This is a genomic window from Thermoanaerobaculia bacterium (assembly GCA_018057705.1).
Taxonomy (GTDB): Bacteria; Acidobacteriota; Thermoanaerobaculia; order Multivoradales; family JAGPDF01; genus JAGPDF01.
This window is the reverse complement of sequence record JAGPDF010000003.1, coordinates 1-44,307: the sequence shown is the minus strand read 5'-3', so window position 1 is coordinate 44,307 and position 44,307 is coordinate 1. Positions and strand designations below refer to the sequence as shown.

The window sequence follows — 44,307 nt, the reverse complement described above, 5'->3', positions numbered from 1 at the left end:
GAGCGCCCGAGAAGCGCAGGATCCCGTCGGCTTCGAGGTGGCCCGCCGGGCGGCGCAAGATCCCCTCGGCTCGGAGGTGGCGCGCCGGGCGGAGCCGGGTCCGCGCTAGAGCTTCTCGCGGGCGAACCACTCCCGGGCGCCGGTAAGCTTGAAGTCGCGCTTTTCGCCCTCGATCCGCACTCCCAGGGCGAGTTTGCGCCATTCGAGCAGCAGGAGGCCGCGCTTGCGGTCCTTGCCGAGCTCGAGGTCGGCCTCGAAACCCCAGTGCTCGAAGCGGGCCCGCAGCTTCTCGATCCGGAGCTCCGGCTTGCTGTAGGTGAAGGCACCGGTCGCACGGACGTCGGGCTCTTCGAGCAGGCGCTCGACCCACCGCGGAAGGTCCTTGCGCGTCGCGTAGAGCGCCACGAGCGGGGCCGAGTCGCTGAGCTGCAGGGTGAATCGCCCTTCGGCGGTGGCGGGCTCGACGAGATGGAACGCCGCGACCTGGGTCTCGATCGTGCCCCGCCAGCCAGGTCCGCCGGGGACCGCGCGGCCTTTCGTCTCGGCGACCCTCGGCTCCCCTGGGCCGGTGAATCCATCGAGCTCGATCCGGGTTCCTGCGAGATCGAACCGCCGCCCTCTGAGGTCCTGACTCGTGACCGGGACGTCGAACGCCAGAGCCCCGGTGAACCGTACGCCGTTGGAGATCAGGGCGGCGTCGGTGATCCGGGCGCTCACCGAGCCGCGCGCGGAACCCGCTTCGCCCTGTCCGAGGGCGGCTTCGAACTCGCCTCTGACCTCGCCCCGGCCGCCGGCGAGCTCCAGTCCGGCCGACCGCGGCAGAAGATCGGAGAAGCCTGCGAGATCGAGCAGTCGGCCCTCGCCGAGGCCGATCCGGATTGTGGCGTCGTCGGGCAGCCCGCCGGCTCGAAGGTCGCGGGTCGACGCGAGCAGGGAGAGGCCGCTACCGCCCACGACCGCCGCGCCCGCCGTGCCCCGGCGCAGCTCGAAGTCGTCGAAACCGACGGCGAGCTCGGCGTGACCGCCGGTCGCATCGCGGTGCACATCGAAGTTGAGGAGGGCCTGGCCGCTCGCCTCGAAACCGAAGATGCGCACGGTGCGCTCGGTCTTCTCGGTGTGCAGGTAGCTGCCCTCGACGAGTTTTCCCTGGCGCATCTCGAGCGCGGCATCGAAAGTGGTCTGCAGATCCGCGAACTCGAGCCAGGGTGCCCGCGCCAAGTAGCTCGCGAGCAGCGGGCCGGGGAAGACCTCGCCGCTCAGGGTCAGGGCGGAATCGACGAAGGGGAGCGCGTCGAGCCCGCGGTGCTCGCGATGGCGGTAGGCGGCGGTCGAAAAGTCGAGAGCGCCCGAAAGCCGGGTGGCGAGCGGCTTGCCGGCGAGCTCGAGGCCGCCGCCGATGATCTCAAGCCGGCTGCGCTCCACCTCGGCCTCCGTTCGGCGGCGGATCGCGAAGCCGCCCTCGGCGCGCATCGCTCCGGTGAGGCGAGCCTGTTCTATCCAGAGACGGCGGACGCCGGTGGCTCGCACCCGCGGGAATTCGAAATTCCAGGCGGGGCGGAGGGGGCGAGGCGAGGGCGGCGTTCCGGCGAGTGGAAAGGCCGGTATCGGGGGCAGGAGCGCCGCGCGCCCGGCGGCCTCCTGTGGTGAGTCGGCGCGGCGGCGAAGTCCGAACTCGACACCCGTGGCGATGGCCGACTCGACCCGCAGGCGGCGAGCCAGGAGCGGCGCCGGCGCGATCCAGCCCGTGACTTCGTCGCACTGCAGGCGCCATTGCAAGTGCGGAGTCTGCACCGCGAGGTCGAGCCCTTCGAGCGCGACCCGGAAGGGGAACCAGGAGTGCGCCTCGCGGAAGGCGAAGTGGACCTTGTCGGGACGGCGGTTGACCCAGCGTTCGAGGCGGCCGCTTCGCGCCACCCATTCGAAAGCGCCGACATAGAAAAGCTCGCCGAGCAGGAGCCCGGCGAGCAGGTAGAGCGCGGAACGCCGGATCTTCAACCTGCCGGAGGAATGCGCAGGACCTGTCCCGGATAGATCTTGTCGGGGTCCTTGAGCATCGGCTTGTTGGCCTCGAAGATGACCGGGTACTTCGCGGCATTGCCGTAGAATTTCTTGGCGATCTTCGACAGCGAGTCGCCAGAAACGACCGTGTACATCTGCGACTCGGGCTCCTTCTTCTTGGTCTCGAGGCGGTCGTCGACGCGGGCGATGCCGATGACGTTGCCGAGCGCCAGGACGACCTTTTCGCGCTCGGCCTGGTCGTCGACGAGCCCGTGCACGACGGCGGTATCGCCGGTGACGTCGATCTTCAGGTTCTCGACCTGGAGCGAGAATTCGCCGAGCAGCTTCTCGAGCGCCTTCCTGCGCTTCATCGCATCGAGCTCAGCGGGGGAAACGGTGTGCGTCTGCGCCTGCGGCGGGGCGCCCTTGGCCGGGCTATCGTCCTTGCCGAAGATCGAGGCTCCAGCGTTCTTCACGAAATCGAAAAGACCCATGGGGATCTCCTTTCGCGGCCAGTTTACCCCTCCGCGAGCGGCGCCGCCTGCGTAGTTTCTCCGCTGCCCGAAGGGGAGAACCCTGCCGATTGCCCCAGCCATCCGCCGGACTCCCTCCGGAGGGCTGAGATCAGTCTTCGAGCCGGAAGAGCAGGTGGGCGGCCGGGCTGACGCCGTACTCCTGGACGACCGGATCCGGGTACTTCGGCTCGCTCGCGACGTGCCGGTAGCCGTGCCGCAGGACGATTCGGGTGAAGTCGACGCCGGCATTGGTCAGCATAGTGACGCCGTCACCGGCGATCGCGTTGGGAACGATCATCAGGTGCCCGACCTGCTTGCCGGCGAGGAGGGCGAGCCAGGCGTCGATCGCGGCGGGGGAGCACTCGGAGAAGCTGTGGATGTTGACCGCGATATCGACCGTCCCGGGCGCGATCGCCGGTTCGAGCTCGTGCAACGGGACGACCCGGGCCGGAGAGTCCGGCCGCCCCGCGACGCCGCGAAACCCGAGGTAGTACTCGCAGAGGAAGGTCGAGGTCGGGATGGCGTCGGCGCAGAGCCAGCGCGTCGTCTCCGGGAAGGCGGTCACCCCGCGGTGGGCGAGACGGCCGTAGCCGGCGCCGATGTCGAGGATCGTCCGGACGGGACCGTGCGAGATCCCCAGATGGCGCTCCAGGAAGGCGAGCTCGAGCGCAGAGTCGAGCAGATCGCGCGACACCCGGCGGCCGTCGATCGAGAAAGTGTGGACGCCGAAGAGCCCATCCTCCTCGAGGCGATCGAGCAGCTGCAAACGCTCGACCTCGGCGATCCGCCCGGCGCAGTAGTAGCTCACCGCATAGCCGAGCTCGTTCAAGTTCCGGCCGCGCAGCTGAAAGACATAAGGGTTGTCGCCCCGGAACTGCCGGAGGTCGGCGGTCGCGAGGAGCTCGGGCGTCCACACCGGATCCCGGGCGAGCGGCGAGTCGAGCTCGCGATAGGCCCGGGTGAGCTCCTGCAGGCGCGGATGATCGGCGCGCAGCGCCTCTTCGGCCCCTGCCGGCAAGGGCGCTCCACTGTGGCTCGGCAGATCGACCGGCGCCCGCTGCCAGGGGTAGACCAGCCGGCTCGCAATGCGCTCGAACCCCCGCCGCGCGAGCGCAGCGTCGAGTCGGCGCTTGAGGAAGGCGGGTATGGGCATCGTTGAATCCCGGAGTCTACGCCAGCGCGCGGCCTGTGCCAGGAGTGCTCTCGAGGGCGCCGAGTGCGAGGTTTGCTGACACGCAACGAGGAGATTGTCGCCGGTTTGTCCCCTTCCGGCGGGCAAACCCGTTTCTCGAGGTGGTAGCCTACTTTCATCGTTCCAGTCAGTCGGAGTCGGGAACCCGCAACCGCTCGCCCTGGGTCCCGGTCTCGTACCTAATCCATGCGGCGAGCCGAGGGAGAACCTCATGATCCGAACTGCTGCGCGCCTCTTCTTGTGTGCCTTCGTCCTCTCGGCGGTCGCCTACGGCGAGGCCGCGACGACCTTCTATGGCTCGACCCAGGGGGGGCCGACGTTCAACCGCCCTGCGAACCTCTCCACCCTGAGCGGTGTTTCGGCGCGCTATTCGGTGCAGCCGTTCTTCCCCAACGTCAACGCCGATTGCTTCATCCAGAGCATTCAGGAGAGCGGCTACGACGGCATCATCTACCTCTACCGCAACGGCTTCAACCCGGCCAGCCCGCTCACCAACTTGATTGCGTATGACGACGATGGTCCGGAGTTCGATATCGGGGAATCGCGAATCGACACGCGGGCGTTGCTCTTCGCCGACAACTACTACCTGGTGACCGCGAGCTATAACAGCCTGGCCTCAGGGACGTTCTCGAACATGGTCGCCTGCGAGGCGCCGGCGACGCGCGTCGTCGTGGGAGATGGCGTTTTCGGGACCAACCAGCCCAGCGACTATGACGGCCGGATCGCCGAGTTGCTCGGCGGCCGTTTCAAGGTGTGGGTGACGGGCAACAACTTTGCGGGCACGCCGTTCATCGGCAGGACCGCTCCGCTGGCCTCGACCGACTCGGCGGTCTTCTACTTCTTCCAGCCGGCGAACTTCGAGCTCCTGGTCAAGATCGTGAACGGCTGCGCCCTCAACAACCGCTACTGGGTCTTCTACGCCGCTACGACCAACGTCGATTTCTACCTCTACGTGGACGACACCTTCGACGGATCGCCCGCGATCTACTACCACAATCCTCTGGGAACCCAGTTCGCGACTTCCATCGCCGACTCGGACGCTTTCGCAACCTGCATCTGACGTCTGGCACATTCCGTTCAGAGTCCGTATCTGGGCCCGCCCCTCCTTGGGGGAGCGGGCCCTTCTTCTAGCGGGCATGGCGCTCCGGACGCATGGACCGCCAGGGAATGGCGACAGGAACGCGCGCGGTGGTGACCTTTGCAGAAACCGCATGGCGGGGCGCGGCAATCGCATCCCCCCCAGGGCGGCAGCGCGAGGCGGTTCTCGAGTTCTTGCCCGGCAGGAGGCGAGAGCGCGGAGCATCCGGGCGCCGCGTTCATCCCGGCACCTCCATTGCAGTGGGCCGCTTCGTGCGGTGAGCGTGGGCTCTGCGACGAGCCACGCGCGCCGCGTGAAGCGGGGACTTCGATTGCTCGCCCAAGGCCCCGCCTCTTCGATCCGGCTTCTCCAGATATTCCGGAGACTCCGGGCACTGGCGAGCCGAGGGCCTCACTATGAAAAGCACCGTACGTCACTTCCTTGCGACCTTCCTGCTCCTGGCGGGAACCACCGCCGCGGTTCATGCCGCCGCCGCGACCACCTTCTATGGCACCACCAAGGGGCAGCCGACGTTCAATCGCCCCGCGAGCCTCGGCACCCTGAGCGGCCAGATCGTGCGCTACTCCGTGCAGCCGTTCTTCCCGAGCGACAACTCCGCCTGCTTCATCATGAGCATCCAGGAGGAGGGCTTCGACGGCTGGGTGTTCCTCTATCGCGACGGCTTCGACCCGGAGAACCCGCTTCAGAACCTGATCGCGGAAGATGACGACGGCCCGGACTTCGGCGCCGGACAGTCGCGCCTCGACGCGTTGCCGCTCCAGTTCGCCGACAACTACTATCTCGTGACGGCCGGCTTCGATGGCACCGAGATCGGCACCTTCTCGAACCAGGTCGTCTGCGACGCGCCGGCCGCGCGCATCCTGGCGGGTGACGGCGACTTCGGCGCCGGGAACTTCGACGGCCGGGTCGCCGAGGTCTTGGGCGGTCGTTTCCGCATCTCGGTGACGGGCGAGAACTTCGCTCAAGTGCCGTTCGTGGGCAAAGCGGTGCCGCTCGCCTCGACCGATTCCGCGATCTTCTGGTTCTTCCAGCCGGCGAACTTCGAGCTCCTGATCAAGATGGTCGACGGCTGCGTCGTCAACGACCGCTACTGGGTCTACTACGCCGCGACCACGAATGTGGCCTTCACGATCCGGGTCGAAGACACGTTCGCCGACGAAATCGTGACCTACACCAACACCATCGGTTCGACTTCGAACATCGCGCGAACCGATTCCGACGCCTTCGCGACCTGTCCCTGAACCCTGCGCCGGGAACTCCGGCCGGTCCCCCAGGCCCGCTACCCCCAGAGGGGTGGCGGGCCCTTTTTTTCTCCCGGGCGCTGGTAGAATTCGCGCGATGAGCGACTTCGCCCCCTCCTCCCGTGCCGTGCCCGAGATTCTCGAAGATGCCCTGACCGGACGGCGGATCTCGGCGGGGGACGCCCACCGGCTCCTCCTCGACGGCGATCTGCTGACTCTGGGGGCGGCGGCGCACGAGGTCCGCGACCGCCACAACGACCCCGCCGTCGCGACCTACAACGTCGACCGCAACATCAACTACACCAACGTTTGCGTCTACAAGTGCCGGTTCTGCGCGTTCTACCGCGCGCCGGGCGACCCCGAGGGGTATCTCCTCCCGAAAGAGGAGATCGGGCGGAAGATCGAGGAGACGCTGGCCTTGAACGGCACGGGCGTCCTGATGCAGGGCGGCGTGAACCCCGACCTGCCGCTCTCCTACTACGTCGACCTGCTGCACTTCCTGCGCGACACCTATCCGGCGATCCACCGCCACTGCTTCTCGCCGCCGGAGATCAAGTTCATCGCGAAGAAGGAACGGATGTCGTTCTTCGACGTCATCGGCGTGCTCAAGGAGGCCGGCCTGATGTCGATTCCGGGCGGCGGCGCCGAGATCCTCTCCGACAGCATCCGCAAAGAGGTCCTTGCCTACCCCAAGGCGTCGCCGGAGGAGTGGATCGACATCATGCGCCAGGCGCACCGCCACGGCATGCGGACCACCGCCACCATGATGTACGGCATGGGCGAGGAGCTCGCGGCCCGTGTCGAGCATTTCCAGCGCATTCGCGACCTGCAGGACGAGACCGGTGGTTTCACCGCCTTCATCTCGTGGACCTACCAGGACGAGCACACCGACCTGCAGGGGATCCCCGAGGTCTACGCCGACGAGTATCTGAAGACGCTCGCCGTCTCGCGTCTCTTCATGGACAACGTCCAGCACCTGCAGTCCTCCTGGGTCACCCAGGGGAAGAAGATCGGCCAGGCCGGCCTCGCCTTCGGCGCCGACGACATGGGCTCGATCATGATCGAGGAGAACGTCGTCTCGGCGGCGGGTACGCATCACAAGATGACCCAGGACGAGATGGAGCACCTCATTCGCGCCGCCGGCTTCGAGCCGAAGCAGCGGACGAATCTCTACGAACGCTTCGTCACCCGGGAGGAGACTGCGGCGTTGGCGCGCCAATATCGGCACGCCCTCACGCCTGAGAATCGCCCGCTGGCTTCGCCGCTCGCCGTCGTCGGCTGAGCACTTGCAATCTCGTCGCACTTTCCGGGGGGATCGATGCGCAAGTTCCTGAAGTGGATAGGTATTTCGCTCGCCACCGTCGCGGGCGCTCTTGTCGTCCTGGTCGCCGTCCTGGTCTTTCTCGGCGGGCGCAAGCTCTCGGCGACGCGCACGGTCGCCGTCGAGACCGTCGCCGTTCCGAGCGATCCGGCGGCGATCGAGCGCGGCGCCCATCTTGCCCGTACCCGCTGCGTTTTCTGCCACGGCGACGACCTGGGCGGCAAGAAATTCATCGACGACGCCTCGTTCATGGTCGTGAACGGGCCCAACCTGACGCGGGGCCGGGGCGGGCTCGGGAGCAGCTATGCCGACGACGCCACCTGGGTGCGCGCCATCCGCCATGGCGTCAATGCGCAGGGCCGGGCGCTGATCGTCATGCCGTCCGAGGTCTTCTACTTCCTGAGCGACAACGACACCGGCGACCTCGTCGCCTATCTCAAGTCGCTGCCGCCGGTCGACCGCGACTGGCCGGCGCCGCGTCCGAGCGTGCTCGCCAAGGCTCTCCTCGGCGCCGGGAAGCTCGACAGCATGGTCCCGTTCCTTTATATGGATCACCAGGCGGCACGGCCGGCGCAGCCGCCCCCGGGTGCGACGGCGGAGAACGGCGAGTACATCGCGCGCACTTTCGGCTGCCGCAACTGCCACGGCGCCGATCTCTCCGGCCAACTGACGCCGGGACCCAAGAAGTACCTGGCCGGGAACCTCACGCCAGGCGGCCCGCTCAAAGAATGGGACGAGGAGATTTTCCTCCAGATGGTGGACGGGCGAGAGCACGAAGAGATGCCCTGGGGCATGCTGCGCTCGATGCACGAGGACGAGCAGCGCGCTCTCTGGCGCTTTCTCGCGGCGCAGCCGGCGCGGGCTTCGACCGTGGCCGCGGGATCAAGCTGAGACCTTCCGGCTGCCAGAGAGTTCGCTCGCAGCGTGGGGAGTAGCCGACCGGCACGCGGGGTGTGAGCCCCGCTCTCTTGAGGCCTCGAGGTGCCACCCGATTTTCCAAACTCTTGAGGTGCCACCCGATTTTCCAAACCGGCATCTCGAGCCTCCGACGCCAGATTGTCGGAGGTTTTTACGTCTTTCCTTTCAGTGTCACGCAGATTACGGTACATACCTCCCGGAGGGGCCCTGGTCGAGATCACCTGCCGGACGATCCAGGGTCGCCTGCTCCTGCGTCCCTCGCCGGGCCTGAACGACGTTACGCTGGGCGTCCTGGCCCGCGCAGCGCGCCTCGCTGAGCTCCTGGTCCACGCCTTCGCCTTCCTCTCCAACCACTACCACCTGCTCGTCAGGGTCGCCGACGCCCAGCAGCTCGCCGAGTTCATGAACTACCTGAACTCGAATCTCGCCCGCGAGGCCGGGCGCCTCGCGCGCTGGCGGGAGAAGTTCTGGGGCCAGCGCTACCATGCGGTCATCGTCTCCGAGGAAGAAGCGGCCCAGGTGGGCCGGCTCCAGTACGTCCTGGCGCAGGGCGTCAAGGAGGGGCTCGTCGCCTCGCCCTACGACTGGCCCGGAGTCCACTGCGCCCGCGCCCTGGCCGATGGGACGGCCGTCTCCGGTCACTGGCGCGACCGGACGACCGAGTCCAGGGCGCAGCGCAAGAGTCTGCCGCTCGATCCGCAGGACTTCCTCGAGCGCGAGGAGCTCAGCCTGGCGCCGCTTCCCTGCTGGCAGGAGCTCGCGCCGGAGGAGTACCGAGCGCGAGTCCGGGAACTGATCGCGGAGATCGAAGCCGACGCCCAGCTGCGGCAGGAGGAAACCGGGATCCCGCCGCTCGGACCGGAGGCCGTCTGCCGGCAGGACCCTCATCACGAGCCCAACCGAATGAAGAAGGGCCCAGCGCCGCTGGTGCATGCCGTGGCTCCGGGGGTTCGTCGCGGTCTCCGCACGGCCTACTTCGCCTTCCTGGACGCCTACCGCTACGCCGCCCGCCGGCTGCGGGAGGGCGCAATGGACGTCGAGTTCCCCGCCGGTGCCTTTCCCCCGCCGCTCCCGGTCCGAGCCGCCGCCCGAGGCGGTTAGCGACGACGGGAGATCCAGCCAAGCTCCAAGTTATGGAGGCGAAACGGCCTCCGCGGCGGAGAGCTCGTCCTCCAGGTGCCACTTCGCGCCCGACCGCGAGGAAACTCAGCGCGGAGTCGCGTTTCAAGACGCCGCTGCCAGCCCAAACCTCCCGATTGGCTGCCCTAATGGTCCAAAACCGCAATACTCAGGAGCTGGCGCCGTCGAAGAGTGCGGCATCTTCGAGCCTCCAATCGCTTTTCTCGGGAATCGGATGGCTCCTCGGAGGAAATCGGATGGCTCCTGCACCTCCTGCACCTCGACCCCCGTGCCCCCGACGAGCTGACCGCCCGGCTGTAACGCGATCGTCACCCGCCCGGGGCGCCGTCGGACCAGGTTCGGATAAAATCCCCGCGCAGGGTGGGGAGTAGCCGACCGGCCCGGGGGGAGTCTCCGGAGCCAGGCGGGGTGATCGTCAATACGGGAGAGGATCCCCGGTCGCCCCGATCCACGAGGGACACGGCGAGACCACTGCGACACGAGAGTGCCGCGGGGTCTCGCTTTTTGCGTTTCCCGCGCCTCTTTCCGATTGGAGAGATGCATGGAACCCACTTCGCTTTGGCTCTGGGCCGGATTCAACCTCTTCGTCCTGGCGATGCTCGCCATCGACCTCGGCGTCTTCCACCGCCAGGCGCACGCCGTCTCGCTGCGCGAGGCCTCCATCTGGAGCGCGGTCTGGATCGCCCTCGCGCTGGTCTTCAATCTCTGTGTCTGGAAATTCCTCGGGCCGCAGCCCGGGGTCGAGTTTCTGACCGGCTATCTGATCGAGAAGTCGCTCTCGATCGACAACATCTTCGTCATCGCGCTGCTCTTTGCCTACTTCAAGGTCCCCGACCAGTACCAGCACAGAGTGCTCTTCTGGGGCATCCTCGGCGCCCTGGTCATGCGCGCCGCCTTCATCCTGGCGGGTGCGGCGCTTCTCGGCCGCTTCCACTGGATCATCTACCTGTTCGGCGCCTTCCTCGTCCTGACCGGTATCAAGATGGCGTTCACGCCGGAGCATGGCCTCGAGCCGGAGAAGAATCCGGTCGTGCGGCTGGTGCGGCGGCTGATGCCGGTGACCTCCGACTACCGCGGCGCGAACTTCTTCGTGCGCGAGGGCGGCCGGCTGGCGGCGACGCCGCTCTTCCTCGTGCTCGTGATGGTCGAGTTCACCGATCTGGTCTTCGCGGTCGATTCGATCCCGGCCATCTTCGCCGTGACGCGCGATCCGTTCCTGGTCTACACCTCGAACGTCTTCGCCATCCTCGGCCTGCGCTCGCTCTACTTCCTGCTCGCCGGCGTCATGCACAAGTTCGAATACCTGAAACTCGGCCTTGCCGCGATCCTGGTCTTCGTCGGCGTGAAGATGGCCCTCGTCGACTGGCTGAAGATCCCGTCGGGAATCTCCCTCGGCGTCATCGCCCTGATCCTGACTGTCGCCATAGCCGCCTCACTGCTCAAGGCGCGGGCGAACGCGGCCTGAGGGAGCCCGAATGGAGGTTCAGAGCCGCTCGATCGCCGACAGTCGGCCGACGTCGATGCTGATGCCGCCGTCGGCCGCGGTCGGATTGTAGAGCGATTGGAAACGGGCGTTCCAGACGAGATCCGAGGCCTCGTAGGAGGAGCGCGCGTGCACGACCTGATTGAAGGTCTCGTCGTTGCCGGAGAGGAGGATCAGGAACTCGGCCTTGGCCGCCAGGAGATCATCTGCCGTCTGGCCGCGCAGCGGACTCGCCTCGTCGATCGGGTGGACGATGGTCCAGGAGAGCGGGAAGAAGAGAACGCTCTCGCGCTCGAGCTTGAGCGGCAGGAACTCGCGGTCGCCTCCGGTTTTGCGCCGCGCCAACAGCACGCGGGCCGAGACGTCGGTGAGCTGGTTCTGGCGCGCATTGGCGATGCGGAACTCGAAGGCCATGTTGGATCCGCCGGGGGATCGGTAAGGCGCGATCACCGCCTGCTCGCTGAACAGGATCCGTGCGCGGGGACGGGCGAAGCGCGCAAAGGAGATGCCGGTGCCGAGCGCCACGAGCAGCATGCCGGTGACCGCTTCGACGACGACCAGGACGTTGGCGGAGAGCTTCGCCGGCGCGATGCTGCCGTACCCAATTGTGGCGAAGGTCTGGACGGAGAAGAAGAAGCAGCCAAGGAAGTGGCCTCCGGTCGTCGTCCAGTGGAGTCCCGAGAGCGCGTCGGGTCCGGCGGCAAAATAGATGCACGCGAAGACGAAGTTGACGGTGAGGAAGCCGCCCGTCAGCACCAGCAGGAAGCGCGGCCAGCTCATATTGAGCAGCGAGTGGTAGAGCGATAGCGACTGGAAGAAGCCGAGCCCCTCGCGCCGGACGTTGAAAGATCCGTCGCGATTCAGCAGCCGATCGCGGCTCTGCCGCGCGACGACCGAGCCGAAGCCGAGGTCGTTGCGATCCACCGCTGGCGTCGCTGGCGCCGATGAGCTCGATGCCGACGAGCCGGACGAGAGTTCGGGGTTTCTCAAGTGCTGGAAGTCTATCGAAGGCTGCCCGGCGGCCCCGAGGTTCCCCGCCCGCCGGTCGAGGTCAGCCGCCCGCGCGGCGGGATTCGGTGCGGCGTTGCCAGAGGACGGTGATGCCGAGGACGAGGAGGCTCGCGACGAGGATGGCTGTCGCCATGACGTTGATCTGCGGCGGGTAGGCGGAGCGCTGGGCGCCGTAGACGTAGAGCGGGTAGGTCACCTGGCTGCCGGCGTTGAACAGGGTGATGATGAAGTCGTCCATCGACAGGGCGAAGGAGAGCATCGCGGCGGCGGCGATTCCGGGCGCGATGAGCGGCAGGGTGACCTTCCAGACGACGCGCAGGGGCTTGGCGCCCAAGTCCATTGCTGCGTCTTCGAGGCTCCAGTCGAAGCCGCGGATCCGCGCCTTGACGGTCAGGGCGACGTAGCTCACCTGGAACATGATGTGGGCGATGACGACCGTGGCGAAGCCCGATCGCGTGTCGAGCTGCAGGAAGAGCGACAGAAGCGCCGAGCCGAGGACGACCTCCGGGGTCGTCAAGGGCAGCACGAGCAGCAGATCGATCGCCGGGCTGCCGCGAAAGCGGTAGCGGCAGAGGGCGAGCGCGATCAGCGCGCCGAAGACGATGGCGACGCTGGTCGAGATCGCCGCGATCTCGAGCGAGAGCTTCATCGAGTCGACCAGCGAAGAGTACTTGAACGGGTCGCGCCAGGCCTCGAGCGAGAACGCCTTCCAGACGAAGTTGTAGCGCCCGGAAGGCCGGTTGAAGCTGTAGAGAACGATGACGAAGATCGGAACGAAGAGATAGAGCAGAACGAGGCCGGCGACGACGTCGAGGACCCGCCCGCGCCAGCCCGAGGCGACCGGATCGGCGGCGCCGGGAGCGCTCATGCCAGCTCCTCGGTGCCCAGGGCGCGGGCGTAGGAGAGCACGCCCAGGATGATCACGGCCATCAGCAGGAACGAGAGCGACGAGGCCAACGGATAATCGCGCACCTCGAGGAACTGGTTCTGGACCACCGTGCCGATCATCTGCTGGTTGGGGCTCCCGAGAAGCTCGGCATTGATGAAGTCGCCGGAGGCGGGGATGAAGGTGAGGAGGCTCCCGGCGAAGACTCCCGGCAGCGAGAGTGGCAGGACGACCTTGGCGAAGGCGCGCGCCGGACTGCAATAGAGGTCGGCCGCAGCCTCGATCAGCCGGCGGTCGATCTTCTCGAGGCTGACGTAGATCGGCAGGATCATGAACGGCAGGAAGTTGTAGGTCAGGCCGCCGACCACCGCCGCCAGGGTATTGAGCAGGCGGCCGTCCTCGGGCAGCAGGTGGAGCCACTTGAGTGCCTCGACCACGAACCCGTTGTCGCCGAGGATCGTCTTCCAGGCGAGGGTGCGCACCAGGAAGGTGGTGAAGAAAGGAAGGATCACAAGCCCGAGCAGGAAGTTGCGCAGGCGGCCGGCCCGGAAGGCCATGACGTAGGCCAGCGGATAGCCGAACAGGAGGGCGATCACCGTCGCGGCCAGAGCGTAGCCGAACGAACGCGCGAAGTGCTCGCCGTAGGTATCGAAGGCCCGCAGGTATCCGGTCCACCAGGGCAGGCCGCCGCCGGGCAGCGAGGTGCGCGCCAGGGTGACGAGCGGCACCAGGAAGAAGAACGCCAGCCAGAGCACGCCTGGCGCGATCAGCAGGTAGGGGGCGAAAGGCGAGCGCCTTCCGCCCCCGGTGGAAGTTCCTGCCATCTCTGCCGTCAGGCGCCGATGGCGTCCTGGAAGACCCGGTTGAACTCCTGGTCCTCGGCGTCGGAGAGCGCGCGGAAGACGCGCAGTTGGGCGCGCAGGGCGTCGGGCGGGTTGACCAGCGGGCTCTTGGCGAGGTCGGGAGCGATCTTGGCGAGCTCCTCGCCGGCGCCCTTGACTGCCGAGAGGTAGGGTGCTCCGGCGACGATCTGAGCCGAGTGGGCGGGGTCGTAGCACCAGTTGAGCCAGGCATGCGCTGCGTCGAGCCGGTCCGAAGTCTTCGGAATCAGCATGTTGTCGGAATAGAGCATCGCGCCCTCCTTGGGCGCGAACCAGACGAGGTCGGGATTGTCCGCCGCGAGGCCCTGAATGTCGCCGGACCAGGCGATCGCCACCGAGATGTTGCCGGCGGCGAGGTCGGCGGCGTAGTCGTTGCCGGTGAAGGCGCGAACCTGGCCGCTCTCGCGCGCCTGCTTGACCTTCGCGCAGGCGGCGGTGGCATCCGCGAGCGTCGCCTTCGTGGGATCGGCGCCCAGGCCGAGCATGATCAGGCCGAGAGTGTCGCGCATCTCGGTCAGCATGGTGACCTGACCCTTGAACTTGGGATCGAAGAGGTCTTCGACGCTGGTGAGCTCGCGTCCGGTCTTCTTCGGGTTGTAGCCGATGCCGACCATGCCCGAAACCCACGGCACACTGTACTTCCTGCCCGGATCGAAGCTCACGTCGCGCAGCGAGTCGAGGAGGTTGGTCTTGTTCGGGAAGATGGCGTCGTCGAGCGGCGCGCAGTAGCCGAGCGCGATCATCCGGGCGACCATCCAGTCGGTGAGGATCACGATGTCGCGGTCGATCGACTGGTTGCGCTTCAACGGCTCGTCGATCTTGGCGAAGAACTCGTTGTTGTCGTTGACGTCCTCGCTGTACTCGACGGCGATCCCGGTCCCCGCCGTGAAATCCGGAACGGTCTTTTCGTCGATGTAGAACGGCCAGTTGGAGATCCGAAGCGGGCCCTTGGGCGCCGTCGCGGCCGCCGTCGAGGGTGCCGCCGCGGGGGCTTCGGCGGCCTTCTTGCCGCAGGCGCCCAGCAGGCCGCCGCCGAAGGCGAGGCCGCCCGCCGCCCAGGCCGAACGCCCGAGGAACTGCCGCCGACTCTGCGCCTCCTGCAAGAACCGCTGGAACATCGTCTCCTGCTCGCGCTTCCTGTCCTGTTCGCTCATCGTTTCTCCTTGATGGTCGGTATCACCGGACGGCGAATTTCGCTGTGTCGGGGACTCCCAGCTTCGGAGGCGGCGTGGAAACCCCCGGCAGGAGCCTGCCGGCGTCGGCCTCCCAACTGATCCAGTAGGCACTGCCCGGTTCGGGCATCGTCGCGGCCTCCCGATGGTCGAAGTGGCAGACGACATCGGTGCCGTCGGCGAGCTCGAAGCCGCAACGCACCACCGGGCCCTGGAACATCGTACTGACGAGAGTCGCCGGGAGGGCCGCTGCCGAGTCGGGCGCATCCACCGAGAGCGTGAGGCGCTCGGGGCGGAGCACGAGCGTCACGGCGTCGCCGGCGGCGAAGCGGGTACTCTTGGCGGGGACCTGGAGTGGACGCCCGGCGATCTCCACCGCGTGCCGACCATCGGCGGTGCCCACGACTCTTGCCGGCAGGAGATTGGCGACGCCGATGAACGTCGCGACGAAATGGGTCTCGGGCTCGTCGTAGATCGCGCGCGGCGTGCCGAGCTGATCGACGCGCCCCTCGTACATGACGGCGATCCGGTCCGACATCGTCAGCGCCTCTTCCTGGTCGTGCGTGACGTAGATGAAAGTGATGTCGAGCTCGCGCTGAATGCGCTTGAGCTCGATCTGCATCGCCTGACGGAGCTTGAGGTCGAGGGCGCCCAGCGGCTCGTCGAGCAGCAGTGCGCTCGGATAGTTGACCAGGGCGCGAGCCAGAGCGACACGCTGCTGCTGACCTCCGGAGAGCTGGCCCGGGCGGCGGTCGGCCATGGAAGAGAGGCGCACGACCTCGAGCATCTCACCGACGCGCTTCGCGATCTCGGCTTTGGGCAGGCCCTGGCTGCGCGGACCGAAGGCGATGTTGTCGCGCACCGACATGTGCGGGAAGAGCGCATAGTGCTGGAAGACCGTATTGACGTTGCGGTGGTACGGCGGCACCCGCGAGACGTCCTTGCCCTCGAGCAGGATGCGGCCGCTGGTGGGCTGCTCGAAGCCGGCGATCATGCGCAGGGTCGTCGTCTTGCCACAACCGGAAGGTCCGAGCATCGAGAAGAACTCGCCCTTGCCGATCGTGAAGTGCGCCTCGTGCACGGCGACGAAGCTGCCGAACCGCTTGGTGACGTGCTCGAGGTCGATGACCGGGGGAAGGGCGCCGGGCGCAGTCGTCGTCATCAGGTCTTCTCTCCGCGCTTCGGCCTGCCCGCGACCCTGAAGTTGCACGCGAGGCCGCAGTTGACGCTCGGCATGCCGATCGCCAGAATCAGCCATCGTTTCCCGCCCACGGCCGCGGTCACGGACCCCATTTGCCCGGCGAAGAGTTCGCTCATTTCAGTTTCCTTACGCGGAAGATAGCCCATGACAACGCCGATACCCACCCCCCGGACCCAGGAATCCAAGAGATTGCTCGAGCGTGCCCACGAAATCGCCGGGAGCGAGATGCGGCGCCTGCTCGACCGGACACCCGCCTCCGCGAAGCTGTTCGAGCGCGCCGCCAGGATCCTGCCGTTCGGCGTGGTCTCTTCCTTCCAGAAGGGCTATCCGTATCCGGTCTACGTCTCGCACGGCCGGGGCAGCCACGTCTGGGACCAGGACGGCACCGAGTTCCTCGATTTCCACGGCGGTTTCGGGGCGATGGTGACCGGGCACGCCCACCCGCGCATCGTCCAGGCGATTGCCGAGGCGGCCAGCCGGGGAACGCATTTCGCCGTCACCACCGAAGAGGCGGTCGAGTTCGGCGAGGAGATCTGCCGGCGGTTCGGCCTCGAGATGCTCCGTTTCGCGAACTCCGGCACCGAGGCGACGATGGACGCCATCCGGGTCGCCCGGGCGGCCACCGGGCGCGACGTCGTCTGCAAGATCGAAGGCTCGTACCACGGCCACCACGACGCCGTGATGTTCTCGGTCCTTCCCAACGCCGACACCATGGGGGGAAGGGAACGGCCCGCCAAGTCGCCGGTCTCCCGGGGGCTGGTGAAGGATGCCCACCGCTATATCGAAGTCGTGCCGTTCAATGACGCCGGGCTGCTCGAGGCGCTGTTCGTGGAACGGGGGCAAGAGATCGCCTGCCTGATCCTGGAGCCGGCGATGATGAACATCGGCATCGTCCTGCCCCAGCCCGGGTATCTCCAGCGGGTGCGCGAGCTGTGCACGAAGCACGGCGTCGTCCTCATCTACGACGAGATCAAGACCGGCTTCACGATCGCGCCCGGCGGCGCCACCGAGCGTTTCGGTGTACAGCCCGACCTCGTCTGCCTGGCGAAGGCCATCTCCGGCGGGTTGCCGGCGGCGGCGTTCGGTGGCCGCGAGGACTTGATGCGCCTGATCGAACGCGGCGTTTCGCAGATGGGCACCTACAACGGCAACCCGCTCGTCTCCCATGTCGGCCTGGTGCTGCTGCGGGAGATTCTCACGCCGGCAGCCTACGCCCGCTTCGCCGAGCTCGGCCGCCGCCTCGTGGCGGGCTGCCAGGCGGCGATCGACCGCACCGGGCTGCCCGCGCACACCATCGACCTGGGGGCCAAAGGCTGCGTCTCCTACCGCCCGACGCCGCTCACGAACTATCGCGACTTCCTCGACACCCTGCCCGAGCTCTTCGCGGCCTCCTACCCCTGGCTGCTGAACCGCGGCATCTTCATGACGCCGGGCGACGAGGAGCAGTGGACGCTGTCGCTGCAGCATAGCGACGCCGACATCGACCTCTACATCGAAGTTTTCTCGAGCTTCTGCGACGCCCTGGTGGCCTGAGCCGGGCGGGGCTCAGGGGGCTCTCCCTTCCAGCCCGCCGGCCAAGGACTCCGGAGATCCCGCCCTCCTGAGATAGACGAGCAGCGCCGCCGGCGCCAGCATCGGGAGGAGGATCAGGGCTGCGCGCACCCATTCGGGGGCCTCGAACTCGACTCCGGCGCTGGCGCTGCCCTGAATCAGCGCCAGGCCCAGCGGCACCCCCCAACGCTCGGCGAGCGCCTGCCATGACCGCTGCCGACGCAGGGCACGGCGTTCCCAATAGCGACGGGCCGCAGCGACCTGCAGCGGCAGGACGAAGAGGAATCCGTGCGCCCAGGCGACCGGCAGGGCGAGGAGCGCCACGACCGGGGCGGTGTGCTGGCGGTCGATCTCGTCGACAGGGCGGCGGGGGCGAAGGCGCGCCGCGAGCAGCGCCACGGCGAGCACCGTCAACGTGATGGCGGCGGCAGGCACCTCGACTCCGAAGCCGTCGAAGATGCGCCGAAAGGAGAGATTGCGCGACGAGAAGACCGGCGGCTCGGTCATCCGCCGGGCCATCGCCGCGAGCTCGCCGGCCCAGGGCGCCACGCAGAGCGCCGCCACGGGAAGCCAGGCGAGCGCTTCGACGAGCCGGCGCGGCGAACGTAGCGCGTCGCCCAGCCAGCGCGCCGAGAGGTAGAGCGCGCCGGCGAGCGCGATCGGTTTGTAGGCCAGGCTGACGCCGACCAGAGCCGCACCGCCCCAGGGCCTGCGGCTGCCGAGATTCCATCCGGCGATGGCGAGCGCTCCGGCGATCGGAGTCGTGTTGCCGATCCAGAAGGTGTAGTGAACGATCGGCAGCAGCGCGACGATCGCGGCAGCGAGCAGCAAGCGCCGGCGCGGCGGGAGCCCGGCGAAACCGGCGGCGTAGATGGCGAGCGCGGCGACGGCGAGGAGATTCGTGCCGCGCATCAGGGCGAGGAGGAGCCCCGTGCCGCCGCGATCGATCGCCAGGGCTCCCAGAGCGGCGAGGGGAGGCGGGTAGTTGTACTTGGCCTGCGAGTAGGGGGAGGTCCCCGCGGCCATCAGTTCGGCCGCTTCGACGAAGCTCGGCTCGTCCTGCTGGGGCATCGGCTGCAGCAGCGCCTCGCGGTTCACGAGCGCCGCGACGGCGACGACGCCGACGAAGCCCAGCGCGGCAAAAAAGCGACCGGAACGCGGCTCGAGGAGCGACAAGCAGCGAGACGCTAGCATGCCCGGGCTGCGCTATCGTCGCCGACATGCGAAAGCGCCCGGGAGTCGTTTTTCTGCTGGAGGCCTTTTTTCTGACGGGAATCACCTGCGCGGCGGTGCAGGTCGCGGCTGAAACCAACTCCGGCGGAGACCCCTTCGTCTCCACCTTCTCGATCGTGGCGCTCGATCCCGCGACCGGCGATCTCGGAATCGCCGTGCAGTCGAAGTTCCCGAATGTGCGTGCCGTGGTGCCCTGGGCGCGAGCCGGAGTCGGGGCGGTCGCGACCCAGAGCTTCGCCAAGGTCTCGTTCGGCGACGACGGTCTCGATCTGCTCGAGCGCGGCGCGACGGCAGAGGAGGCGCTCGCGATCCTGTTGCGCAACGATCCGCTGCGCGAGCAGCGCCAGGTCGGCATCGTCGATGCCCGCGGCAACGCCGCGACCTGGAGCGGCAAGGAGTGCTTCGGCTGGGCCGGCGGGCGGGTCGGGCAGGCGGGCGCCGCTGCGCAAGCGGTCGGCCCGGGCGCGGGCGTCGGGAAGGTCGTCGCCGGCAGCGGCTTCGCCATCCAGGGCAACATCCTGGTTTCGGAGGCGACCGTCGAAGCGATGGCGCGAGCCTACGAGGCGGCGACCGGTGAGCTCGCCGACCGCCTGATGGCGGCGCTCGTCGCCGGCGGCAAGGCGGGGGGCGACCAGCGTGGCGAACAGAGCGCGGCCCTCCTCGTGGTGCGCAAAGGCGCCGGCTACGACGGCCTCGACAACTTCATCGACATCTCGGTCTACGACCACGCGACGCCGATCGCCGAGCTCGAGCGCCTCTATGCGCTGAACCGGCTCTACTTCACCCGCTCCCGCCCCGAGAACATGATCCCGGTGACGGAGGGGATCGCGCGCGAGATCCAGACCATCTGGATGCAACGCGGCTTCGACAAGGGCCCCGCCAGCGGAGTCGTTGACGCGCGCTTCCAGAAGCTGCTCGTCGACTACATGGGCTGGGAGAACTACGACATCCGGGTCGAGAACGTGCAGAAGATCGATCTCGCCAAGGGTGAGACGCTGAGGATCGACCGCGAAGTGCTGGCCGACATCCGCGAGGTCTTTCGCACCGGCCGGTGGAAGCCGAGCCTTCATCGTTAGGTTCGTGTTAGAAATCGGCCGCCCGAACGTAGTCACACTGGAATGAGACTCTCGCGCGACAGCTCTGTCCTCGCCGCCCTGTTTCTGGCGGTCGGCCTCGCCACGGCCGGCCCCCTGCCCGCCTCGCCGGCGAAGCTCGCGCTCCGTCATCAGCGCCTGGAGCTGCCGGGGGTGCCGGTGCTCTCGCTCGCCGTCGATCTCGACCGCGACGGGCGGCGCGATCTCGCCGTGGTCGTCGCCTCGACTTCGTGGGGCGAGGTCGGCATCGAGGAGCCGATGCAGGTCGACGAGGAGGGGACCTTCGTCGACGTGCTGACCGTCGTTCCGACGGTGCTCGACCGCCGCGAGCTGCTGGTCTTCCTCGGCCTCGCCGAGGGCGTTGGCGCCGCTTCCACGGGTGCCCCCTCAGGCCCGAATGCCTATGCCGCAGCTCCGCTGCGTCTCGAGCTTCCGCCCTGCGTCCACGCGGTCGCGGCGGGACCAGCCGCGGCGCCACTCGTCGCCTGGACCGACGACGGTGTCGCAGAGGTCGTGCTGGTCGGTGAAGGCGACAACCCGTCCGAGGGTGCGACAGGAGCGATCGAGCCGATCGGGGCGACGGGCCCCTCCCTCGAGCTCGTGCCACGCATCGCCGCTCGGACGATCTTTGCCGGCAGCACCTCCTTTCTCGCCCGGAGCGGCCTGATCGACGACCTCGATGGGGACGGGGATTCCGATCTCTTCGTGCCGGTGGCGGGGGGGCTCGAGGTGTACCTCGCGACGCCCGAGGGGCTGAGCGCGACGGCGGCGACACTCGTCGCGCCGCCCGAAGATGAGGCAGGGGCGTCCGAGGCCGGTGCCGAGGCGGAACGCGCCGGGCGGAGCGCACGCCGGTCGCTCGGCGTCGTCGCCGACATCCTCCTGCCGCAGGTGCTCGACCTCAACGGCGATCGCCTGCCCGACCTGCTCTTTCGCGATCCGGAGCGCGCCGGCAGCGGCGTCCGCGGCCGGCTGAACCTCGGTGAGGGTCGCTTCGGCCCGGTTTTCGATCCGCTGCCCGGGTGGGCCGTCGCAACAGTCGCCGCCGGGGCCACGGCGGCGTCGGAGTCCGCTTCGGAAAAGAAGAAGGAAGAGGCGCCGAGCCGCGAGGTCGCCTGGCTGGGGGATCTCGAGGGCGACGGGCCGGCCGAGGTGGTGACGTCGGAGGAGATCCCCAACGCCAAGGATTCGATGCGGGCGGAGCTCGCCGAGGCGAAGCGGCCGCATGCCCGGATCCGCGTGCACGCCCTGGGCGGGGATGGGCGATGGAACCCGGCACCCAAGGCGGAGTTCACGGTGGAGGGCTACGTTTTCGAGGGCGGCGGCAGGAGAGAGGGGGGCGAGGATGAGGAGGGCGGCGGATTCTCTCTCCCGGGTGGCGTGCTCGACCTCGACGGCGACGGCAGGCTCGACCTCGTCGCGCTGACACTCGACTTCTCGCTCTTCGAGGCGATGCGGGTTCTGGCCACGAAGTCGATCAAGCTCGGGCTCGACTTCCGGGTCTACCGCCAGGGCGAGGGGCTCTCGTTTCGTCCGGTGACCGGTCTCGATCTCGCCGGCGAGCTGCGCCTGCGGCTCGACAGCCTGGCGCTCGGCCAGCTTTCGTCGTTCTCCGGCGACTTCGACGGCGACGGCCGTGCCGACTTCCTGCAGCTCGGTCGCGGCCGCAAGGTGACGATCCATCGCGGCCAGCCGGGCGCCCGCTACGCGCCGGAGCCCGATCTCGTCGTCACCCTCGAACGCGAGCCGCTCGACGCCGCACTGGTGACGGTCGCCGATCTCGACGGCGACGGCAGGAGCGACCTCGCCGTCACCCAACCGATCGGCGGCAAGGCGATCGGAGCGCGCGCGGCGCTCGATCTCTATCTTTCCGGGAGCCCTCGGTGAGTAGGGAAAACGCAGGATGCGTTGAGCGAAGCGAAACGCATCGGTCGCGTTCCGACTCCACTCCTTCGTCACGCAATTGCAGCAGCGAAAGGTGCCAGACGCACGACTCGAAGAAGGAGAAGCAAAGGCTGCTGGTAAAGGGGCCCCTGCGGCATCTGGGTGGCGCCGTTGCGGTTCTGGCCTGCGTGGCGGTCGCGAGCGGCTCCCGCCTGGCCGCTCTGCCGCCGGGGTCGGGGGTCGTGGCGCCGGGGATCTCCGTGGTCGCCGAGGGGAGGTCCGAGCGCTGGATCGTCGATCTGGGAGGAGCCCTCGTGGCGGCGCTTTCACCCGAGGTGGCTGCGAAGGACGATGGGCTCCTGCTGCTGGTGCGACCGCCCCGCAAACCGGACGGCCCTCGCCGCCTGCTCCGGTTGCGGCTCGAGCCCGAGGCGCGGCTGGAGACGCTCGCCGAGGGGCTGAGCGGCTGGATCGAGTCGCTTTCGGCCGTCGAGCTGGATCCGGCTCCCGGGGTGCACCTCGTCGCCGGTGGCACGGGACGGTGGGTCGATCTCGGTTCCCTCGCGGAGCTCGAAGGAGCAACGCCCGGGCCGCCGGGGCTCGTCGAACGGCCGCTCCTCGATCTGGGCGGTCGCGACCTGCGCCAGCCCGACTCCGGACTCCTGAGGCGGGGAACAGACGACGGCTTCGCTGCTGTCGAGCCGGGCCGGCTGCGGCTCTGGAAAGCGGCTGGCACCCAGTCCGGGAGATCGGCTGAGGGACTGGCGATGGCGATGAGCCGCGAGGTCGCGCTGCCGTTCGCCGTAGCGCGGACCGCCACCGGCCTGCGGTTGTCGAGTCCGCCGGTGGCGCGCGTGCGGTCGGGCCCGGGCGAGCTCTACTTCGCCGGTCCCGAGGTCGTCGGGGGGACGCGTCTGCGCGGCGTCCTGATCGAAGGCGGCGCCGCCGGCGCGCCGCCCGTCGAGGTCTGGGCGGCACTCCCGGGCCCGGAATCGGTCGAGCAGAGCTGGCCGTTCGAGATCGATGGCGTACCGGTGCTGGTGGTCCGCACGCAGGCGACCGACGAGCTCAACCTCTTCGAGCGCCAGCGGCTCCGGGTGCTCGCGCTCGCCGCGGATCGCACGCGATCGGGATCCCCTCCCACCCTGGCGGTGGAGCTCGACAGCAAGCGATGGCACGAGACGGCCCTGGCACTCGGCGATGTCGACGGCGACGGCCGCGACGACCTCCTCGCCGCCTTCCCCGAAGGCCTCTCGGGCACCGACCTGGTGGTGCAGTGGTGGCGGGGGAGCGGCGGCGGGCGGTTCGAGAGCCGCCCGCATCGCAGCGACATCCAGAAGGCTCCGGCCGGCTGGGCGCTCGTCGCGGAGCCCGCGCCCGGTCTGCTCCTGGTCGGCAACGGCAGGATCGAGTTGCGGCGCTTCTCTCCCGCCGGGCGGAGCGCCGTCGCCGAGCGCAGCGAGCTCGCGGCGTCGATCCCGGCTCTCGCCGATCCGAGGGCGCCCAAAGAGGTGACGATCGCACTCGGCGGCGGCGGCGACAGTGCAAGAGTGAAGAACGTCGACCCTGACGCCGAGCCGCTCGGAGCCGTCGAGCTCGACGGGCGACCCGGTCCGGAGCTCCTCGCCGTGCAGGGGGACGGCAACGGCCGGGACCGCCTGATCCTCCTGCGCGCGCTCCCCGAGTAGGGCTGCCCGGGTCCGCTGGGAGGGCGGATCCGGTTCCGGAACGCGCCGGCCCTCAGGGGAAGGCGAGCGACCAGGCCGAGGTGTCGGCGGTCCCGAAGCCGTCGGAGAAGAGCTCCTGCAGGCGGCAGTTCGAACAGACGAGCGCGAAATCCTGGTCGGTCGGGAAACCGTTGTACGGCACGCCGTCGCCGCCGATCGAGCTGGCAGTGATCGTGATGGTCACCGGGCCGGCGAGCGGCGACGAGACGAAGACGTTCTCCAGGTTGTTCAGGCTGTCGGCGGTGCCGCCCGGAACCGAGGCGCCGCTGGCGAAGAAGTTCCCACGGTAGGTCTGGGCGCCGTGCACGACCTGAAGATCGAGGTCATTGACCAGCGCTGGATTGGCTCCTGCCGCTCCCGGGGCGTCGGACCAGGCGAGCGTCACCCGCAACGGCTGCCCGGGATCGTCGATCTCGAACTGTCTCGTCATCTGCTGTCCGGTGCCGTTGAAGACGTTCTGTTGGTCGAAGTGGACGATCGACCACCCCGGCTGGATCACCCGCGTGATGTCGACCCGTCCCCAACCTTCGTTGTTGTTCGGAATGTCGGCGGTGCCCATGTCGACGGCGCCGTTGACCAGCAGCGCCTTGGCCATCGCCATGCTCGGGTCGGCGCCGGCATGATTCTGCCGCCACCATTCGGTCGCGAGGATGACCGCGCCGGCGACGTGCGGGCTGGCCATGCTGGTGCCGGAGCACAATGCGTAGCGGTTGCTGGTGCCGGCGATCGCCGTTGAGCAACTGCCGGCGGTGTCGTTGCGCGTCGAGGCGATCTCCGAGCCCGGGGCGGTGACCGTCGGCAGGGTCCGGCCGTCGATCGCCGGGCCCCGGCTGCTGCCTGAGGCGATCGTATCGATGTTCCCGCGGCGGGCGTTCCAGCTGTTCGCGACGCTGAGGATGTTCTTGGCCTCTTTGGGCTCGGTGATCGTCGAAGGGTTGGGCCCCGAGTTTCCTGCCGAGAAGACCTGCAGGAACGGCTCGGCGAAGGACGGCGTGTCGAGGTTGCCGTCGCGCACCAGGATGTCCGAAAGGCGGGCGTCGGCGGTGTAGCCCCAACCGCTCCCGGCGCTCGTGGCCCAGGAGTTGTTGGAGCCGATGGCGCCGCCGGCGAGGGCGATCCTCGTCGCATCGTCGAGCGCGACCGAGTCGGCGAAGACGTTGAGCGCGAAGAGACTCGCCGCCGGCGCCATACCGAGGCCGTAGAGGAAGCCGCCGCCGTCCGTGAAGCCGGCGGCGGCGTCGCCAGCGACGATGCCCGCGACGTGGGTGCCGTGCCCGCCACCCGGGCAGTCGCTGCCGGGCTGGCCGGGGACGATGCAGTCGCCATCGGGCGGCGAGTAGCCACCGACGAGGCGCGACGCGAGGTCCGGATGGTCCCAGTCGACGCCGGTATCCGAGATCGCCCAGGTCACTCCGGTGCCGTCGACTCCGAGGGTCGCGAGGTGCGCCAGGTAGCCCATCGCCGGCACGCCGCCGGGGTGGTTGCCGGCGACGATCTGGTCCGACATCTCGTCCTCGGGCACCGGGCGCGGGCTGCGAACCCCGAGCCAGATGACGTTCGGATTCCGGGCCAACGCGGCGATCGCCGAAGCGTCGGCCGGCATTTCGATGGTCTGGAAGGCGCCGTCGGCCGAGGCCTTCGCGACGCGCACGGTCCTTCCCCCGATAGCCGTCACAGCATCGACGACGGCGCTGCTCACGCCGTCCGCATAGACGAAGGCGACGAGGTTGGCGATCTTCCCGGTGCGGCCCGCGAGGGCGCTGCCGAGTTTGTAGGCCGGCTGGAAGGCTCCCGCCCAGCGCACGAACGGCAGAGACCGGGCGCGCCCGGCCGCCGCCGGGTCGGCCCAGACGAGATAGGTGTTGTGCGGGTAGTACTGCAGGACGCGAACGCCGGCCTGCTCGAGCGCGGCGTGCCACTCGCTCTTCGGCGGACCGAGGAGCTGCACCAGCTGCAGGGAGCTGCCGGAGTCAGCTGCCGTGGCCGGCTCGCCTGCCGGTTCGCCGTCGCGCAGCGGATCGAAGGCGAAGCCGGGCACACGCACTTGGCCGGCGTCGGCCACGAGGAGATCGGAGCGGCCGGCGGCCGCAAGGCGTGCAGCCTCGTCGTCGGAGATCACGGCCCAGAGAAAAGTACCGTAGTCGATGACTTGAGTCGGATGCACCCCGCAGCCGGCGATCTCGGTCGCCGGCGGCAGGCGGAGGAACGAATCGGCTGAGCTCGACGCGGCGGAGCAAAGGAGAAAAGCTCCAGTAAAGAGGGTAGGCAGCCGAGTCATTCGCGAGTCTCCGGAGCGCCAGTGCAGGCCGGGGAGTCTAACCCAGTGCGTCTTCGGCGCTCGGGGCGCTGATAATCTGGAACCAGATGCGGCCTGCAACCTTCCAGTCGAGGAGCTTTGCCATGCGTCCAGGCGAAACTGCGCGGAGAACGGCATGAACCGGGGGACGAGGCGTTCTCTCTTGCTGACTGTGTTTGCCTTGTGGCTCGCAGCCTTGGGCCTGGCGGCGGATCTCAGCGCCCAGGCCGCGGTTCCTTCGGTCGCGCCCCCGGCCGGCGTGCGCACGCTCTATCTGGTCCGCCACGGCGCGTACGACATCGACGATCCGCGCGACGAGGCGGTGGGTCGGTCGCTGCTGCCGATCGGCGTCGCACAGGCGAGGCTCACCGGCGACCGGCTGCGTGGTCTGCCGTTCACCTTCGACGCGATCGTCGCCAGTCCACTCACCCGGGCACGCGAGACGGCCGAGGTGATCGCGACCCAGCTGGGCGGACGCGCGCTGACGATCGATCCCGACCTCGCCGAGTGCACGCCGCCGACCCGGCGCGCCGACATCATGGCGAAGGAGAAGCCGGAAGAGCTCGCCGCCTGCAGCGCGCAGCTCGAGCGCGTGGCGGCGCGGCTGCTGGTTCCGGTCTCTTCCGGAGGCGGCGATCGCCGCGAGCTCGTGGTCGCGCACGGCAACGTCATCCGCTGGCTGGTGACGCGCGCCCTCGCGGTCGACTCCGAGGCCTGGCTCGGCATGTCGATCGGCCACGCCAGCATCACCGTGCTCTCGATCGACGGCAAAGGCATGGTGCGCGTCCTCGCCGTCGGCGACGTCGGACATCTTTCTCCCGGACTGCAGACCGGCGCCTTCGGCAATCGCGAGAGTTGGGCTCTCGATGCTCCCTCAGCTGCGACGAGCCCCGTTGGGTCGGTTTTGCCGGCCCAGCCGCCGATCACTTCGACGCTTCCGTCCCCATCGCCCGCTCCCATCGTCCTCGTGATCTCGTTCGACGGTTTTCGCTGGGACTATCCCGAGCTCCATGGGGCGCCCGCGCTCCAGGCCCTCGCGGCAGAGGGAGTGCGCGCCGAATCGCTGGTGCCATCCTTTCCGTCGAAGACCTACCCCAACCACTACACGCTGGTCACGGGACTGCGCCCGGAGCATCACGGCATCATCGCCAACACGATGTGGGATCCGGAGTGGAACGCGGCCTTCTCGCTCGCCGATCGCGCGGCCGTCGAGGACGGCCGCTGGTGGGAGGGGGAGCCGATCTGGGTCGGCGTCGAGCGCGCCGGCCGGGTGACGGCCTCCTCCTTCTGGCCGGGGTCGGAGGCGGCGATCGGAGGTGTCCGGCCGACCTACTGGGGGCGCTACGACGAGACGGTCGCCGACGAGAAGCGCGTGGACGAAGTCCTCGCCTGGCTCGATCTTCCGGTCGAGAAGCGGCCGCGGCTGATCACGCTCTATTTCGACGAGCCCGATTCGGGTGGCCACCGCTTCGGTCCCGCCTCGCCGCAGGCGGCCGCCGCCGTGGCGCACGTCGACAGCCTGCTCGCCCGCCTGCGCGCCGGCGTCGCGGCGCGTGGACTCGCCAACGCGATCGACTGGATCGTGGTCTCCGATCACGGCATGACGGCAGTCGACCCCAAGCGCTCGATCGTCCTCGCCGACTTCGTCGATGTGGCCGGAGTCGCAATCGACGACCTCTCGGTCTTCGGCCTGCTCCGCCCGCAGCCGGGAACGGAGGATGCTCTGGTGCGCCGGCTGACCGGCGCGCACCCGCATCTGCACGCCGCGCGCAAGGGCGCCATGCCCGAACGGCTCCACTATCGCGCCCATCGCCGGATCCCGGAGGTCGTCGTCTGGGCCGACGCCGGCTGGACGATCTTCGCGACCCGCGCCGACCTCGCCGCAGCCCGAGCGAAGCCGAATCCTGCACTCGGCAACCACGGCTACGACCCGGCGGAGCGCGACATGCACGGCATCTTCATCGCAGCCGGCCCGTCGTTCAAGAAGGGACTCACCACGCCGCCGCTCGACAACGTCGACGTCTACCCCCTCCTCACCCGCCTGCTGCGGATCCCCGCCGCCGCCAACGACGGCAACCAGAAATCGACCGCGGCCATGCTCGTCGAGCCGATGCCGTAGAGTCGACCTCAAGAAGGAGTCGTGACCGAGCTCGCGCGCGCCGTTCGCCGCCCGATTCTCCTCATCCTGCTGCTCGCCGCCGGCGCGCTCGCCGCCCTGCTGCCCGCCCTCCTCGGCGAACCGGAAAACGAACATCCCGCCCTGCGCGGCCTCGCCGCGCTCCTCATCGCGTTCCTCGCTGCCGCCCTTCTCGCCGCGAGATGGGGTCGCCGAGGCCCCTTGTCGCCGCAGGCCCACCTCCTCGAGCTCGGCAAGGTCGTCGCCACAGTTACCGCCCTCCTCTTGCCGGCGCTTCTTGCCGGGATGACTACGACAGAGGTGGAGGCGCTCGCGAGCCTGGCGCAGACGGCGATCGGCTGGAGGAGGCCGGTCTCGGCCGGAGCGGTCGCCCTGTTCCTTCTTGCCGTGGCGTATGTGGCTTCTCGAACGAAAGGACCAGTAAAGGGAAAGCGCTTGCCTGGCCGATGGCTCGTCGTCGTGTCGGTGGTGGTTTGCGCGGCCCTGGTCGCGGCGAGCGCTGCGCGGCTGTTCCAGATTCCGGCGCTCGCCGGGATCGAGCTGCTTTCGAAGGTCTTGCTCTTGTCGATGCTCTCGGTCCTTGGAGCCGCCGCCTTCCTGCCGCGAGGAGAGGGCGGAGGCGGTCGCGCAGTCGACCGGCGCGCGCTCGCGCTGGCGGTAGGTTTCGTTTGCATCGGGTTGCTGTCCTCTTACGGAACCTACCGCTACCTGCGACCGACGGCGGGGGAGATCGAGCGAATCCTCTTCACCTCCGGCGACGCGGAGGGCACGACCTTCGCGGCGGCCCTCGACGGCCGGCCGGACATCTACGCACTCTTCTCCCTGGACTACGCATCCGCGACGCCGCGGCTGGAGCTGGTGCGGCCCCTGGGCACCTATTTCGGTTTCCTGATCGAGAAGACGTGGCCGACCCGGTTCGGCAGGGCTCGCCTCGAGCCTCGACCCGAGCTCAAGAATCTCTGGAGCGAGCTTCGCCCGCCCCCGGTGGCTGAGAGCTTCGTCGAGGTCTGGATCCGACTGCGCTGGTGGCCCTGGACCGACTTCCGTCCCGGCCTGCGGATCCGGGAGCCGGTCTTCGATTGGGCGGTCTCACCGAGCTGGTCCTTCGCGGTGGCTTCGACCTACGTGCGCTCTCGCGACGGCTGGCCGAACGCACGGTATGGGGAGATGGACCAGGGCACCTACGCGGTCGACGTCTGGCGGCGGGGAGCCCAGAGCCGACGCCTGCTCGACGACCTTCCCCTGCCGCCCAGGATCATCGCGCTGTCCGAGGATTCCGTGTCGCTCCAGGGTTACGGTCAGAGTTACAGCCGAGGGCGATTGCGAACCGTTGACGCTCGACCTGCGTTTCGTCGTGATGGCACCTTAAGTCGGGAGGAGGTCTGGGCGGCTGGCTTCCGCTTCGCGTCCTCCGCTCCGCCGTCGCCGCCGATTCTCGCGACGACTACTTGCGATCTTGGGGCCTGGAGCTGTGAGCCCTGGAAGATCGGGCCCGGTGCCGCTCCCCGCGCCGCGGCACCGGGATCTCGCCGCATGGTGCGAGGCCCGGGGGGCTGGAGCGTGATGAATCCGGAAGATGTCGGAATCCCGTTCCCCCTGCCGGTCTGCAAGGGTTGCTCTCCCTATTCCGATCTTGCCTATCCGCTGCGCGACGGGAGGGTCGTCCGGCTCTCGCTGCTCGGCGCCATGCCGATCTGGAACTCGCGCCTCACGGCATTCGACCCGGAGGGCAGGCAGACCGCTCAGACCGATCTCGGCAACGTCCGGCTGACGCGCTTTGCCGGCGAGCTCGACGACGGCACGGTGGCGATCGCCTGGCGGGCGCAGTACGCCAACCGTGCGCACCTGGAACCGGTCTTCGGCTGGACCCTCATCGCCTGGAACCCCGCGACCGGAGCCCGCCGCCGCCTCGCCACGGACCTCGCGTCCCTGCCCAGCAACGAGAATGATGCTTCCATGATCTTCCTCGATCGTGATGGGCTGCTAGTGGTGCCTGCAGTCGATGGCGTTCGGGTGTTGACGCGGCTCGGAAACCCACTGTCGATCAACTGAAAGGTACTCCGGCTGTGACCGCTGCGGCTTTGAAGGAAAACGAGTGGCCCCGCGCGGCACTTGGGTTACACTTTTCTCGTGGGCGAGGCCATCAAGAGTTCAGTTACGAAGGTCGACCCATTGCGTCTGGCGGAGCTGTGTCGACGCTGGGGGATTCGCGAGCTCGCCCTCTTCGGCTCGGCGCTACGGGAGGATTTCGGGCCCGACAGTGATGTGGACCTGCTGGTCGACTTCGAGCCCGAGACGGTGTTGGGTTTTCGCGTCTTTGACCTCGAGCGGGAGCTCTCGGAGCTCTTCGGTGGGCGACGGATCGACCTCGTGCCGCGAAAGTTCCTGAACCCGCGCCTGCGGCAGCGAGTGCTCGCCGAAGCCCAGACCCAATATGCAGCATGACGATCTTGTCTACGTCGGGCAGATGTACGATCTCGGGCGAAAGATCGAAAGCCGCCTCCTGCAACTCGATCGTGCCGGCTTCGACGCGGACGAGGACGTTCGACTCGCTCTGACGCACCTGATTCAGACTCTGGGCGAGGCGGCGCGCCGGGTGTCCCAGGCTTTTCGATCCGTCCATCGCGACATCCCCTGGTCGGAGATCATCGGGATGCGGCACAAGATCGTGCATGACTACCTGAGCGTCAACTTCGATCTCGTCTGGGATGTCTCGCGCCATGAGATCCCTCGGTTGCTTTTGCAACTGCATCCCTTGGTGACGAACCCGGAGTCGCGCTGAGCCGCGCTCTGCGGTTCAAGGTTGGCCCCGGCCACCTGTCGGACTACCATTGCGTCATGTCTACCCGAGCTCTGCGGATCGTGCTGGCGGTGGGGTTGTCGCTGGTGGCCGTTGCGCTGCTGACGCGCGCCGGGAGGCGGGCGGCGCGGGAGGTGGTCGGGGGGCCGGCGGCGATTGCGACGGGGGCCGAGGTTCGGGCTGCGGAGGTGGCTGCGGCGGGTGCCCCGAAGGCGGGATCGGAGACGGACGCGGACGCGGGCGTCGCAGGTGTTCACCTCGCTCCGGTGGCCTCGGGTTTCGATCGGCCGCTGTTCGTCACGCATGCCGGGGACGGCAGCGGGCGTCTCTTCGTCGTCGAGCAGGGCGGCAGGATCCGCATCGTGCGCGACGGCAGGATCCTGCCGGAGCCGTTTCTCGATCTCTCCGCGCGGCTCGACTCGAGCTCCGGCGAACGCGGACTCCTGGGGCTCGCCTTCGCGCCGGACTTCGCGACTTCGCGGCGATTCTTCGTGGCGCACACGACGAAGACAGGCGAGGGCCCGGTGGTGCGCATCGCGCGCTATCTGGCGCCGCTCGCTCCGAACGCTCCGCACGACCCGAACACCCCGGCGTCCGACCCGGACCGGGCGGATCCGGCCTCGGAGAGCGTCGTGCTGGACATGGCCGATCCGGCCGGCAACCACAACGGCGGCATGATCGCTTTCGGACCGGACGGCCGGCTCTGGGCCGGCACCGGCGATGGCGGAAGCGGCGGCGATCCGTGGGACAACGCGCGCAATCCGGCGTCCCTTCTCGGCAAGATGCTGCGCATCGACGTCGGAGCCGCCGCGGCTGCCGGCGCAGCAGCGGTCGAGATCTGGGCGCTCGGTCTGCGCAATCCCTGGCGCTTCAGCTTCGATCGCGCCACGGACGAGATCTGGATCGGCGACGTCGGCCAGAACGCCTGGGAGGAGATCGACGTCGCCGATTCGAAGCGGCCGGCGCCGCTCCACTTCGGCTGGCGGACGATGGAGGGCTTCCACTGCTACGACCCGCGCCAGGGCTGCGACGCCAAGGGACTGGAGCTGCCGCTCTACGAGTACGGCCACGACGCCGGCTGCTCGGTGACCGGCGGCTATGTCTACCGCGGCCGGGCGATTCCGGCGCTCGTCGGGAAGTATCTCTTCTCCGATTACTGCACCGGCACCCTCTGGTCGCTGGCGCGCGACGCGAGCGGCACGGCGAGCGTGAGCAAGCTCCTGCAGAGCCAGGTCCAGGTGAGCTCGTTCGGAGAGGACGAGGCGGGCGAGCTCTACCTCTGCGACCACGGTGGCGGGAGAATTCTGCGGCTGGAGGCAAAGGCTCGGTAAAGGAATGGCATCTGCTGCCGAATCCGGCGAGCTCTATCTCTACGAGCACGGCGGCGGGAGAATTCTGCAGCCGGAGGCAAAGGCTCGGTAAAGGAAAGGGCTCGGCAGAGGAAAGGACTGGACGGCCCGAACTGCGGCGGCGCGGCGGATCGGCAGAACGCGCGTGCTACCCTCGCCACATCTGCGCCGGGCGCCGTGGCTACGTTGGCACCGGGAAGATTGGCACTGGATACTCCGTGCCGCGCGGCGTGAGGCACAGGTCAGGGAGGCTGAGATGGCAATCCGCCGGTTTTCCTTCTTTTCCTTTACCGGTCCTTTTTTCTTTCTCCTCTTCAGTTTGCAGCTTCCGGTTCGAGCCCTCGACTGGACGGTCGACATCACCACCGATCAGAACGATCTGACCTGTGCCCCCGGCGACTGCTCGCTGCGCGAGGCGATCGCCGCCGCGGGAGACGGCGACACGATCCTCTTCGCCCTGCCCGGGTCTTCGCCGTGGACGATCACGATTACCGGCGCCCTGGGTCAGCTCCTGATCGCGGACGACATCACCCTCACCGGTCCCGGCGCGACGCAGCTCGCCATTTCGGGCGGGAACCTCGTCCGCGTCATGACGATTCAGGTCGGAGCTGCCGTCAGCCTCTCCGGCCTGACGCTGCGCGACGGCAGGGCCACGACGAGCGGCGACAAGCATGGCGGCTGTCTCAAGGTCCTGGGCGAGGTGACGGTTTCCTCCAGCCGCTTCGAGAGCTGCCAGGCCTGGAATGGCGGCGTGAGCTCGAACACCGCGGGGGGCGACGGCGGCGGCGTCTACGTCGCGGCGGGCGGCGTCTTCACCGGCAGCCAGTTGGTCTTTTCCGGCGACGTTGCCGGGGTGGGGGGCGGATCGCTCGATCCGCCGACGGCGGTTTTCGCCGGCGGGCGCGGCGGTGCTCTCGCCAACGCCGGTTTCGCGTCCCTCTGGCAGACGACGGTGGCCGGCTGCACGGCGGGAGCCGGCGGCGGACCCTGGGGTCCGGGCGGCGATGGCGGTGGAATCGCGAATCTGGCGGGCGGCGTCCTGCTTCTCGGCGCGACGACCCTCTCCGGCAATCGGAGTGGAGATGGCGCGGTCTTCACTCTCTCGGGAGCCGACGGGCGCGGCGGCGGCCTCTTCTGTCAGGGTGACTGCACGCTCAACAACGTGACGCTCTCCGGAAACTCGGTGGGAACTTCGGCGGTGGGCGCTGTCGCGCAGGGCGGCGGGCTCTTCGTTGGCGGCGGAACGACGCGCCTGCGCAACGTCACCGTCGCCGGCAATACGGCGAACAGCACCGGCGGGGGAATCGCGCGTGCCGGCGGCGGCAGCATCATCACCCGCACCTCGCTCTTCGCCGGGAACACGGGCGGCGGCAGCCCCGACTGCGCGAGCGCCACGGCGAGTCTGATCTCCGAGGGCTACAACCTGATCCGGGTCAACAACGGCTGCGCCAGTTCCTTCGGTGGCACCGATCAGGAGGGGACGAGCGGCGTTCCACTCGAGCCACTCCTCGCGGCCCTGGGGGCGAACGGTGGACCGACGGAGACGCGCGCCCTCGGGGCGGGGAGCCCGGCGATCGATGGCGGTGATCCGCTCGGGTGCGCGAGCTGGAATCCTGTCCTGGCACAGGACGAGCCGATGGGGATCGATCAGCGCGGCGAGCTGCGGCCGACCGACGGCGACGGCGACGCCGTCGCGACCTGCGACACCGGGGCCTACGAGGCGGCAGGGGTGGCGCCGGTGCAACACCTGCTCGAGGTCACCGTCGCGGGTGCCGGCGCGGGAAGCGTCACCAGCAGCCCTGTCGGCATCGACTGCCCGGGCGACTGCGACGAGTCGTGGGTTCTGACCCAGAACGTCGAGCTCGCGGCGACGCCCGACCCCGGCTCCTACTTCGTCGGCTGGAGCGGCGACTGCGCGGGCGCCGCGGCGTGCAATTTCGCCATGTCGGCCGACCGCGCGGTGACGGCGACCTTCGGACTCCTGCGCACGCTCGACGTCGCCCTCGCCGGTCCGGGCGGAGGCGGCGTCACCAGCGTGCCGGCGGGGGTCGCCTGCCCGGGCGACTGCACGGAGGCGTTCGCCGACGGCACTCCCGTGGCGCTCACTGCCGTGCCCGGGCCGGGGTCGTACTTCGCCGGCTGGAGTGGCGACTGCGCGGGCACCGGCCCCTGCAATCTCACCATGTCGGCGGCGCGCTCGGCGACCGCGACCTTCGGCCTGCTGCGCACGCTCAGCGTGACACTCGCCGGAGCGGGGAGTGGCGGCGTCGCTAGCGTTCCGGCCGGAATTGCCTGCCCGGGAGACTGCACCGAGGCCTTCATCGAGAACACTCCCGTGACCCTCACGGCGACGCCTGCAGTCGGCTCGTTCTTCGTCGGCTGGTCCGGCGACTGCTCCGGCAGCGACAGCTGCCAGCCGGTGCTCACCGCCGATCGCGCGGTGACCGCGACCTTCGGCAGCCTGACGATCTTCACCGATGGGTTCGAGTCGAACGATCCGTGCGAGTGGTCCGAGAATACGGGCGGCCCGGTCTGCCCGCCCTGACCGGCGGCGCGGGAAAACCCTCTAAACCCTCTAAGGGCTGATCGCCGGCCAGGTCGCCGGGTCGGCGAGGAGGAGCTGCGGGTCGACCTTGGCGCCGCGCCAGCGCACGCCGAAGTGGAGATGCGGTCCGGTCACCCGGCCGGTGGCGCCGACCTTGCCGATCGGCTGACCGCGTTTCACCCGGGCACCGGTCTCGACCAGGACCTCCGAGAGATGGAAGCTCATGGTGACGAGGCCGTCGCCGTGGTCGAGATAGACCGCGTTGCCGGCGAAGTACTGACCCGAGGCGAGCGCCACGATGCCGTCGGCCGGAGCGTAGACGAGGGTGCCCGGCGCGGCCTTGAAGTCGGTGCCACCGTGGGGGCTCTTGGACACGCCGTTGAAGATCCGGCGGGCGCCGAAGCGGCCGCCCTCCGGGAGCGCCGCGAGCGGCGCCCCGAGCGGCAGCTCGAAGGCGATCGGCGTGGCGCGCGCGAAGACCGCCGCGGTCTCTTTCTGTTCGCGCTCGATCCGCGCCAGCTCGGCCGCCGGCGGCGAGACGTATTTTTCCTCGACGCCGGTGAGTGACTCGGTCGGATAGGGGTAGCTCGCCACGGTGAGCCGGCGCTTCTCGCTTCCCGCAGCGCCCGCCGCCGTCCGGCGTTCGACCTCGATCGTACCGGTCGCCAGCAGATCGATGGGGAAGTAGCAGGTGCCGCCGATCGGCGCGAAGCGCCTCTCGCCCTGCCGGCACTCGACGATCCCCTCGCCCGCCCAGCGCACGATCGACCCCGGCCGGACGGAGGTGCCCGATGTCGTGGCTCCAGGCGCCGGAGTGACCTGCATCGCCAGGAGCAGCGCCAGTGCGGGGAGGACGTTCTTCATGGCGCGACTCTATCGTCATCGACTCGCCTGGCCCCGCCGCAGCGGTCCGGCGCCCCGAGGGCGTCGGATAGAGTGCGGAAGTGTCTTCTCGCCGTTCCGCACCCGTGCCGCAGCTCTCCGGATGGGGCCGTTTGCCGGTGCCGGGGCGGGAGATCCGGGGCGAGGATCTGGCGTCGGTGGCGCGTGGGCGGCCGCTGACGCGCGGGCTGGGGCGCTCTTACGGCGACGCTTCGTTGCCGCCGGCCGGGGCGCTCGAGGTCGCCGGCTCGGTGCTCGCCGACCGGCTGCTCGCTTTCGATCCGGAGAGCGGTGTGCTGCGTGCCCAGGCCGGGCTCGCGCTGCGCGAGCTTCTGCGGCTCTTCCTGCCGCGCGGCTTCTGGCCGCCGGCGAGCCCGGGCACGGCGTTCGTCACTCTCGGCGGCATGGTCGCGGCCGACGTCCACGGCAAGAGCCATCATCGCGACGGCACGTTCGGGCGCCATGTCCGCGCCCTCCGCCTGCTGCTCGCCGATGGCCGCATCGTCGACTGCGATCGGGCGACGCATCCGGAGCTCTTCCGGGCGACCCTCGGCGGCATGGGCCTCACCGGGCACATCCTCGAGGTCGAGCTCACCCTGCAGCGCGTCCCTTCGATGTGGATCCTCGAGGAGCGCCGGCGCTACGACGGTCTCGACGAGCTGCTCGCTGCACTGCGGGCCGCGGCCGGCGAATGGCCCTACACGGTGGCCTGGATCGACACGCTGATCCCGGGCAAGGCGCTGGGGCGCGGCATCCTCTTCACCGGACGCTGGGCGGAGGCGGGCGAGGCGCCGCTCTTTCCGCCGCCGCAGCGGCCGCGGCGCCGTTTCCCGATCGATCTTCCGGACTGGTGCCTGTCGCCGTTCGTGGTCCGGCTGTTCAACGCCGCGCTCTTCGGCACGGCTCCCGCAACGCCCCGACGCCGCGTGCTTTCGCCCGAGCAGTTCTTCTACCCCCTCGACGTCGTCGAGGACTGGAACCGGATGTACGGCCGGCGCGGCTTCACGCAGTACCAGTGCGTCCTGCCCGAGGGCGAGCGCCCGGGGGCGACGCGGCGGTTCCTCGAACTGATGATCGAGCTCGGTGGGGCGTCGTTCCTGTCGGTGCTCAAGGACCTCGGCGCCGAAGGCGAGGGGATGCTGAGCTTTCCCCGTCCGGGGGTGACGGTGGCGGTCGATCTGCCGCTGCGTCCGGGCACCGCAGCCCTGGTGGCCCGTTTGAACCGGCTCGTCGCCGAGGAGGGCGGCCGGATCTACCTCGCCAAGGATGCACTCACCACCGCCGAGGACTTCGCCCGGTTCGAGCCGCGCCTGCCCGACTTCCTCGCGGAGCGCGCGCGCTGGGATCCGGAAGGCCTCCTCGGCAGTGCACTCTCCGATCGCCTTTTTGCTCCGGGTGCGGCAGGATCCCGATCGTCATGAGGGTCATCAAGGGCACGTGGGGCACGAAGGGCACGAAAGGGATGCCATGAAGGTCGTCCTCCTCGGCGCGACGAAGGGGATGGGGCGGGCGCTGGCGCGCCGACTCGCCGGCCGCGGCGACGCGCTGTACCTGCTCGGCCGCGATGAAACCGATCTCGCTGCCGCAGTCGTCGACCTCGAGACGCGCCGCACCCCGCAGAAGGAAACGATCGCTCACGGGTACTGCGATCTCGAGCTTCCGGACGGCTTCGGGGCGGCGCTCGACGGCGCGATCGCGGCGCTCGGTGGGCTCGACATCGTGATTGTCACCGCCGGGCTCTTCGGAACGCAGGACCGGCTCGAGGCCGATCCGAAATATCGTCGTCGCCTCCTCGAGGTCGACTTCGTGCGCACGGTCGAGTTCTGCGAGGCGGCCCGCGAGCGTCTGCTGGCGCGTGGCGGTGGCACGCTTTGCGTCTTCGGCTCGGTCGCCGGCGACCGCGGCCGGAAGCCGGTCGTGCTCTACGGTGCGGCGAAGGCGGGGCTTGCCGCTTACCTCGAAGGACTCGACCACCGCTTCCACTCGCAGGGATTGCGGGTCATCACGGTGAAGCCGGGCTTCGTGCGCACCGGCATGACCGCAGGGCTCGCCGAGCCACCGTTCGCCGGCGAGGCCGACGAGGTCGCCGCACGGGTGGTGCGTGCCATCGACAGGGGTTGGCCGGTGGTCTACGCGCCGCCGATCTGGGCGCTGGTGATGCTCGCGGTGCGGAATCTCCCCCGGGGCCTCATGCGCCGGCTCGGTTTCTAGCCGGAGTCGGCTGGCCCGGAATCCGATCGCCATGCGCCGCCGCTCTTTCGGCCTCCTCCTCCTCCTCCTGCTGACCACTCCGGCCCTGCCTGCCCAGTCCCTGACTGCAAAGTCCGACATCGTAGCTACGATCGTGCGCGGGCCCTACTTGCAGCGTACGGCGAGCGACTCGGCCGTGCTGCGCTGGCGCACCGACGCGGCAACCGACAGCTGGGCCGGTTGGGGCGAGGTTGCGGGGGTCTACGATCAAACGACGAGCGCGGTCCCTCGCGTGACGGAACATGCCGTCGAGCTCTCTGGTCTCACCGCGGGAACTCTCTACTACTACGCCGTCGGCACCACGCAGACGGTACTCGCGGGCGGCGATGCGGCGCACTCGCTGCGCACGGCGCCGTTGGCCGGCGACGGCGAGCCGCTCGCTCTCTGGGTGATCGGCGACTGCGGCGCGACGAGCCTGCCGCTGTGCGGCGGCGCGACGACGGCGAACGCCGCGCAGGTGCGCGACAGCTATGCTTTCTGGACCGACCACGCGACGCCCGACCTCTGGCTGATGCTCGGCGACAACGCCTACTGCTCGGGGACCGACGCGGAATTTCAAATGGCGGTCTTCGACGTCTATCCGGAGGAGCTCGCGACGGTCGCCGCCTGGCCGGTGTTCGGCAATCATGACGGGGTTTCGTCGGATTCGGCGACACAGACCGGCCCCTACTTCGACATGTTCTCGCTGCCTTCTGCCGCCGAGGCCGGCGGGGTCGCGAGCGCGACCGAGGCCTACTTCTCGTACGAGAGCGGCGACCTGCACGTCGTGCAGCTCGATTCGGCGGAGTCCGACTCGACTCCGGGGAGCCCGATGCTCGTCTGGCTCGCCGCGGACCTCGCGGCGAACGCGCGCCCCTGGACGATCGTCGCCTTCCATCATCCGCCGTACACGAAGGGGACGCACGACAGCGACAACCCGGCGGATTCGGGCGGCATCATGGAGCGGATGCGCGAGAACGTGCTGCCCATTCTCGAGGCGCACGGCGTCGATCTGGTGCTCACCGGGCACAGCCACGGCTACGAGCGCAGCTTTCTGATCGACGGCCACTACGGCCCGACCGGCACCTTCGTGCCAGCGACGATGCTGAAGCGCGGCGGCGACGGCGACCCGGCAGGCGACGGTCCGTACACCAAGGCGCCCGGCCCGCACGCCGGCACGGTCTACGTCGTCGCGGGCAACGGCAGCCGAGCCGAAGGCACCATCGCCCCCTGGCCGGCGCTCGCCGTGGGGCTGTCCGAGCTCGGCTCGCTCTCGATCGAGATCGCCGGCAACCAGATGGACGTCCGCATGCTCCGCCCGGAACCCGGCCCCCCCGTGACCGCCACAGTCGTCGACCACTTTCGCATCGTCCACCTCGCCGCCGTCTTCGTCGACGGCTTCGAGAGCGGCGATACCGGGAATTGGCAGCCGTAGGCTCGGGCGAACCGGTTCCGCGACCTCAGACCTCGGGTTCGCGATCCCGCTCTTCGAGGTCGGAATCGCCGGCGGCGTCCTCCTTCAGCTCGCCGAGCAGCGCCCGCACTTCGGACTCGCGCTCCCGTTCGACCTGGATGTGCACCGGTCCGGTGAGGATGCTGAACCCGGTGCCGAGGCGACCCACTCCGAAGAGATCCTGGATTCCCTCCCCCTGGGTGAGGTAGGGGATCCCGCTCTCGTCGAGAATCGAATGCGCCATCGCCAGCAGCCCCGGATCACCGGTCTCGAACGCCGTCACCAGATCGCGATGCGAAGGATCGCCCGCCTCCGGCGGCAGCACCGCGACCAGCGGCACGTCACAGCTCTCACAACGACTGAACCCCTCGCGATACTCCGACCTGCACTGCGGACAGAACATGGGAGCCTCTCTCTCTGGAAGCCGGGACTGGATCGATTGTAGTCCTACTTCTCGGCTCGTGCGGTCCGCTTCACCGCGGCAGCCTGGCGAGCAGCTTGATCGCCGTCGCCTCGGCGCGGCTCTGTGGCACCGCCTCCCGCAGGTCGAGCTCCGCGACGGCGAGGAAGCTCCGCCAATGGTCGGCGACGGCGGGCGCCGTGAGATGTCGACTCGCCAGCCAGACCATCGGCTGGATGGGAAACCAGAAGGCTCCGGCGACGCGAACGTCCGCTAGCCCTTGATCCCGCGCGAGGGCTTCGAGCTGGCGCGCTGCATAGCCGGGACGGACATGTTCGTGCGCCTCGAACTCCCGCCGGCAGACCTCTGGATCGGCCTGTTCCGCTTCGCTTGCGAAGGGCACCTCGAGGTAGATCCAGCCGCCCGGCCGGACCAACTGCACCATCCTCGCGAAGACACCGCGGTCGTCCACGATGTGCTCGAGGCACTCGATCGAGTAGACGAGGTCGGCCGGCGGCAACCTGGCTGCGAACTCTGGGTCGAGCAGGTTGCCCTGCAAGTACTCGAGGTTCGGCAAGGAGAGCTCGACCTGCGGCTGACGAAGGTCGACGCCACACACACTTGTTGTCGAGAAATGCCTGGCAAGCAGCGCCTCGTGCAGTCCCTCGCCGCTGCCGACGGAAAGGACGCTGCGCGGCGCGCCCGCGCGCTCAAAAGCCTCGAGCAGGTGGACCCAGCGGAAGAGACCCAGACCCCCATCCAACCCGAGCAACCTCCGGCCGAGGTCTTCCTCGACCCAGTCTGGACTGGAGGTGTCTGCGGGTTCCGCGCCGCCGCGAAGTCGAGCGAGGCGGGTCAACAAGTTCTTGCGAAGCCAGGTGGGTGAAGACAGGTTCAGTTTCCTTTCGGACGCGCGGCCCGCTGCAGCGCAGGCAATCTCAAGATCGATAGGGATTGGGGATGCGGATCGGTTTGCGACAGATGACCGGATTCAGACGGAGCTCGTAGAGCACGCCGCGCGCATGCAGACCTTCGAACAGAGCGCGTCCAGGAAACGACGAGTCTTCCGAAAGGCTCACCTCGGAGAAGTAGCGGCCGAGGAAGTCGTAGAGGCTCGCCGTCGAGTATTCGATGCGATGGTGCTCCCAGCCGGGTTTCAGATTGTTGCTGTCGGAGGCGCACGGAGTCGAGAAGAGAAATAGCCCTTGGGGATGAAGGTGCCCCGCTACCCCTTCGAGGAGCAGTTCGCGATGTTGAACGTGCTCGATGACATCGAAGCAGGCGATGGCGTCGAGCTGCGAGCCGCCTATGGTCCGTTCCCAATCAGTCGGGTCGCCCGCTGCAAAGGTCAAGTTGTCCAGCTGGTGATGCCGCCTTGCGTGATCCACTGCCTGCTCATCGTAGACGACTCCGATGACGCTGGCTTCTGGACGAGCCTGGGCCATGAGGAAGCTGCCGTACCCGCTTCCGCAACCCAGGTCGAGGACGTTCGATCTGCCGGTGGGCAGGAGCTCCCTCGCCCAGAGATACCGTGCCAGGTGGTGAATGGCCGTGAGGTCGCCGGCAGCGATATAAGTCTCGAGGTCGAGCGCCGATTCAGGAGTGAAGTGTTCGTCGATGACTCGAAGTGCCGTGGGGGTCTCGATGGGAAGTGCGGAAGCGGACGGGGCACCGCTACTCGGGCGCAGCTTGAATTTATCTAGCAGTCGCATGAGGAGGGAACTCGGTACTTTTCCCGCAGATGAGAATACATGAGGGCTGCTACTCGAGGCTCACAGCAGCAGGGAGTTGCTGCGGCGTCGTCTTCGGTCGCTGCTTGCGACGCCGCTGTTGGTGGCCGATGCCCTTGTCCGCCAGGTCGAAGACCTCCCAGGGGCCAACTGTCGTCAGGGCGTGCGGGTCGGGCTCTTCGAGGCGGCGCAGGACGTAGCGGGGGCCGCCGGGCTTGACGACCGGGCGCTCGAGAGCGAGGGTTAGGCGGTTGGTGTCCACCCAGTAGGCGGTCGCATCTCCGCCCCTGCCGGCGAAAGCGATCGGGGCAGCCGGTTCGAGATGCTCTGCCAGGAGGCTGCGCAGCTGTGGCGTCGCCGCTCGCTCCAGGGGACTCATGCAGGTCAGAGGAGGGCCCTGGAACGAGAGGAACCCATCCGTGGCGAGGAGGCCCGCCGACCAGGCGGCCGCGACGGACCGATCCTTGGCGCTGTGCAGCCCTTCCGCGGCGTCGAGGAAATTGCGCGGTGTGAGAGCCAGCAGCCGGTGCGAGCCGGCCGGATAAGGAATCCTGTTCCAGAGCGCGACGACAAGGAGGAGCAGGGTCGCCGAGGCGGCTTGCCAGCGCCCGCGGCGACCCCAGGCCACGATCAGGGCGACGCCTTCGGAGGCGATCGCGAGAGCGAAGGGGAAGAGGTAGTAGAGGAAGCGCTTGTCCGCCCAGCTGTAGACCAGGACGAAGAAGATCGCCAGCGCGAGGAACGGGAGCAGCACCGCTTGCGCCCAGGGAGCGAGTCGGCTGCCTCTCCTCGGGAAGAGCCGGGCGAAGCCCGCGACGTAGAGCGGCAGCGCGACGAGGCTCACCAGGGCCGTCGCTACGACGGCGTAGTACCAGGAGTTCTCGAGGGAGGGCCGGACGAGCCCCACGACGAGATGGGAGTTTTCGCTCGAGCGGTTGTGGATCTCCCGGACCACCATCCAGCTGGCCGGCAGTGGGGATGCGACGGCCAGAGCGAGCCAGGGCCAGCGCGTGAAGAGAATCTCGCGGCGGTAGAGGAGCACCGCCAGTCCGAGGCCGACGCCGACCACTGCGCCGGCGTAGTGGAACAGAAAGCTCACCGAGAGGAGAAACGCGCAGAGCAGATAACTGCGCGGTCTCTCGGCGGCCCGGATGAAAGCGATCGCGGCCACGATGAGGAACGGCAGCGTCCAGACTTCGGCCATGACGAAGCGCGTGTAGCCGAAGAGCGAGCCGTTCGAGACGAAGAGCAGGACGGCGAGCGCTGCGACGACCGACGAGTGCCGCAGACGCACGAGGCGATGGAGCAGCAAGGCCGCGAGGCCGAGCATCGCGAAGTTGAGGTAGGGCAGGAGCGGGAGCGCCGCAAGACGGTGGAGCAGCGCGATGACCAGCGGCAGCCCGGGCGGCCGGAAGCTCGCTTGAACCGGTGCGCCGCTCCAGTAGAGCCCGTTGACCAGCCAGTCCCAGGAGTCGGGCCCCATGAACGGATAGCACCAGTTGAGATCCGGGCTGGCGAGCGAAGGCAGGACACCGAGGACTCCCACGATCGCCACCGCCAGGATCGCCAGTGTGGCAAGAGGGGCGCGCAAGGGGCCGCCCGTCATCGGGTTTCGAAGGGGAATGGACTTGCCTGCCTCTCGGTCGGTGCGTGCTGTAATCTTCGATGAACTGTGGAGAGCATACGAGGACCGGGCCGATTTCGTCGCGGTGGGGCTGCCGCAATAGCCAGCCGCTGGGCGCTTCCGATCGTACTGGCGATCTGCCTTCGTGCCCTTTCGCTGACGCCTGGCCTTCCCTATATCGCGTACGTGGATGAGGGCCATGTCCTCCACCCGACCGAGCAGCTCCTCCGAAGCGGCAGTTGGGACCCCGGCTATTACGGATACCCGCCCCTCACCTTCTACCTCATTTCCGTCGCAGCGAAGGGAGTGGACTACTTCCAGAGCGCAGTCACGACGGGCAGGTCGCTGGTGGAGGGCATTCCCTCCCACGACGAGGTCGATACCCCTGCTGGGCCGCTCTACGACATTCTCGGCCCGACCGAACTGATCGTGACCGGACGGCTCGTGATGCTCCTCCTGGGCATCGGCACGGTCCTCGTCACGGGTCTCCTCGGCGGAAGCCTCTTCGGGCCGCGGACGGGCTGGGTGGCGGCGCTGCTGGTCGCCTGCTGTCCGTCGTTCGTCCGGCGCGGCTCCTTTGTAATGGTCGACACGCCCACGGCGTTTTTCGCGGTGCTGGCGCTCTATTTCGTCGCCCGGTATCGCCGGTCGGCGCGGGACGTCGACGACGACGCGGCCCGGTCTGCGCATTTTCTCGCGTTCGGAGCAGGTCTTGCCGGCGCTCTGGCGGCGGCTTCCAAGTACTCGGCGGTCGTCCTCGTGCCCGTTGCACTCATCGCCGTGCTTGTCGCGGCGCCGACCGTTTCGCGTGCCGTCCGGTCCGCCGTGGCGTTGGGTGCCGGTTTCCTGACCGGCCTCGCGCTGGGATTGCCGACGCTCGCGCTGCGCTTTCACGAGACCGTCAGCGCCCTGCGAATCCAGACCGGGTTGTACGAGTATTGGGAGGCCACGGCGTCGTACTGGCAGAGCGCGGTTCAGACGTACGAGCTCGGCGTTCCGCTCCTTCTCTGCGCGGCTGCCGGCCTGTGGCAGATGCTGCGTCGGCGTGAGCACCGCGCCACCGCCTGGACGTGGCTGCTTTTCGCGACTCTCCTCACCCTTCCCTTCCTGCGTTATGGCTTTCAACCTTTCCGCAACCTGCTTCCGCTCTGCCCGCTCGTGGCCGTCGCGGGGGCCCACTTCATCGTCGGCGCGTTCGGAAGGCCGCAAGGCGAGAAGTCGTCCCTCAGGGCTCGATCTGTCGGAGTCCTTGCTGCCGTCGCGGTGGCCCTCTCCTTCGGGGCCGGCCTCGTTCGATTTCATGACGGTCTCGTCC

Annotated in this window: 36 protein-coding genes; 20 read left to right on the top strand and 16 right to left on the bottom strand. The window is 68.6% G+C overall.

Annotation, left to right across the window (positions count from 1 at the left end; translation table 11 throughout):
• Positions 1 to 105 precede the first annotated feature (105 nt).
• From KBI44_01520 to KBI44_01510, 3 genes are all read right to left on the bottom strand, one after another.
• Complete coding sequence (locus KBI44_01520; protein MBP9143138.1) at positions 106 to 1,995, bottom strand: hypothetical protein; 1,890 nt, start codon at positions 1,993 to 1,995, stop codon at positions 106 to 108.
• A complete protein-coding gene (gene lysM / locus KBI44_01515) occupies positions 1,992 to 2,492 on the bottom strand; it encodes a peptidoglycan-binding protein LysM (GenBank protein ID MBP9143137.1) in 501 nt (166 codons plus the stop codon). The genes KBI44_01520 and lysM overlap by 4 nt, the downstream gene beginning before the upstream one ends.
• 130 nt (positions 2,493 to 2,622) lie before the next feature.
• The gene (locus KBI44_01510) at positions 2,623 to 3,666 is read right to left on the bottom strand and encodes a putative sugar O-methyltransferase (GenBank protein MBP9143136.1); all 1,044 of its coding nucleotides are present in this window, start codon (positions 3,664 to 3,666) and stop codon (positions 2,623 to 2,625) included.
• A 250-nt stretch (positions 3,667 to 3,916) separates the two neighbouring features.
• Between KBI44_01510 and KBI44_01505 the strand changes: the two genes are divergently transcribed.
• The 6 genes from KBI44_01505 to KBI44_01480 all read left to right on the top strand — a co-directional run bounded on the left by KBI44_01505 (position 3,917) and on the right by KBI44_01480 (position 10,889).
• Entirely contained in the window at positions 3,917 to 4,765 is an 849-nt protein-coding gene (locus KBI44_01505) for a hypothetical protein (protein ID MBP9143135.1), read from the top strand.
• Positions 4,766 to 5,199: 434 nt separating this feature from the next.
• Positions 5,200 to 6,045, top strand: coding sequence for a hypothetical protein (locus KBI44_01500; GenBank protein MBP9143134.1), 846 nt, complete (start codon positions 5,200 to 5,202; stop codon positions 6,043 to 6,045).
• Between the two features lie 97 nt (positions 6,046 to 6,142).
• Positions 6,143 to 7,327: a dehypoxanthine futalosine cyclase gene (gene mqnC / locus KBI44_01495; GenBank protein ID MBP9143133.1), complete on the top strand. Its 1,185-nt coding sequence runs from the start codon at positions 6,143 to 6,145 to the stop codon at positions 7,325 to 7,327.
• A gap of 36 nt (positions 7,328 to 7,363) precedes the next feature.
• Positions 7,364 to 8,257 carry a cytochrome c gene (locus tag KBI44_01490; protein ID MBP9143132.1) on the top strand — a complete coding sequence of 298 codons (894 nt, stop codon included), beginning with the start codon at positions 7,364 to 7,366 and terminating at the stop codon, positions 8,255 to 8,257.
• Positions 8,258 to 8,452: 195 nt separating this feature from the next.
• Positions 8,453 to 9,385 (top strand): transposase, encoded by a 933-nt coding sequence (locus tag KBI44_01485; protein MBP9143131.1) that lies wholly within the window; start codon positions 8,453 to 8,455, stop codon positions 9,383 to 9,385.
• Between the two features lie 580 nt (positions 9,386 to 9,965).
• The gene (locus KBI44_01480) at positions 9,966 to 10,889 is read left to right on the top strand and encodes a TerC family protein (protein MBP9143130.1); all 924 of its coding nucleotides are present in this window, start codon (positions 9,966 to 9,968) and stop codon (positions 10,887 to 10,889) included.
• A gap of 18 nt (positions 10,890 to 10,907) precedes the next feature.
• Here KBI44_01480 and KBI44_01475 read toward each other — a convergent pair whose 3' ends face one another.
• From KBI44_01475 to KBI44_01450, 6 genes are all read right to left on the bottom strand, one after another.
• Positions 10,908 to 11,831 (bottom strand): transporter, encoded by a 924-nt coding sequence (locus KBI44_01475; GenBank protein MBP9143129.1) that lies wholly within the window; start codon positions 11,829 to 11,831, stop codon positions 10,908 to 10,910.
• A gap of 127 nt (positions 11,832 to 11,958) precedes the next feature.
• Positions 11,959 to 12,786, bottom strand: a complete 828-nt coding sequence (locus tag KBI44_01470) for an ABC transporter permease (protein ID MBP9143128.1) — start codon at positions 12,784 to 12,786, stop codon at positions 11,959 to 11,961.
• Positions 12,783 to 13,628 (bottom strand): ABC transporter permease, encoded by an 846-nt coding sequence (locus KBI44_01465; protein MBP9143127.1) that lies wholly within the window; start codon positions 13,626 to 13,628, stop codon positions 12,783 to 12,785. Before KBI44_01465 ends, KBI44_01470 begins: the two co-directional genes overlap by 4 nt.
• A gap of 8 nt (positions 13,629 to 13,636) precedes the next feature.
• Positions 13,637 to 14,839: a spermidine/putrescine ABC transporter substrate-binding protein gene (locus KBI44_01460; protein MBP9143126.1), complete on the bottom strand. Its 1,203-nt coding sequence runs from the start codon at positions 14,837 to 14,839 to the stop codon at positions 13,637 to 13,639.
• 22 nt (positions 14,840 to 14,861) lie between these two features.
• Positions 14,862 to 16,019: an ABC transporter ATP-binding protein gene (locus KBI44_01455; GenBank protein MBP9143125.1), complete on the bottom strand. Its 1,158-nt coding sequence runs from the start codon at positions 16,017 to 16,019 to the stop codon at positions 14,862 to 14,864.
• Entirely contained in the window at positions 16,019 to 16,174 is a 156-nt protein-coding gene (locus KBI44_01450; protein MBP9143124.1) for a hypothetical protein, read from the bottom strand. The genes KBI44_01455 and KBI44_01450 overlap by 1 nt, the downstream gene beginning before the upstream one ends.
• A gap of 28 nt (positions 16,175 to 16,202) precedes the next feature.
• Here KBI44_01450 and KBI44_01445 point away from each other — a divergent pair, with 28 nt between their 5' ends.
• The gene (locus KBI44_01445) at positions 16,203 to 17,591 is read left to right on the top strand and encodes an aspartate aminotransferase family protein (GenBank protein MBP9143123.1); all 1,389 of its coding nucleotides are present in this window, start codon (positions 16,203 to 16,205) and stop codon (positions 17,589 to 17,591) included.
• A 12-nt stretch (positions 17,592 to 17,603) separates the two neighbouring features.
• On the opposite strand, the gene KBI44_01440 is transcribed toward KBI44_01445, so the two are convergent.
• Positions 17,604 to 18,785: a hypothetical protein gene (locus KBI44_01440; GenBank protein MBP9143122.1), complete on the bottom strand. Its 1,182-nt coding sequence runs from the start codon at positions 18,783 to 18,785 to the stop codon at positions 17,604 to 17,606.
• 44 nt (positions 18,786 to 18,829) lie between these two features.
• On the opposite strand from KBI44_01440, the gene KBI44_01435 reads away from it, so the two are divergent.
• The 3 genes from KBI44_01435 (at position 18,830) to KBI44_01425 (ending at position 23,508) form a co-directional block, all read left to right on the top strand.
• Positions 18,830 to 19,918, top strand: a complete 1,089-nt coding sequence (locus tag KBI44_01435) for a DUF1028 domain-containing protein (GenBank protein MBP9143121.1) — start codon at positions 18,830 to 18,832, stop codon at positions 19,916 to 19,918.
• Between the two features lie 42 nt (positions 19,919 to 19,960).
• The gene (locus tag KBI44_01430; protein MBP9143120.1) at positions 19,961 to 21,823 is read left to right on the top strand and encodes a VCBS repeat-containing protein; all 1,863 of its coding nucleotides are present in this window, start codon (positions 19,961 to 19,963) and stop codon (positions 21,821 to 21,823) included.
• Positions 21,824 to 22,008: 185 nt separating this feature from the next.
• Entirely contained in the window at positions 22,009 to 23,508 is a 1,500-nt protein-coding gene (locus KBI44_01425) for a hypothetical protein (GenBank protein ID MBP9143119.1), read from the top strand.
• Positions 23,509 to 23,560: 52 nt separating this feature from the next.
• Here the strand turns inward: KBI44_01425 and KBI44_01420 are convergent, their stop codons facing one another.
• Positions 23,561 to 25,825 carry a S8 family serine peptidase gene (locus tag KBI44_01420; protein ID MBP9143118.1) on the bottom strand — a complete coding sequence of 755 codons (2,265 nt, stop codon included), beginning with the start codon at positions 25,823 to 25,825 and terminating at the stop codon, positions 23,561 to 23,563.
• A 181-nt stretch (positions 25,826 to 26,006) separates the two neighbouring features.
• Between KBI44_01420 and KBI44_01415 the strand changes: the two genes are divergently transcribed.
• The 6 genes from KBI44_01415 to KBI44_01390 all read left to right on the top strand — a co-directional run bounded on the left by KBI44_01415 (position 26,007) and on the right by KBI44_01390 (position 34,674).
• Positions 26,007 to 27,962, top strand: coding sequence for an alkaline phosphatase family protein (locus KBI44_01415; GenBank protein ID MBP9143117.1), 1,956 nt, complete (start codon positions 26,007 to 26,009; stop codon positions 27,960 to 27,962).
• A 21-nt stretch (positions 27,963 to 27,983) separates the two neighbouring features.
• The gene (locus KBI44_01410; protein MBP9143116.1) at positions 27,984 to 30,032 is read left to right on the top strand and encodes a hypothetical protein; all 2,049 of its coding nucleotides are present in this window, start codon (positions 27,984 to 27,986) and stop codon (positions 30,030 to 30,032) included.
• Between the two features lie 90 nt (positions 30,033 to 30,122).
• Positions 30,123 to 30,425, top strand: a complete 303-nt coding sequence (locus tag KBI44_01405) for a nucleotidyltransferase family protein (protein ID MBP9143115.1) — start codon at positions 30,123 to 30,125, stop codon at positions 30,423 to 30,425.
• Positions 30,415 to 30,762, top strand: coding sequence for a DUF86 domain-containing protein (locus tag KBI44_01400; GenBank protein ID MBP9143114.1), 348 nt, complete (start codon positions 30,415 to 30,417; stop codon positions 30,760 to 30,762). The genes KBI44_01405 and KBI44_01400 overlap by 11 nt, the downstream gene beginning before the upstream one ends.
• A gap of 56 nt (positions 30,763 to 30,818) precedes the next feature.
• Complete coding sequence (locus KBI44_01395) at positions 30,819 to 32,111, top strand: PQQ-dependent sugar dehydrogenase (GenBank protein MBP9143113.1); 1,293 nt, start codon at positions 30,819 to 30,821, stop codon at positions 32,109 to 32,111.
• A gap of 274 nt (positions 32,112 to 32,385) precedes the next feature.
• Positions 32,386 to 34,674, top strand: coding sequence for a hypothetical protein (locus KBI44_01390; GenBank protein ID MBP9143112.1), 2,289 nt, complete (start codon positions 32,386 to 32,388; stop codon positions 34,672 to 34,674).
• Positions 34,675 to 34,704: 30 nt separating this feature from the next.
• On the opposite strand, the gene KBI44_01385 is transcribed toward KBI44_01390, so the two are convergent.
• A complete protein-coding gene (locus KBI44_01385; protein ID MBP9143111.1) occupies positions 34,705 to 35,538 on the bottom strand; it encodes a M23 family metallopeptidase in 834 nt (277 codons plus the stop codon).
• Positions 35,539 to 35,618: 80 nt separating this feature from the next.
• Between KBI44_01385 and KBI44_01380 the strand changes: the two genes are divergently transcribed.
• The 3 genes from KBI44_01380 to KBI44_01370 are packed head-to-tail and all read left to right on the top strand — an operon-like array spanning position 35,619 to position 39,220.
• Positions 35,619 to 36,977 (top strand): FAD-binding oxidoreductase, encoded by a 1,359-nt coding sequence (locus KBI44_01380; GenBank protein MBP9143110.1) that lies wholly within the window; start codon positions 35,619 to 35,621, stop codon positions 36,975 to 36,977.
• A 46-nt stretch (positions 36,978 to 37,023) separates the two neighbouring features.
• Positions 37,024 to 37,767, top strand: a complete 744-nt coding sequence (locus tag KBI44_01375) for an SDR family NAD(P)-dependent oxidoreductase (protein MBP9143109.1) — start codon at positions 37,024 to 37,026, stop codon at positions 37,765 to 37,767.
• A gap of 31 nt (positions 37,768 to 37,798) precedes the next feature.
• Complete coding sequence (locus KBI44_01370; GenBank protein ID MBP9143108.1) at positions 37,799 to 39,220, top strand: metallophosphoesterase family protein; 1,422 nt, start codon at positions 37,799 to 37,801, stop codon at positions 39,218 to 39,220.
• A gap of 25 nt (positions 39,221 to 39,245) precedes the next feature.
• Here KBI44_01370 and KBI44_01365 read toward each other — a convergent pair whose 3' ends face one another.
• From KBI44_01365 to KBI44_01350, 4 genes are all read right to left on the bottom strand, one after another.
• Positions 39,246 to 39,578, bottom strand: coding sequence for a DUF2007 domain-containing protein (locus KBI44_01365; GenBank protein ID MBP9143107.1), 333 nt, complete (start codon positions 39,576 to 39,578; stop codon positions 39,246 to 39,248).
• Positions 39,579 to 39,711: 133 nt separating this feature from the next.
• Complete coding sequence (locus tag KBI44_01360; GenBank protein ID MBP9143106.1) at positions 39,712 to 40,401, bottom strand: class I SAM-dependent methyltransferase; 690 nt, start codon at positions 40,399 to 40,401, stop codon at positions 39,712 to 39,714.
• Positions 40,402 to 40,576: 175 nt separating this feature from the next.
• The gene (locus KBI44_01355; protein ID MBP9143105.1) at positions 40,577 to 41,350 is read right to left on the bottom strand and encodes a class I SAM-dependent methyltransferase; all 774 of its coding nucleotides are present in this window, start codon (positions 41,348 to 41,350) and stop codon (positions 40,577 to 40,579) included.
• Positions 41,351 to 41,399: 49 nt separating this feature from the next.
• Complete coding sequence (locus KBI44_01350) at positions 41,400 to 42,974, bottom strand: glycosyltransferase family 39 protein (protein MBP9143104.1); 1,575 nt, start codon at positions 42,972 to 42,974, stop codon at positions 41,400 to 41,402.
• Positions 42,975 to 43,178: 204 nt separating this feature from the next.
• On the opposite strand from KBI44_01350, the gene KBI44_01345 reads away from it, so the two are divergent.
• The coding region (locus KBI44_01345) for a glycosyltransferase family 39 protein (protein MBP9143103.1) at positions 43,179 to 44,307 on the top strand (1,129 nt) is incomplete at its 3' end.

Bases quoted from the DNA above. Each gene is read 5' to 3' on its own strand.
- lysM (MBP9143137.1), bottom strand. From the start codon at position 2,492: ATGGGTCTTTTCGATTTCGTGAAGAACGCTGGAGCCTCGATCTTCGGC.
- KBI44_01510 (MBP9143136.1), bottom strand. From the start codon at position 3,666: ATGCCCATACCCGCCTTCCTCAAGCGCCGACTCGACGCTGCGCTCGCG.
- KBI44_01505 (MBP9143135.1), top strand. From the start codon at position 3,917: ATGATCCGAACTGCTGCGCGCCTCTTCTTGTGTGCCTTCGTCCTCTCG.
- KBI44_01500 (MBP9143134.1), top strand. From the start codon at position 5,200: ATGAAAAGCACCGTACGTCACTTCCTTGCGACCTTCCTGCTCCTGGCG.
- mqnC (MBP9143133.1), top strand. From the start codon at position 6,143: ATGAGCGACTTCGCCCCCTCCTCCCGTGCCGTGCCCGAGATTCTCGAA.
- KBI44_01490 (MBP9143132.1), top strand. From the start codon at position 7,364: ATGCGCAAGTTCCTGAAGTGGATAGGTATTTCGCTCGCCACCGTCGCG.
- KBI44_01480 (MBP9143130.1), top strand. From the start codon at position 9,966: ATGGAACCCACTTCGCTTTGGCTCTGGGCCGGATTCAACCTCTTCGTC.
- KBI44_01470 (MBP9143128.1), bottom strand. From the start codon at position 12,786: ATGAGCGCTCCCGGCGCCGCCGATCCGGTCGCCTCGGGCTGGCGCGGG.
- KBI44_01465 (MBP9143127.1), bottom strand. From the start codon at position 13,628: ATGGCAGGAACTTCCACCGGGGGCGGAAGGCGCTCGCCTTTCGCCCCC.
- KBI44_01460 (MBP9143126.1), bottom strand. From the start codon at position 14,839: ATGAGCGAACAGGACAGGAAGCGCGAGCAGGAGACGATGTTCCAGCGG.
- KBI44_01455 (MBP9143125.1), bottom strand. From the start codon at position 16,019: ATGACGACGACTGCGCCCGGCGCCCTTCCCCCGGTCATCGACCTCGAG.
- KBI44_01450 (MBP9143124.1), bottom strand. From the start codon at position 16,174: ATGAGCGAACTCTTCGCCGGGCAAATGGGGTCCGTGACCGCGGCCGTG.
- KBI44_01445 (MBP9143123.1), top strand. From the start codon at position 16,203: ATGACAACGCCGATACCCACCCCCCGGACCCAGGAATCCAAGAGATTG.
- KBI44_01435 (MBP9143121.1), top strand. From the start codon at position 18,830: ATGCGAAAGCGCCCGGGAGTCGTTTTTCTGCTGGAGGCCTTTTTTCTG.
- KBI44_01430 (MBP9143120.1), top strand. From the start codon at position 19,961: ATGAGACTCTCGCGCGACAGCTCTGTCCTCGCCGCCCTGTTTCTGGCG.
- KBI44_01420 (MBP9143118.1), bottom strand. From the start codon at position 25,825: ATGACTCGGCTGCCTACCCTCTTTACTGGAGCTTTTCTCCTTTGCTCC.
- KBI44_01400 (MBP9143114.1), top strand. From the start codon at position 30,415: ATGCAGCATGACGATCTTGTCTACGTCGGGCAGATGTACGATCTCGGG.
- KBI44_01395 (MBP9143113.1), top strand. From the start codon at position 30,819: ATGTCTACCCGAGCTCTGCGGATCGTGCTGGCGGTGGGGTTGTCGCTG.
- KBI44_01390 (MBP9143112.1), top strand. From the start codon at position 32,386: ATGGCAATCCGCCGGTTTTCCTTCTTTTCCTTTACCGGTCCTTTTTTC.
- KBI44_01385 (MBP9143111.1), bottom strand. From the start codon at position 35,538: ATGAAGAACGTCCTCCCCGCACTGGCGCTGCTCCTGGCGATGCAGGTC.
- KBI44_01375 (MBP9143109.1), top strand. From the start codon at position 37,024: ATGAAGGTCGTCCTCCTCGGCGCGACGAAGGGGATGGGGCGGGCGCTG.
- KBI44_01370 (MBP9143108.1), top strand. From the start codon at position 37,799: ATGCGCCGCCGCTCTTTCGGCCTCCTCCTCCTCCTCCTGCTGACCACT.
- KBI44_01355 (MBP9143105.1), bottom strand. From the start codon at position 41,350: ATGCGACTGCTAGATAAATTCAAGCTGCGCCCGAGTAGCGGTGCCCCG.
- KBI44_01350 (MBP9143104.1), bottom strand. From the start codon at position 42,974: ATGACGGGCGGCCCCTTGCGCGCCCCTCTTGCCACACTGGCGATCCTG.